Source organism: Streptomyces sp. NPDC014733 (assembly GCF_043083385.1).
Lineage (GTDB): Bacteria > Actinomycetota > Actinomycetes > Streptomycetales > Streptomycetaceae > Streptomyces.
Genome location: NZ_JBIBYO010000007.1, coordinates 1 through 55791, shown reverse-complemented (window position 1 = coordinate 55791; position 55791 = coordinate 1). Strand labels below are relative to the sequence as shown.

Below are 55791 nucleotides of genomic sequence, written 5' to 3'. Positions count from 1 at the left end.
GGCGGGGTCACGGATGCATCCGCGCCCCCTTGACCACCTTGTCCACCGCGTTGCGCGGCCCGTACACGGCCAGCCCCACCACATCCAGCAGATCCGCCGGTGCGGCCCGGACCGCCGCGCACACGGCACCCCGCACGACACGGTCTCCCTGCTCCCGACCCACGTCCCGCACAACGGCTCATCCGCCACCGCACGCGGCTTCCGCAAGCGCATCCTCCACCTGGACCTGGCCCAGCTGGACGAGGGCTTCATCGGCCCCCGCGGTGGACGGCCCGGACCTCGCCGACCCCCTGCCGCGGAGCCGCGTCGGCCAACTGCACACGGCCCTGGCGGCCCCGGGCGACGAACTGGAGGCCGAGAGTCGCCTCGCCCCGCACCGCCAGCTGACGGCCCGCCGCGTCGACCGCGCCCGCCGTCTGCTCCTCGACGGACTGCCCCAGGCGGAGACGGCGACCGCGAGCGGCTTCTGTGACCAGCCGCATCTGACCCGCCACTTCACACGGTTCCTGGGCGTCACCCCGGGCCGCTTCGCCCATGGGCTGTCAACGGGGGCGCCCCGCACAGGAACATGAGGACGAACGCGACCGCGCCGTCATCCGCGGATGACGAACTCACGGCGGCACGCATGCAGGCAGATGCATCAGAACCGCCACGGCCGACTCTTGGGAGCTGCCGAGGGGAGAACCGATGCGGCGCCATTCCTCTCGACCATTCGGGAATGTGGACCCCATGCGGACTCCGGACAGAACAAAGCCCCCCGTCCAAATGAACGAGGGGCCTTCGCATGTGCTCTGACCTGCTACGCAGTCAGTGCCCCCGGCAGGATTCGAACCTGCGACACCCGCTTTAGGAGTTTTCCCTGGGCGGGGCTACGACCTGCGCGAACATTGCCTCCAACGCGCCTGGCCTGGGGAAAACCCTCTCTGTAGTTCTCGAGTGTTCGCGGGGTTTCCCGTCCTCATATGTGCTGGATCCGTTCTGCAGACACCCCACGCACGTGCTTCTCTAAGGACTGTCCCGTAACCGCTGATCCTAGGTACAGGAGATCACGGCTGGCGGAGCGGCGTTCGGAGGCTGTGGTGAGCTTGGGGCAGCTCGTAGGCCCTTCCTCACGGCTATCATCTGACTCAGCTTCGGCACATCCCTTGGGGGAAATCGATGTTCGAGACCGCGATTGAGTTCGTCAGCGCCTACCTCATGAGCAAGGCCACAACTATGCTGGATCGCGCCGGTGCCGACGCGGACAGCCTCTTCGACCGGAAGCTGGCGGAGTTCTACGACTGGGCCAGGGAACGCCTCTCCGGACTGGGAGCGCGGGGAGAGCGGTCGCTCCGCATGCTTGAACGAGCGCCCGAGGGAGTGGACGAGCGGGCCCAGCTCGGCGAGGAGCTGGCGCGCGCGATCGATGGTGATCAACTGGCGCAGGATCAACTCCGCATGCTACTAGCAGAGTTGGAGCAACTACGGCCCAGCGGAGCAACCGTCCGCGGCTCCGTCCGTTCGGGCGAACTGGGCGGCGGGCAGGTTGGTGTCCTGGTCGAGGGGACTGCCGCGGCAGGCGACCAGATCGAGGGGACGGCTGTCGCCGACCGGGTGCTCTCAACCGGTACGAATGCTGGCGTTGTGTATCGGCCGGGCGGCGTGCCGACCAACCGTTGAGCGCCGCACTCCCGCCGTCCACACCGGCACGCGATCCGGATCAGATCGGGTTCGTCGGGCGACGCTGGCTGCTGAAGCGGGTGACGGGCTGGGCTGATGGTGGCGACGGCGGTTTGCTGCTGATCGCTCCACCGGGGACGGGCAAGACCTCCATCGCGCGCGAGCTGACGAGGACTTGGTCATGTGCCGCGCCGCTTGGTGCCGTGTATGAGTGTGATGTGTCGCGCCCCGGCAGCTCGCTGGACCCGCTGACCTTCGTGGAGCGGATCTCGGAGCAACTCATGCACCGGTTACCCGAGTTTGCCACCGATCTGAAGTGGGTGCTCGACGAGCTGGCCAGTGTCACTCGGCCCCTGGTCGAGCTGAAGGGCACCGCGCGTGCCGATCGGGTGGAGCCGGGTGGGCTGAACATCGGCGTCTACGCCTCGCTCTCGGATCTGTCGCCGCTCGAAGCTGCCGACCGGCTGGTACGCCGTCCGCTGGCGCGCTGGGCCGATCGACACCCTGGGGTTCGGCCAGTTGTCGTGGTGGACGCACTCGACAACTGCTGCGCCCATCCCTCCCGCATCAGCATCACTCAGGTGATCACAGCGCTCGCCGACGCCCCCGTGCGCTGGCTGCTGACTGCCCGCCCCGACCCGCGAACCCTCGCTCCATTGGTCGGATTCCAGCGCGTCGATCTGCTGGCCGACTGTCCGCCGGCCGTCAACGATGTCATCGAGTACGCGAGCCGATTCCTTTGCTCGCGACCGGAGACGCAGGATCCGTCGGCCCGGTCCGGTGATCTCGCACGAGTGATCGCCGATCGCGCGGCAGGAAACTTCCTCTACGCCCACTACGTGCTGCGTGATCTCGTTGACCGGGCCGGGGCGCTGCGCTCGGCGCTGGCCGATCCCGCCGGTTTGAGCATGCCCGCTGGCCTGGGCGAGGTCTATCGGGATCTCCTCAGCTGTGAGCTACGTCGTGAGGACACACCTGGGCAAGCCGAGCGGTGGCGGAGGCTCTACCGGCCGATGCTCACCGCGCTGGCGGTGGCCGCCGAACCAGGATTGATGGACCGCCAGTTAATCTTGCTCACGCCGGACGGCGTAGCGCCAGCCGACGTGCGCGAAGCGCTACGGGCCTGCCGGCAGCTTCTCCGGTCGGACGGATCGAGCGTTACCGGACCGTGGGCTCCCTACCACCAGTCGTTCCGCGAGCATCTCCTCGGCGGCCCCGAACCCATCGCCGAGCCCTGGGAGGCGCATCGGCTCGTCGCTGACGGACTGTGGGAGGAGTGGGAAGGAAACTGGGCGCGGGCCGACGCATACACACTAGAAAATCTCGCCACCCACTACGTGTCCGCGATGGCGGACTCGGCGGCGCCGCGACGGCAACGGCGAGCAATGGCCGACCGTCTGGTCCGACTGGTCGTCGATCCGAAATACCTCGGCGCCAAGGTGTCACGACTCGGACTGGCCGAAACCCTGCGGGAGCTGCAGCATATCGCCGCAGCGCACGTGGAACCTCACTTCGGCCCCGCCATCGATCTTGGACGCACCGTTCGCCATCTGCTCACGCTGCTGCGTCGCGGCGCCCATGTGATCGGCCTCATCGACGGCGACAGTCCACCGGGAATGCTCGCCCAACAGCTACACCAAGGTGCGGTGGTCCTCGGACTCAAAGATCTGGCAAAGGAGTTCAGCGCCCACCTGGATCACTTCGCACTGCCCTCCGCGCGGCTGCGCTGGCACACCGGCGATGAGTCCGCGCTGTACACCGTGCTTAGTTGCAATGCTGCCGACTTCCCCGAGGCGCTGGCCGGCTGGCCGGACGGGCGGGTAGCCGCCGCCATGACTGACCTGAGTAGCGGCACTCTCGAGGGGCAGGTGCTGGTCTGGGACCTCGACCGACCGAATCACCCTCTTGTCCTGCGCGGACACCGCGGGCGTGTCTGGCACCTGTGGGCTCTGCAAGGCGACCGGATCGCGGCTCAGACCCCGTTTGGCACCTGGCTCTGGGAGCTCAGCTCACCTGATCAGCCGATCGCGCTGACCTGGTGCGATGGCTGCTTGGTCGAGCTGCCGGACGGACGGATCGCCTGCGTGACCACGGGCGGAGTGCGGGTCTGGGATCCGGGCGCGCCCGACCGCTCGCTCATTCTCGGCGGCGAACGGGTCCGCGGGCTGCTGGCCCTGGCTGACGGCCAGCTGTGCGCCCTGACCAGCGCCGGCCTGCTGCTCTGGGATCTCACCTGCCCGCAACGCCCGGTCACCCTCACACCGGTCGACGACTTCAAGGCACTGGTGGCCGTGCCCGGTGGCGGCCTCGCCGCGGTGCGGTCCACCGGTTCGGTCCACTGCGACGACGAGACCGGTCACGCGCGAAGGTGGCTGAGGTCCATTGACGAGGTCTGGCTCTGGAATCCGGAGCGGGCGGATCCCGTCGTGCTGCAGGACCGCTGGGACGAGATCGAAAGTCTGGTGGCGCTGGGGGACGGCAGGCTCGCCGTCGCCCGATGGTGCGGCGTAATCCACGTCATCGACCCCGTCCGGCCTGACCAACGAGTCGACCTCATCGGTCTGGACTCCACCGCTAAGAAGCTACTCGCGCTGGACGACGGAAGGCTCGCAGCTGTCGCGGACGTCGGCTCGCAGATCTGCGTCTGGAATCTTGACCGCCCAGAATCGCCACAGATCCTCACGGGGCACTCCAGCCGGATCTCCGCGGCGGCTACGCTGCCGGGCGGTCGACTCGCCTCCGGCTCGCACCCGTCGGATGTCAGGGTCTGGGATCTCAGACAGCCGCCACGGCGGGCCGTACTCCCGGGCCACAATGGACGCGTCCAGGCACTGCTGGCGCTGCGTGAGGGCGGGTTCGCGTCGGCTTCGGGGAAAATGCTGCGAGTCTGGGACACTTCCGCTCCGGAAGACTCAGTGGAACTCGCTCCCGCGCCATCGGAGATTTCCTGCCTGACGCAGCTGCCTGGGCGGTTGATCGCAACCACCGTGGCCGACGGTGTCTGGGAGTGGGCCCTGCGGGGCTCGTCCCGACCGCGCAGGCTACCCGGTGACGCTAGCTGGAGCCGGACTCTGGTGCCGCTCCCCGCCGGAGGACTGGCGGCCGGAGCCGGGTACGAGGTCCACGCCTGGGACACGAACCGGCGCTTGACCGTCCTGGCTGGCCACAACGCTGATGTCTGGCAGCTCGTCGCCCTACCGGACGGCCGGTTCGCCTCAACCGCCGGGGACACCACCGGTCGTAGCCCACGCTCGCAACGCGCCTGTGACCTCCACGTCTGGGATACCAGGCAGTCGACTACGCCTCTCATCCTGCGCGGACATACCGAGTTCGCCTGGGGGCTCACGGTGCTGCCGGACGGACGGCTCGCATCCGCCAGCGACACCGAGGTACTGATCTGGGATCTCGACCGCCCGGAGGACCCGCTCGTGCTGAATGGTCACATTGGTCACGTGTACAACATCACCGCGCTTCCCGGAATGCTGGTAGTGGCTACCACGCACGGCCTCTGGCTCTGGCAGTTGCACGATCCGCTGCTACCCACCCAGCTGTTCTCGAGCGAAGCGGACGCGCTGGCCGTCCTGCCGGGTGGGGTCATCGCCGCGGCCACCCGGCAGGACGTCCGGCTGTGGGATCCTCGCCAGATAAAACGTCCCGCTGTCGTCATTCCAGAGCGCGCCCACGTTCTGCTGGGCATCGACAACGGTCTGATACTCGGCGGTGACAACGGACGCGTCTCCTATTACCAACTGCGGGACCTGACCTGATGTCAGAAGTCGAATGCCAGACTTCCGACGCGACTCGATCGGCTCTTGCGGTGTATCGCAAGGCGGAGTGGCGTCCCTGTATCGGGCGTACTGGGGCGAGCTCGGCAACGCGGCGAAATGCGGCGCCTGGGGCACCCCTCAGTGTTAGCTGGGGGAGCGCCGCAGCCCACGCCGACCACCGGACAGCGCACCTAGCGCTGGCGGTCACCGATGAGTCGCGCGACGAGCCTGGCGTCGGCGACCGGAGAGGGGAATGCCGCGGTATGCGGTGGGCTACCAGGACGCCAGTGGTTATGGCGGTCATCAGCCTGGTGGTTTCGCCGTGCCCATGACCTTGGTGACTGTGATCTCGATGACTACGCGTCCCGGGTTGGGCCGCAGCTGCTTGTACCGCTGGGCGTAGCGCCCAGCGGCGTCTGCGACCGATTTCGGGAGGGTATGTGCTGCGAGCTGCGTGATGAGGCCAGTGTCGTCGTCGAGTAGTGGCAGTTGCTCGGTTCGTACGCGCCCTCGCTCGATGCAGCAGTGGAAGACTATTTTTCCTCCTGTCCGCGCGGCCGTTAGCCTGGAGGCCGGTGGGCTCGGCCAGCGGCTCCAGCTTCGGCACGCTGTTCCACGGCTCACCCTGTCCCGTAAATGATCTATGGCGTGCGCGTTGACCGGTCTACGCCGCGGGCCACCCAGCCATCCGCGACACGAACCTCATTTGCGGGACAGCCCTTAGAGGAGCTAACACAATGCTTGGACTCGTCTGTAGGTGATCATGCAGCAGGCGAGTTTGAGGAATGCCTCGTGGATGTCGTCACGGATGTCCCAGCGGATCCGTAGCCGTCTGAAGCCGTGGATCCAGGCGTTCGTGCGCTCGACGACCCACCGGACGGTGCCCAGGCCGGATCCGTGGGGCACGCCCCGGCGGGCGATGACCGGCTTGATGCCACGTTTCCACAGCAGGCGGCGGTACTTGTCGTAGTCGTAGCCGCGGTCAGCGAACAGCTGCCGGGGGCGGTGGCGCGGTCGGCCGGTGACTCCTCGGATGCGGGGAATCGCGTCGAGCAGGGGCAGCAGCTGGGTGACGTCGTGGCGGTTCCCGCCGGTCAGAGTGATGGCTAGTGGGGTGCCGTCTGCGTCGGTGATGATGTGGTGTTTCGAGCCGGGCCGGGCGCGGTCGACCGGGCTCGGCCCGGTTTTGGGCCGCCCCGACGGGCCTGCCGGTGCGAGCCGTCGATCACCGCCCGGGACCAGTCCAGCTTCCCGCGCGGTGCAGCTCGGTCAGCAGCACCTGGTGAAGCCGGTCCCAGACGCCGGCCTCGTGCCAGTCCGAAGCCGACGCCAGCACGTCATACCGGAGCCGAACCCGAGTTCCTGCGGCAGTCACTCCCATTGAATCCCGGTATGCAACACGAACAGGATGCCCTGCAGACAGCCACGGTCGTCCAACGGCAGCCGCCCCGGGTTGCACGACCGGCGCCGCCTGACCGGCAGCAACGGCTCGACACGCGCCCAAAGATCGTCCGACACCACCCACGGTGGACCATTGCCCTTCCCCATACCCCGCCCAACGACCCACCCAGGCACCGGACATGGCCTCCCCAGCTCTTTCTGTTAGCTCCTTTAAGGCACCTCTGCGTCGCGTGGATTCGGTGAGACTGTCTCGATGGACGAAGCCCTAAAGCACTTAGTCGCGTTGCTAACACGCCTGTCCCTGTTAGGCGTTCCTGGCGGTATCTGGTGGCTCTGGACGCACCCTCAGTCGCGACCGTCGCTCTGGGCGCGTCGCTATGTGGTGGATCCTCTGGTCAACGGCTACGCAGCGTGGATCGATCGGAGGGTTGACCGAAGGTTGGCGAATGCGTGCCGGAATCTTCCACCGAGCTTCCCCGGCGTGCCGTGGCATGAGTGGCGCTATGTAGATACTGCGGTGAGGCGGTGGTGTGCCTTTGCCCCATGGGTAGCCGCTTTGCAGGCCCTTGTGCTGGTAGTTCTGGCAGCCGCGCTGCTCAAGGTTCGTCTGATCACGAAAACAGCTTGGCGCGTTTGGAGCGCACCTCCAGTTTCGAAGGGTCCGCCCCACCTGACAGGGCGCCACTCGTTGGATGAAGGTGCCATCGCTCCGTATGCAGCCCTGGGGCACTGGATCCAGGACGGGGTCGAGTGGATGGCGAACAGAGTGGCGTCTGGGGTGTCTGCCGTCTCGCAGCCTTGGACTGATCCTCTCTCCACAGTAACGACGGTAGCTGTGCTGGCGCTGCTGGTCATGTTCGCGATGGTCTTGCGGACGGCAGTGACTGTTGTAGCCCGGATGGACAACCAACAGAGGCATAACCACCAAGGGAACTGGCCTCAGCTGATCCCAGGAGGGCGGTTGGGTGAGGGATTCGGATCACGTAGTGGAGAGACAGCCCAGTGGCGGCCGGTGGTGGTGCTCTTGGCCACCTGCGGGAGCGTCGGACGAGCCTACAAGCAGTGGGATGCAGGAGGCCCGTTGGTGGCCCCGAGGGTGAGCCTGGCTGCTGCTGAGCGAGTGGTTTGGTCTGCGTGGAAGAGGCGGCACAGGCATGTTCGGCGCACGCGCCGACGTGAGCTGAAGGAACACGCCGCGATGGTGGTCGGAGCTTTGCGGGCGGTGGAGGCCAGGCAGGACACCGAGGCGGATACCGGGCAGGTCTTTGAAGATATGGCAGGCATGCTGCTGAAAATCGCACAGCGGTACGGCGAGGGCCGCACACTGGCCCTGTTGGATCCCGAGGATTTGAGCGGCGTCACCCCATCGGTGAACCAAGAGTGGGTGCGCCTGGTGACCCTGGGGGGCGTGGTGGTGGGTACGGCGTTGGCAGCGAACCTGTTAGGTGTGCCTGACTCGGCGATCGGGCCACTTACCGGCGTTGTCACCGTAATGACGGCCGGTGTGCTGTACGGAGCCCGCCTCGTGAGCACGGACCTCATCGATGTCATGCGTGGTCAGAGCCGCAAGTGATCGGGTCGACGAGATCACGTAGGCAACGGACTGGGCGAGGCGGCGGGCCCGCCAGGCTCGGTAGTCCGGCGGTTAGGTCTCGGCGGTGTGGCCGAGGACGGTGCTGGGCTCGCGCCATTCGGCGAGGGGCCGGTGGTGGCGACGATGGGGAGGCCCGCGAGGTGCAAGGGAGGGTGGCGGCCTGGTGGGCGCGGTAGCGTCGCCGGGAGAACCCATCAGGGAAGGACGATCACCGGATGCTGCACAGGACTGATGTCGCCGGCAGGCGCGGCCTGATCCTTGACTTCGCTGGCGTGCTCACGGCCAGTCCTCTCGCCGTCCACCGCGATTGGTGTGTGTCGGAAGGGCTTGCTCCGGGCGCCTGGCGTAGCACTCTCAACGATCATCCTGAGGGCCGGCGTCTGTACGACGCTCTGGAGATCGGGGAGATCGGGCAGGCCGAGTGGAACGAGGGAACAGCCGCGCTGTTGGGTGCGCATGTGGATCCGGTGAACCTGATGGGGCGGGCCTGGGCCGGGGTACCTGTGGCCCGCCGGATGGTCGCGCTCGCGCGTGCCGCGCGGGCCGCCGGTCACCGTCTCGCCCTGCTGTCCAACAGCTTCGGCCTCGACCCGTTCAACCCGTACGAACACGTCGGAATCTGGGACCTGTTCGACGTCCATGTCGTCTCCGAGCTGGTCGGGATGGCCAAGCCTGATCCGGCCATCTACGAGCTAGCCCTGGAACGGATCGGGCTGCCCGCCGAGCGGTGTGTGTTTGTGGACGATCACGCGGTGAACCTTCCGCCGGCGGCCGATCTGGGCATCACCACGGTCCACGTCACGGACGAGGACGCGGCCGTGGCCGAGCTGGAGGCGCTCCTCGGCGTCACGGCGGCGCTCGCCGCGTGAGTCCAACTGCGTTCTGAGCAAAGGCTGTCAGACCCGACGCTCCTGCCAGTACTGTCCGTGTGGGGCCCATCACGCGGAGGTTCTGAAGCATGCAGTGGTCGGAGTACACCACCTCTGAGCGCTTGAAGGCGCTGCGCGGCGGCATGACGCAGGAGCAGTTGGCGGAGGCGGCCGGCGTATCCGTCGGCGTGGTCCGCAAGCTCGAACGTGGCGGAACGGCTTCCCTGCCGTCCCTGCTGTCGATTGCCGACGCGCTCGGTACGGACATCGCCGTGCTCCTCGGCCAGCAGGCGCCACGGCGTTCCATGGACCGCGATGAGCGGGCCGCGTTGCGCCTGGTCTCCGCAGCCACCCATGACGCGGCTATCGGCATCCCCGCCGGTGTCGAGCCGGGCACCGTCGAAGAGCTCCGCGCCGTCGTCCGTCGCGCGGACGCCGCGTACTGGGGAGGCCGGTATACCGAGCTCGGCACTCTCCTGGGGCGGCTCCTTCCCGAGGCGCGGGCCAGGTTCGACATGGCCGGTCTCGATGAGCGGGAAGCCGCCGCCGGCGTCTTGACCGACACCTTTCAGACGGCGGGTATGGCCGCCAATGTGCTCGGATCACGAGATCTGGCGTATGCGGCGCTGACGTACGGCCGCCAGATTGCCGTGCAGGGCGGGGACGATCTCCGTGACGCGCACCTCGCCGCGACCACCGCGTGGGTCAATCTCCGCGACGGCCGTACGAAGCAGGGGTTCCTCCTCGCCGCGGCCCAGGCCGACCGGATCGAGCCCAAGATGAGCGAGCACGACCCGGATCGGCTCAGCGTCTACGGCCAGCTCGTCACGAACGCCGCTGTCGCCGCCTCCCGGGGCGGCGCGCACGCCGACAACGCTCGCGAGTACCTCTCCCAGGCCCATGCCGTTGCTGCCCGGATCGGGGACGAGCGCGCCCGCGGCTCGCACGCCCAGCCGTACGGGCCGATGTACGCCGCCACGCAGGCCATGAGCATCGCCGTGGCCCTTGGCGATACGGCCGGCGCGCTGCGGCTCATGGACACCGTCCGCCTGGACGATACGGTTCCCCTGGCTACACGGGCCCGTTACGGCCTGGACGTCGCCCTCACCCAGGTCGAATGCCGACGGTGGGACGCCGCCGCCGACACTCTCCAGGCCGTCTGCGAGATGGCCCCGGGATGGGTGCGCCACCAGATGCTTCCCGGCGTCATCATCAGCAGGCTCGCCGGTGTGTCCGTCAACCGACTGCGAGGACTGGCGAACTCCGCGGGTGTACCCCTCGGAGTGCGTTGACCTACGAGCCGAAGTACCACGGCCCGTAGTAGGTACGAGCACCCCATCAGCGCGACCGCTACGGGGCGTGGCACACCTCCGGGCGACCCTGCTTCCGCTGCCACGGGACGTGGCAGTCCGACTGGATACGGAGCCTCTCCACTGCGACGGGCCGTGCCTGGGCACGAACTCCGCAGCCCAGCAGCCTTGTGGGCATGCCGAACAACCCGCCCGGCGGACTCGGGCACGTACCCGTCGCCGTCTACTCCTGCGCCACCACCTCCACCGCCCTCGGTGAGAGCGAGGAGCGTGGTCGCTACTACGCCAACGCCCGGCACTGGCATGTCGCCGGCGTCTGGTCCGACCCCGACCCGGCGCTGCCGCTCATGGAGCGGCCGGGTTGGCAGGCTGTCACGGCCGCCCTGTCCGCCGGGATGATCCGGGGCGTCGTCGTCAGCGGCCCGACACATGTAGCTGCCGACGCCACCCAGTTCGCGGCTCTCGGCGTTCTCCTCCGTGACCGGGGAGGGTTCTTCGCGGACGCGTCGAGCGGTACCCCAACCCGTCGAACCCCCGGCCAGTCCCGTCGTCGCCGCGACATCGCGGACGCAGTCTCCGGCTGGTTCATGCAGACAAGGACGTACGAGGAGGACGGCTCGTGAGCGCCCGGCACGCCTGGGTCGGCGACCTCGTCCGGGACGGCGCTGGCCGGCGGGCGATCGTCACCGACGTCCGCGTCGGCGGCACCGTGTGGGTTCTGCGACCGGCGGTGGCCCCCACTGGGAGACCGACGACCCCAAGGGCCTCGAAATCCTCGCCTGCTCCGAAGCCCGGGACAGGCCGTGAGTGACCGCGCTCGCTGCCGACTCTTCCATCATGCCCGTGCACCACGCTCGAAAGGCGAAGCCCCCGTGTACGCGTTCGGCCTGTGCATCGACCAGCAGTACCTCGTCCCCGGCCTCGCCGCCCTCGCTGGCCTGGCCGACAGCCTCACCCCGGCGGCCCGCCGCGAAGCTGCCGTACGGGTGCTCACCCTCGACCTGGCCCCGTCGCAGGCACTCCTCCTCGCCGACTTCGCCAAGCGGGCCGGCTTCGGCTGCTTCGACCTCCGTCTATGCGCCCCTCTGCGCTCCTCGCGCATGGCAGACGCCTCGTACATCACCGTCACCACCTATCTGAGGTTCGAGTTCACGCCGCGCTTCGTCCGCCGTCCCTACCTGATCTATGTGGACGCCGACGTGCTCGTACGCGGAGACGTGAGCGAACCGCTCGGCTCCCTCGCGTCGGACGAGACCGGCGCCGTGCGGGACGAGTTCAACCCGGCCGTCGGCGAGTGCCCGGCACTGCCCGGAGCCGCCGAGCGCTGGCCTCATCTGCGCGGTCGCCCGTACTACAACGCGGGCGTGCTCTGGACCCACACCGGCCACATGCCCCGCATCCGACGAGGCGTCGAGCATGCCCTGATCCACGCCCGGCGCCACATCCTCCACAACGACCAGGACGCCCTGAACCTGTGGCTTCTGCGATCCGGTCGAGTCCGCCCGATGGCCGGCGGCTTCAACCGGTTCGAGGTCGGCCGATTCCTTGAGCGCGGGAACTGGGTACGCCGGGTCGTCACGCGCTCACTGAAGCCTGATCCGGCCGCCGCCCTCGTGCACTTCGTCGGTCCCCAGAAGCCGTGGCAGGCCGACTGCCCCGTCACGGAGGAAGTCGCCGAATACCGAAGGCACCTGGAAAGGACCATGCGTCACGTCCGGCGTCTGGGTGCCGTCGGCGTGGAACCGGCGGGTGTGCGGTGACCGCGGGGGTACCGCCCGCTGTCTCGCGCGCCGCCCTCGCGATGACCGGCGTACCGGCCCGCACCGCCCACCGCCTGTCCGTCCGTACGCGCACCGCCGTCTACCGGGTGGGCCTGGCCGACGGACGCGGTGTCGTGATCAAGCTGTACGCGGCGACCGCACGCCGCAACGCGATCACGGAGAGCGCGGCCATCCGGACCGTGGCCGACCACGTTCCCGTACCGGCCCTCATCGGATACGGCCACGTTCCGGGCCACGAGGCGACCGCCCTCGTCACCGCCGACCTCGGTCCGCTCACCCTCGGCAACGCCGTCCGCTCCGGCCGGATCTCCGACGAGCGAGCTCTGAAAGACCTGGCCGGCCTGCTCGGCCGCCTGCACCGGGCGCCCGTCCGGCCATGGGCCCCGCGCCGGCCGCTCCACGAGCAGGTCACCTCACTGAGCCGCCGCTGCCCGCCCAGCAGTCTCGACCGCATCGCGCCCGCGCTGGCCGCCATCGCCGACGCCGCCCACACGGCGCCCGTGTGGTGCCACGGCGACCTGCACGGCGACAACGTCGTGATCTCCGGCCCCCGAGCCGTCCGTCACCTGGTCGACTTCACCGACGCCGCAGCCGGTCCCCGCGAATCCGACGTCGCCCAGACCCTGGTCATGACCGATGCCCTCTCGACCCTCAGGGCCCGCACGGTCACCGATGCCTATCCCCTTGCCCTCGATCACCACCTGCTGGCTGCCTGGGCCGTCTTCCACACCCTCCGCTCCTGGGCGCATTCGTCCGCCGGCGACGACCGCGCCTTGTGGGCCCGCCGCCTGGACGACCTCAGCCGGCGGACTCCGCACCTCTTCCGTACGCGCCGCCCGGAAAGGACGCGCTGATGAACAGCCCTGCCCTGTCGGTAGTGATCCCGGCGTTCAACGAGGCCGCCTACCTGCCCCGTTACCTGCCCTCTGTCCTGGCCTCCCTCGCCCGCTGGGAGGAGGTCACCGGCCGCACGGGCGAGGTGGTCGTCGTCGACAACGCGAGCACCGACGCCACCGCCGACATGGCCGCCTCCTTCGGCGTCCGCGTCGTCACCGAGGCCGTCCGCAACATCGGTCGTGTCCGCAATACCGGAGCGAGCGCCGCCCGCAGCGGACGCCTGTTCTTCACCGACGCCGACGTGGCGCTGCCCCTGGAGGCGGTCACCGCCGCTGCTGCCGCCATGGACGCCGGGGCTGTCGGTGGCGCCATCCCTCCGCTCTACACGCCCGAGCGGCTGGGCGCCCGCCTGCTGTGCGCGTACTGGGACCACTACCGAACCCGCCGCGGCGGAGCCCAAGGCGTCAACCAGTTCTGCACCGCCGACGCCTTCCACCACATCGGTGGGTACCGGGACGACCTGTTCATGAGCGAGGACGTCGAGTTCTTCGCCCGACTCACCGCCCACGGCCAGGCCACCGACCGGCCCATGACCATCCTCGACGAACTGCGCGTACGCCCGTCGACCCGCCGCTACGACCAGTGGTCGAGCCTCCGGATGCTCTGGTGGCAGAACCCCATGACCGCCCGCCTGCGCCTCCGGTCACCCCGCATGTGGCGCCACTGGTACGAGACGACCGTGCGATGACGAAGGAGACCCCTGTGCAGCCCCAGCCCCTGGTCGACCTGCCGGTGCCGGACGGGCACGGCATCTACACCTTCCCCGACGACCTCCACCGCGCCCACCGGACGCACACCCAGCAGCTCGCCGCCCGCCATCGGATCCACGACCACCGCGTCCTGGAGGTGACCGCACCCCACCCCCGCGCCCCGTACTACATCGAGGCCCGCACCCCCGTCGGCCGTCAGGTTCTCGTCATCGAGCCCCACCACGACGACTTCGCCCTCTCCGCCTCGGGCACCTTCCTCGCCCACCCCCGAGCACTGACCGTCGTCACCGTCTTCGCCCGCTCTCGGAGCGTGCACCCCGCCCTGGAGACCACGTACGCCGACGTCGACACCGTGTCCGAGCTCCGCGACAGCGAAGGGGCCGCCGCGCTCGCACCGTTCGCCGCCCGCCGGTACCTCCTCGGCCACAAGGACGCCGAGCCCCCGTACCGTCCCTACGACCCGGAACTGCTCGACCAGGTCACCGAGGAGCTTCGCCGGATCGCCGTAGCCCACCCCGGCGCCGAACTCCTCGCGCCCGCCGCCGTCACCCGCCACCCCGACCACCTCCTCGTTCACGAGGCGGCCGTCCGCATCGGCTGCACCTGGTTCTGGGAGGACCTCGCCTTCTGGGCGACGTACGCGCTCGCCGGCTGCGACCAGCACTTGTTCCGTACGCGTACGGGGGTGACGATGCGGCCCGAGCTGGTCGACATCACCGACGTCGTGCTGGACAAGGTCACCATCCTGCGGATGCACGGCTCGCAGATGCACCCGGCCCGGAAGATGTACCGGCCGATCCGGCACGCCTTCACCACTGCGGCCGATCTCGTCGACGGAACCAGCCTCTACGCCGAGCGCTTCTACAGGACGGAGGCGCCGACGTGCTGATCATCGCCCTGGAGGGGCCTTCCTACGCCGGTAAGTCCACGGCCGTACGCCACCTCCGCCAGACCGCCCTCGGCTCGCGGGCGTACGTCTCCGACTGCTACGTCGAGCACATCGCCCACCGCGACGACATCCCTCCGGCCCTCACCGACTCGGCGGCCGCCCAACTCGCCGCCTTCGAGAGGTTCATGGAAATCGAGGCCATCCGAGTTGCCGAGGCCACCGCGAGCGGCAGGCAGCTCGTCATCCTCGACCGCTCCGTGGACACCCTCCTCGCTCACGCGTACGCCCTGGACGCCCTGTTCGGGCACGGCGTCCACCACCAGCTCCGCCACCGACTCAAGACGCTCCCGTTCCTGCGCCCCGACCACACCCTCTACCTCGACGTACCGGCGGAGACTCTCCACCTCCGCCGAAAGACCGTCGGCCACACCGCCGCCGAGTCCGAGTACTTCCTCCACGAGGCAGGCTTCCTCCGCCACGCCCGCGATTACTTCGTCCACACACCCCGCCGACCTGTGACGCAAGAGCTCACGGTCTTGGCCGCCGACGCGGGACCGGACGAAGTCGCCCAGGCCGTGGAAGCCCTCGTCGGCTTCTGGGCGCGGTGACCGCCGATGCCCACCGCTCTCTTCGCCTGGCGCCGCACCCCGCCCCCGTTCCTCATCGGCGGCGCCGAGGTCACCCAGCAGCTCCTCGCCGAGGAACTCGCCGCCGCCGGTTGGCACGTCACCTACCTCGGCTCGCACGAGGCGCCCTGGGACGGAGCCACCCAGCTCCCCGACATGCGTGCCCACCTGGACAAACATCGTGTCCCGTACGACGAAGAAGAGGGCGCCCTGCGCTACCGGTGGAGCGGGGTCGAGTGCGTGGCGTTGACGCAGGACAACGTGGAGCACGCACTCGACGGTCTCCTGCGCGACCGCCACCCCGACACCGTGTTCACCTCGCAGGAAGGCTCGGCGCAGCTTGCCACGCAGGCCCGACCGATCGCGCTCGTCGCCGGCCTCCTGCACTCCGTCTCCGCCACCGGCTTGGGAGTCCTCGCCGGCCGACCCCACTACGGCCTTGCCGTGTCGGATTTCGTCCGGGCACGTGCACCCCACACGCCTGGAACCCGGCTGGCCGTGATGTACCCGCCGTTCGCACTGCCCGAGGAGAGCTCGGGTGAGGCCCGCACCGCGTCCGTACTCATGATCAACCCCATCCCCGCCAAGGGATCCGAGCTACTGCACCAGATCGTCCGTCTCATGCCCGAACAGCACTTCACCCTGGTCGAAGGCTGGTGGGACGTCTCAACCGACTTCGCGTCCTATCCGAACGTCACGTACGTGCCCCGCGTCTACGACATGGAGCCCTTGTACCGCAGTCACCGACTGCTGCTGGTCCCGTCCACCGTGGAAGACGCCTTCCCCCGTGTGATCGTCGAGGCCGCCCTCCATGGTGTCCCGACCATCGGCACCGACAAGGGCGGCATCCCCGAAGCCATCGGCGGCGCCGGGATCGTCCTGCCTGCCACCGCCGGCCCCGAGGCGTGGGTGCGAGCGATCCGAGACACCGACCACGAATCGCTGGGGGAACAGGCCCGCACCGGAGCGGCACGGTTCACCCGCCTGTGCCTGCCGGAGCTCCGGGAACTGGGGATCTAGAGAGCGCCGCCGAACGCCCGCTCCACCTCGTCGAGCCGCTCCGTCCACCAGTGAAGGAGCGCCTCGTCGGCGATGAACAGGTCGTCGCAGGAGTGGTCGTCCCGGTCGTAGTGGAATTCGAGCTGCCAGAAGTCCGTCATCCGCTTCCACCACAGGCGGCGCGCGGCGTCGAGCAGCGCGGTCGGCTCCAACGGGACCACCGACCGGTAGCCACTGATGAAGGCCGACACCCGCTCCAGGTCGAAGACGCCCTCCACCCCGAACTGCACCTGCGCGGTGCGGACGACCTCTTCCGCGTACGGGCGGACGCCCAGCCGGTCCCAGTCCAGGACGGCAACCAGTTCGCCGTCCGCCCAGAGGAGGTTCCGGTACTGGAAGTCACCGTGCGTCCAGCCATGCGGGCCCGTAGGGGTGTCTCCCCCGGGGCGCAGGTGGGCGTGCTTGTCGAGGAGAATCTTGCGTTCTTCGAGGGCGACGTCCGCAGCCGCGTCGAAGCTGTCGCCCGCGCCTCGGGCCGACACCACTCCGGCAAGCCGATCGGCTTTCTGGACGGCTCGGCCGGCCTCGGTCACCTCAGCGGTGACCGAGGCTGGCACGGCTGGCATCCCGGCCTCATCGACCGCCCGGCCGAGTGCCGCATGGAGTCCCGCGAGGTGTGCACCGAGCTCGGACGTCTGTGCCGGCGACAGGTCGGTTCCGCGAACGTGCTCCCCGGACGACCAGGGAAACAGGCAGTAGACACCACCGCGGACCTCGGCGATCACCTCACCGTGGACGGTGGAGACCGGGGCGCATGCGGGGACTCCGTATGAAGCCAGGACAGGAAGGACCGCGAGGTTGCGACGCAATCGATCGAGCGGCACGTCCGTGACCCGCTTGAGGGCGAACCTCCCGGCCCGGGTGTCCAGCCGCCAGTTTACGTTCATGAGGCCATCGGCCAGGTGCTGCCGATCCAGCACTTTGTCGATGCCGTAGGCCCTGATCAGCTCGGCAAGATCAGCTGCGGGGATGCGCGTCCTGTCCGTCCCACTCGTGTAGGTCACCCAGGCGACGATACGGGGGTCGGCCGCCCCGACGCACAAGGATCACTGGGCTGCGGGGTCGGTGCGCCTCGTGTCCGGGGTCTTGTTCATTCAGTGACGGCTGCGGCCTGTTCCGTTTCGGAACAGCTCGGCTGATCAACGCCGTCGCACATGCGGCTGCTGCTGTGCGGCGGCCGGTGTGGCTGCTGGCGGGTGGGGCGTAGTGGTGGGGAGCCGTGTGGTGCTGCGGGCCATGGCTGCCTGGGCGCGGGGGCCGGGTGTGTGGCGTTGGCCGAGGCGGTGGATGCGCCAGGTCAGGATGCGGGCGGGGTTGCGTGCGCCGTCGAGGGTGCGGTGGCCGAGGGCCCGGTCGAGGAGGTTGCCCGGGTTGTGGCCGGCTGCTTCCGCGTCGGCGAGGACGGTGGCGAGGGCGTCCCAGGCAGGGTCCTGCAGGATGCGTTCGGCGCGCTCGGGGACAGCCTGCTGGAGGTGTCGGGCGTAGCGCTGCCTGGTCTGGATGCCGGGGGTGCGGTGGGTGAGGCCATCCAGGACCGGGACTGCGATGTGTGCGTGGGCGGTCTGGAGGTGGACGAGGGTCTGCTGGGCTGCCGCTTCCTGCTGGGCGTGCTGGTGGGTGCGGTGCCAGTGCCTCGCGAACGCCACGGCGATGAGGGCGGCGTCCAGGAGCATCGCCAGTCCCGCGCCGTCTCGTGCGGCGGCAGGGGTGCGCAGGATTGTCTGGACGCTGCGGCGCAGGACGTGGGCGCTGGCGAGGTCGGCGGTGATACGGGAGCGGGTGGCGCGCTCGAAGACGGCGGCGGCACATTCGAGTTCGGCCCTCGCCGCAGCTGGTGCGGTGAGGGGCAGCAGATCAAGGGCTCCGCCGAGGGCGACGAGCTGGCCCTGGACGATGCGGTCGTCGCCGTGTGTGACGTGGTCGGGGATGCGTTCGGTGGCGGCGGTGGCCTGGTGCCAGGGGTCGGTCGGGCGGACGGTTATGGGTTCGGGGCTGGTGGCGGTGAGGCGGTGGCGGATCTCGGGCAGGGAGAGATCGCCGGCGAGGGTGGAGCCGGAGAACCACACTCGCTTGCCCTCCTTGTTGAGGTCGCCGGGCAGGGCGACGCTGTAGCCGAGGATGTCGCCGGACGGGCCGGTCTTGGGGCGTACGTCGACGCCGGTCGCCTCCAGCAGCGCGAAGAACTCCGTCTCGCTGGAAGCGGCGGCCACCGCGCGGCGGACACGCCGGCGCAACATCTCGCGGGTCGTGATGTTCTGGCCTTGGCGCTTGGCCTTGAAGTGTTCCTTGCTGGTGGGGCGTTTGGCAGCGGTGCCGTCGCCAGGGTTGAGGCGGCGCAGGCCGAGGTCGGCTTCGATCTTTCGGGCTTCGCGTTGGACGGCGCGGATGTCGTGGTCGCGGCGGGGGCGGCGGCCGTCCTGACGTACGAGGGTGGCGGCGATGTGGATGTGGTCGTCGGCATGGCGGACCGCCACCCAACGGCAGGCTTCCTCGTCGCCTTCGGGGGCGATGCCGGCGGCGGCCACGATCCGTCGGGCGATGTCCGCCCACTGGGCGTCGGTGAGGATCGGGTCATCGGGAGCGGCCCGGACCGGGCAGTGCCACACGGTGGTCGTGGGAGCCTTGTCGCCGAGCATCTTCAAGGGCTGGTCGAGCTGCGCGGCGAGCTGCTCCTCGACCTGCTTCGGCTTGCGGTGGGGGCTGCGGCCGGGGTCAGGGGCGAAGCCGTTCCAGGACGCCACGAGGTGCGGGTCGGTGTGCTCGTTGGCGCTCCCCGGGCCGTAGAGGTAGCCGATCAGACGGCGTGTGGCGCGCTCGCCCTTGCCGAGGATGATCTTCGGGATCATGCGGTCACCGTCCCGAAGTCACTTGGGAGACGGCCACGTCCACGTCGCCGATCGACGCCTCGACCCGGTCCAGCAGCTGGGCCACGATGTCCGGTGCGGGCCACGCGCCGTCCTTGTTGAGGTGCCAGGCGAGCTGGTTGAGATTGCCACCGATCTTGGCGAGCTGCCTGTTCGCGGCCATCAGCGCCTTGACCATGGAGCGGTAGTCGGCGACCGCAGCCGAGGGGTCGTCGGAACGGGCAGCGGCGAGCGAGGTCTCGGCGACGTAGCCGCCGACGGGCATACGGCTGAGGTCGGCGGCTGTCACGAGGAGGGCGAACTCGTCGTTGCTGTAGCGCGGGTGGACGCGCTTCTCACGCAGTGTGGGCTCACGCAGACGACGACGCGGCGCAAGTGGCTGCGTGGCCCCTCCCACGGTCGGCTCCCCCGGGCCGGCCGACTTCGGCGCCCCCTCGGCGCCGGACGCCTCCGCCTCCCCCGGGGCGGAGGCCGGGTAAGGACTCCTTACCCGACAACTTGCTCCGCTGTCCTGGGCCGAGGAGATGAGTGTCTGCTGCTGAGCTGCGGGGAGTTCAAAGCGCTGTTCAGGCATGGTGGCTCCAGTGGTGACAGGGACCGTGTCCCATCCGTCGCACGCGTCCCACGCCTGGTCAGCACAGGTACGGATACGTGGGCAGGTACGGACATGTGCGTCCCGGTGAGTGCATCCGTCCCCGCGCTGACCTGCACAGGGACGGATGCGACGCAGTGATACGGACCCAGGGGGACGCGGGTTAGCGGGCGCGTGTGGGGCCGGAAAGACCGCCGGGCGGGCCGATGGGTAGCGAGCCCGAGGGCGCCGCGGGGAGCTTGCTCCGGGACGGGGGTGCAGCAGCGGACGTCTCGGCGAGGTCGGGGCAGTGTCGTGCCCAGGGATCCACGAAGCGATTACGTGCGTATGCCTTGGCCTGCTTGCCTTGCTCGAACCGGTAGTTGGCGGGGCGGATACCGAAGTCACGGAGCATGGCGCTCAGGTAGTAGGCGTTGAGCCCCTTGTTGCCGTGCTCCGCCCAAGGGGCGTCGGCGTCCTGGAGCAGGTCGGCGACCAGAGTCTGTGAAGGCAGGGCCTCGGGGTTGCCGTGTTCCTGGAAGATGCGGTGGATGTCGCGCAGCAGCCGCGTCTTCAGGCTGGTCTGTTCGTCCTGGACCGCCTCGTACCGGGTCATCGCCACGCAGGCTGCACGGGCACGTGCGGGCCAGTGGCCGCCGGCCAGGTCGGCGATGATCACCAGTGGCTCCCAGGTGTCCGCCGCCCGGTCCTCCACCGGCATCACCGGCACTCTGTGGGAAGCCGCGCTGCGCAGCGGCCCCAGCCAGGCCGCCAGCCGGTCACGCAGCGAGTTGAGTTCGGGCACCGAGAAGCGCGAACGGAACGGGGCGACCTTCTCCGTCGGCTTGCGCTTCTGCATTCGCAGCACGACGGCCCGGTCCATGATCGTGTCCGGCAGGTCTCCGATGCCCGCTAGCGCGGCCATGGCGAAGGTGGGGTACGCGGTGGGCTTGTGCTCGGGGCCGGAGATACGCCAGGCGGGCCGGTTGCGCTGGTGCCCGGCGTTCAGCAGGCCGCGCAGGTCCTCCTTGTCGCCGGCCTTGGGGCCGAAGATGGTGTCGGCCTCGTCCACCAGCAGTGTCGGCGGGTTCTTGCCGATGACGCGGAAGACGACCGCAGGCGAGGTGTTCACCGTCATCATCGGTTGGTGCACGGTCTCGTGGAGCACGTCCAGGACACGGGACTTGCCGCATCCCTTGGTCGGGCCCACCACCGCCAGTCGCGGCGCGTGCTGCAGAGCGGTCTGGATGTGTGTGGCCGCCACCCACAACGTGACCGCTGTCAGCGCCTCCTCGCTCGGCAGCACCACGTACTTGGCGATTGCCGCCCGCACCTCATCCAGCACTTCCGCGCCGTCGCCGGAATCCTGTTCCGCTGGGCCTGCCGGTGCCCGAGGAGGCCGGAGATCTGTCTCGTGCTCCGGTCCCGGTGAGCTGACGGGACCGGCCTCGTTCTGCTGGCCGGTCCCCGCTTCGGGACCGACGGTCCCCGGCGGTCGGTGGGGACCGCGCTCGCGGTCCCCGTCCCGGTCCCCTGGCGTAGCGCCGACCTTCTGGGGACCGGTCCCCACGCCAGCACTGTTGACCTGCGCGTTTGCATCCGATGCGGGCCCGGGGACCGCAGCTTGCGGGGACCGTGAATCGGGCACGTCGCGGGGACGGTCCCCAACGGCGGCCTCGGGCGGAGATTGGGGACCGCGCGCTTCTGCATCCAGCGGGGGTTCGTCGGTCCCCGATTCCGGGGACCGTGTGTCCTCCTGGTTTCCGCGGCGCCAGGGGATGCCTTCGCCGGGGACCGCGGGGGTCGGCCACTTGGCGGGCGAGGTGTTCGTGGTGATGCGGGACGTAGAGTCCTCCATAGGCGTTCCTCTCCGGTGAGGGGCAGGACGGGCAAGGTCCCGCCCCTCACCAGCTCGTTCGATCAGGGATGGGCAGTCGGCAGGGGAGTCTTCGGCCCTCGGCGTTGGCTCGCCGGGGGCCGCTTCGTTGTCCGGGCCAGACGTGGGGTTACGCCGTGAGGTCGTACGACGTCTGGGAATCCAGCCATGCGTCCACCTCCTGCCAGCGGTAGCGCAGGTGACGGCCGACCTTGTGGACGTTCGGGCCGGTGCCCCGGTACTTCCACTGATAGAGGGTCTTCACCGGCACCCCGAGGTACGCGGCGACTTCCGCAGGGGCGGCAAGCGGACCGCGCTGGGCAGACGCAGCAGCGGCAGGGGCGCGATGGGGAGAAGGGTTCGGCACAGGGCTCCTTTTCGTTCTTGGATAACGGGCGGAGGAAAACCTCCGCGCTGCCCAGCGAGGAGCGCAGGCTCGGCTCTAAAGGCTCGGGCAGGGCGGGGGAGGTCAAAACTGTAAGGGCGAATCCCCGGTCGCAGAAATTTCTCTCGCGGAATCGGAATTTTTCTGCGGCGAGGTGATCGTCGGAGGTATCGGAATCCGATACCTCTGCAGCTCAGAGACGGAATGTAGCGGCCGGGGCGGGCGTGGTTAAGTCGCCGACCAATGCGGCTGATAGGTGGCCAAATAGGTCATATTTGAGAAGTGGAGGGAAGATAGCACAGGCTTCTCGCTGAAACTGCTCGTGAGGTATCGGAATTCGACGAGACGAACGCCACTTCCTTCTGGGGCGACTTCTGTGGAGTTTGTGAACCAACTCTTGCCAAGGGGCCCGAATGCGAGTTACAGCTATCCGTCATGGCAACTCGACCCCACAGAATTCGGCCCGCCGGCTTCCGCGCCGCCCGTGCCGTCACGCACGAACGTCTCGCCCTCGGTCTTCCTTCCGCTCTCTTGCTCCTACCGTTTTCCACGGTGTCCGATGACGACCGGAGGGGGTGCTAGTTGGCGCGCGTCTGGATTGAGGACCGCACCGCTCACGCGGCGTACACACGGGCCGTGGCACAGGCCAAGCGGGCAGGCCGCACCCCGCCTGGGCGCTACCGCGTGCGCTGGTACGACCCCGATGGCAAGCCGAAGATGAAGACGGTGGCCCGCAAGGTTGATGCCGAGGCGGAGCGGACGAGGGTGGAGTCCCGCCTCGGCGATGGCACATACCGTGATCCGGCCGCAGGGCGTGTGAAGCTCGCGGAGGTGGCAGAGTCCTGGCTGGCGGCGCAGGTCCACCTCAAGCGCTCAACCCGTAACCGCTACCAGGGTGTTCTCGACGTCCATGTAATCCCGAAATGGGGTTCCACCCCGTTGGATCGCATCCGCTTCGAAGATGTCTCCGAGTGGCTCGCCGAGATGCTGTCCGGCGAAGCGGCGGGCGGCAGGAAACTCAGCCCCCGCTCGGTCCGCAAGGCGTACGTCGTCCTCAGCCGTGTGCTCGGTTTCGCGGTCAAGTCCCGCCGCCTGGCCTTCAACCCGGCCGTCGGCGTAGCCCTGCCGAAGCCGGTGCCTGCCGACCACGTCTATCTCGACGACCTTCAGGCCGAGGCACTGGCCGACGCGGCAGGCGCGTACCGCGTCTTCATCCTGCTGCTTGCCTACACGGGCTTGCGCTGGGGCGAGGCGTCCGCGCTGAAGGTGGGCCGCGTCGACCTCGATGCGTGCCGCGCGCACATCGTCGAGGCGTACGTCGAGGACAACGGCAAGCTCTACCTCGACAGCCCGAAGAACCACGAACGCCGGTCCGTGCCGATCCCGCGGTTCCTCGTCGAGGAGTTGAAGCTCCACGTCGACGGACGAGGAGAGAGCGAGCTCCTGTTCACCGCACCGCAGGGCGGCCCGCTGCGGGCCCGTAACTTCCGGCAGCGGTTCTTCGCACCGGCGGTCACCAAGGCGGACCTTGGCCACCTCAAGCTCACCCCACACAAGCTGCGGCACACGGCGGCCTCGCTCGCCATCGCCAGCGGCGCGGACGTTAACGTCGTCCAGACGATGCTCGGCCACAAGTCCGCGACCCTGACGCTGGACACGTACGGCCACCTCTTCCCCGACCGCCTCGACGAGGTCTCGAAGAAGATGCACAAGCGGCGTGCGAAGCAACTGGCCAAGGCGAAGGCCAAGCTGGAGAAGGCAGAGAGGAAGGCGCGCGAGGCCGCCGGCGCGGTGGCCGCCCTGGAGGGCGTTGCAGTGTGATCGCTTCCTGATCCGTGCAGAGGTTCGCCGGGCGCTGCCCGAAAGATGGGAGGGTGGCACCCGGCGCCAGGGCGCGGCTCAGTCGTTGCTCGGAGCCCGGTTCATGTGCGGTCGCATAACGGCTTCCATTGCCTCGGCAGCGTCCCGCATCGCCTGTCGGTTGATCTCCTCGGGGACCTCGCGGTCGTCGTAGACGAAGAGCCGTCCGTCCACGAGCTGGGTCTTCGGCTGCCAGCCGAGGCGACGGCTGGCCTCGCGGGCGGCACGCCGTACGTCCTTGAGATCGCCCATCTCTTCCAGATCGCTGCTGCTCAGGATCAGCTGCCCGTAGTAGCCCTGGTAGTCGGGCTTCAGCTCGGCCTCCATGAGGCTCTCCAGGCGGGCGACCAGGTTGTCGTGGCGGCGCTTGGCCAGTTCGTCCTTGGCGGGCATCGCGGTACAGCTCCCCCTTGGCGTACACCCCATGTGTGCCAAATCCGTGCCGGAAGCCAGAGGCCCTGTCGCCCCAAGGGGTGACAGGGCCTCTGACCTGCTACTTAAGCGTGCCCCCGGCAGGATTCGAACCTGCGACACCCGCTTTAGGAGAGCGGTGCTCTATCCCCTGAGCTACGGAGGCGGGGTCCTGCGGGAAACGCGGAGGAGGCGCTGGGCTTCTTCCGGTTCCGGCAAGAGGGACCGCCGGGAGCGGCGGTCCCAGACAGGTTAGCGGATGGGGGTGGGTGGTGGGGCTGCGGTCGGTGTCCGGGCGCCGACCGGATCTCCGGGGGCTACCGGCGGCCGGGGGCTGACCGGTCGCCGGGGCTGGCCGGTCGCCGGGGAGTGCCCCCGGAGCCCGAGGGAGGCGGGGACCAGCCCGGCCTCCCCACCTCCACCCCGCCCTTCGCCCCGTCAAGGGAGCTATTCCGGCGCAATTGGTGAGGAGCCGGTGCGTCGGTCGGGGGGAGTGGGCATGGATCTTCCGTCCGGTATGTGGCTGGAGGTCCCCTTGGTTCAGCAATATGACGCGATCGCGGTGCGGGACGCGGATATCGAGCGGGTGGTGGGGCCTTACCGGGAGCGGGTGGAGATTCCTTCGCTGGTGGGGGCTCTGGGGGATGTCGCGGGGGCTTCGGTGCTGGATGTGGGGTGCGGGTCGGGGGCGTATGCGCGGTTGTTGAGGCGGCGGGGGGCGGCCGAGGTGGTGGGGGTGGATGTGTCGGCGGCGATGGTGGCCGAGGCGCGGCGGGCGGAGGAGCGGGAGCCGTTGGGGGTGCGGTACGAGGTGCACGACCTGGCGGCCCTGCCGGTGCTGGGGGAGTTCTCGGCGGCGGTCGCCGTCGCGGTGCTGCATTACGCGGACAGCCGGCGGACCCTGGCGCGGATGGGGGAGCGGATCTGCGCGAACCTCGCGCCCGCGGGCCGGCTGTTCGCGCTGGTGGGTAATCCGCGCGTGACGGCGGGCGTTCCGCTGGCGAACGGGTTCGTCGTGCACCGCCCGGTGGGCCTCCGGGACGGGGACCCGTACACGGTCTCGGTGCCCACCGTTCCCCCGACCACGTTGAGCGTGCGCCACTGGAGCTGCGGGGCGTTCGAGGAGACGCTGCTCGCCTCGGGGTTCGCCCGGGTGGTCTGGGAGCCGTTGCAGGGGGCGGCCGACGGGGGCGGCGGTGGCGACGAGCCGGTGAATCTTCTGCTGCGTGCGGAGAAGGGGTAGCGGTGGACAGGGAAGTGCAGGTGGGAACGGTCGAGCCGCGTCCGGGCGTACGGATTGCCGCGGCCCGCGGCGCGGACGCACTGGACATCATCCGGACCCGCGCGGTCGTGCGTTCCTACACCGATGAGCCGGTCGGTGACGAGCTGCTCACCTCGTTGCTGGAGGCGATGCTGGCGGCGCCCTCCGCCTCCAACAAGCAGGCGTGGGCCTTTCTGGCGGTGCGGGAGCCGGAGCGGGTGCGGCGGGTCCGGGCGTTCGCGCCGGGGATCATCGGGGTGCCGCCGCTCGTCCTGGTCGCCTGCGTCGATCACGCGCGGATGACGGGCGATCCCCATCTGCGTGACGTCGGCTCGCTGTGTGTGGCCATGGCGGTGGAGAACTTCCTGCTCGCCGCGCATGCGCAGGGGCTGGGCGGCTGTCCGGTGAGCAGCTTCCTGGCCGAGCCGGTGCAGCTGCTCCTGGGGCTGCCCAGTCACCTCGAACCTCTTCTGCTGGTCCCGGTCGGCCGACCTGACCAGCCCCTTCAGCCGTCGCCCCGCCGCGCTCCCCAGGAGGTGGTCCGCCATGAGTACTGGCACCCCACGCACCCCGGATGACCAGGGTCAGCAGGACCGCGAGGAGTTGGCGTTGCTCGCCGCCTACCTCCTCAGCAGCGCCCGCCGGCTGCTGCAGGAGCCGCCGTCGTACGCGCTCTACCGGCTGATGGACGGCGCCCGCCGCGTCCTCGCGCTGTACGCGGACGGGGGTGGTGGCTGTCCCGAGCTGGCCGCGGTCCACAAGGGTCTGGATGATCTGCTGCATCAGGCGCCCAACGAGGACCGTGACTACGCGGCTCTTCTCGACGGTATGTGCCGGCAGATGGTCGCCGGGCTCCAGCTGCCCGCGCCGGAGGCCGCCGTGACGGCGCCGCCGTCCTGACGCCGCTGCCGCCGGGGCGCCGGTGTCAGGCCCGGCGGGCCTCCAGGATGCTGAGCCCCGACGCGGTGCCGATCACCCGGCACGCCGTCAGGCCCGCTTCGTCCAGCAGCGCCTCGTACTCCTGGGCGGTCCGTTCGCGGCCGCCCAGCAGGACGAGGACCACCAGGTCGAGCATTTTCGCCGGGTGCGGGTGGTTGCCCGCGGGGATCAGCCGCTCGATCACCAGCAGCCGTCCGTCGGGGCCCATGGCCTGCCGGCAGCCCCGCAGGATCGCGACGGCCTCCTCGTCCGGCCAGTCGTGCAGGATCCACTTCAGGAGGTAGAGGTCGCCGCCCGGCGGCAGGGCGCCGAAGAGGTCGCCGGCGACGGTCCGGCAGCGGTCGGCGAGGCCCGCCGCCGCGATCCGTTCCCGGGCCGCCGCGACGACGTGCGGCTGGTCGAACAGCACGCCGTCGGTGCCGGGGAACGCGCCGAGGACCGGCAGGAGCAGACCGCCGTCGCCCCCGCCGATGTCGACGACGGTGCGGGCGCCGCCGAAGTCGTAGGCGTCGACCAGTGCCGCCGCGTCCCGGCGGCTGACCTGCGCCATCCCCGCGTTGAAGAGGCCGTCTGCCTCCGGATGCGCGCGCAGGTGGTCGAAGAAGGGCCGGCCGTAGGTCCGCGGGAAGGTCGCCTCGCCGGTGCGCAGGCTGTGCATGGCGTCGGCGAACGAGCGGCCCACCAGTTCGCAGAAGGCCAGCAGGGCGTGGACCGATTCGGGGTGGTCCGACCGCAGGTACTGCCCGGTCGGGGACAGTGCGAAGACGCCGGGCCGCACCTCGCGGAACACGTCCTCACCGGCGAGGACGCGCAGCAGCCGGTGCAGGGCGTCGGGGTGGGTCCGGGTGGCCGCCGCCAGTTCGGCGACCGGCCGGGGGCCCGCGGCCAGTGCGTCGGCGACGCCCGCGGCGGCCACCAGGTGCAGGGCGCGGGCGGCGAGCAGGCCGTCGCTGAGGTGCAGCAGGCGGGTGCCGCCGTTACCGGGACGCGTGCGGCCGGCGGTGTCCGGGCGGCCCGTCATGTGCCGGCCTCGGCGGACCAGGTGGTGGGCCTGACGACCAGGTAGCCCTGGTTCGGTGCGGCGCGGAGCACGTCGTGGTCGGGCTCCTTGAAGTACTCCACGATCGGGGTACTCACGTGGTAGCAGACCGCCGAGGAGCCCACGCCCAGGATGCCGGGGCTGTCCACGAAGAACGGCAGCTCGGCCAGCAGGTACTCCAGCCCCGCGCCCAGGACGTGCGGCACCCGCTCCCCGGGGACCTCTCTGCCGTCGAGGAAGTGGTGCACCATCTCCTTGCACGCGGCGGCCAGCCGGTCGCTGGCCTGGACCGCCTCGCCCACGCGGGCGCGCACCGCCTGGTACTCCTCCCGTTCGAAGAAGGACGACATGGGCTGCATCCGCACCTTGTCCGAGGAGGCCCCCAGCCGTTCGACCGCCCGGCGGGTGCGCCGCCGGACGTCCCGGATCTGCGACTTGGCGAGCTTGGCCGCATGGCCGGTGTCGTCGCCGAGGGCGACCAGCATCGTGTCGATGTGGACGTCGGTGTAGATGACGTCGACGACGGAGAAGTGGCGGATCGCCCAGCCCAGCAGTCCGGCCAGCCGGTCCTGGGTGAAGTAGCTGTTCCCCGTGCTCACCCCCACCACGGCGTGCTCCCCCCGGTCCCAGACGTGCTGGGACCGGGGGGAGCTGGCGTGCGCCTGGAACGCGTCTGCGGAGTCGAAAGAACGGCCATCGGCCATGGGCTCTCCCCACGAACGGGACGATGAGCTGCCCGAGCTGACAGGGCGCTCCGACAACTCACCCGTACCCGCACTTTCCGTTCGCCGTCTCGGTCATGCGGGTGAAGGCGCCCGGACAGCCGTCAAGGCAGCGGCGGCGCTGCCCCGTTCGGCCCGTACGCCTGACCGCGCCGCGGCGTTCCCCCGTACCGTCGACGTATGGCGGAGGAGAAGGACATGAAGGGGGGCAAGGGGGCCGAGGGGGAGGGCGGCGGCCGGCGGAAGCTGTCGCGGCCGCGGTACGAGCAGGAGCTGTACCGGCTGCAGACGGAGCTGGTGAAGCTCCAGGAGTGGGTGCGCGGGTCGGGGGCGCGGCTCGTCGTCGTCTTCGAAGGGCGGGACGCGGCCGGCAAGGGCTCCACCATCAAGCGCGTCACCGAGTACCTCAACCCCCGGGTGGCGCGGATCGTGGCGCTGCCCCGGCCCACCGAACGCGAGCGCACCGAGTGGTACTTCCAGCGCTACACGGAACATCTGCCCGCGGCGGGCGAGATCGTTCTCTTCGACCGCAGCTGGTACAACCGGGCCGGTGTCGAGCGGGTCATGGGGTTCTGCACCCCGGCCGAGCTCCGGCGGTTCCTCCGGCAGTGCCCGGTCTTCGAGCGGATGCTGGTCGAGGACGGGATCCTGCTGCGCAAGTACTGGTTCTCGGTCAGCGACGAGGTGCAGGAGCAGCGCTTCCGGCGCCGGCTCGAAGACCCCGTGCGGCGCTGGAAACTCTCCGCGGTGGACCTCCAGTCGCTGACCCGCTGGGAGGAGTACTCGCAGGCCAAGGACGACATGTTCGTCCACACCGACATCGCGGAGGCGCCCTGGTACGTCGTCGAGAGCGACGACAAGCGCCGGGCCCGGCTGAACATGATCGCCCACCTGCTGTCGACGGTGCCGTACACCGACGTCACCCCGCCGGTCCTCGAACTCCCGCCGCGCCCGCCGCCCACGGGCTACCGCCGCCCGCCGCGCGACCTCCAGAACTACGTCCCGGACCACGCCGCCGGTCTGGAGGCGTGAGGCGCGGCGACGGGCCGCACCTCACACCCGGTCAGTCGGCCAGCCCCTCGATCACCACCGGAAGATGCCGCGGCCCCCGGAGGACCGCGTTGCGGCGGTAGGGCGGCGGGTCCTCGGCCAGCCGGGGGCCGGTGAGACGGCGGGTGAGTTCGGTGAGGGCGATCTGGGTCTCCAGACGGGCCAGGGGCGCGCCGAAGCAGGTGTGGATGCCGCTGCCGAAGCTCAGATGCTGGTTGTCGGGGCGTTCGGGGAGGAAGCGGTCGGGGTCGGGGAAGCGGCGCGGGTCGCGGTTGCCGGAGGCCAGCAGCAGCCAGAGGGAGGCGCCCTTGGGGATGGTCGTCCCGGCGATGTCGATCTCCGCCAACGTGGTGCGCTGCGGCAGCAGTTGGACGGGCGGGTCGAAGCGCAGCAGTTCCTCGACGAACGGCGCCGCGAGGTCGGGCTCGGCGCGGAGGCGCCGGAGCAGGTCGGGGTGGCGGAGCAGCGTCAGCATCCCGTTGGTGATGAGGTTGACGGTGGTCTCGTGGCCGGCGATCAGCAGGAGGGCCGCGGTGCTCACCATCTCCAGGGGGGACATCCGGTCGTCCGGACCGTGATCGGTGACCAGGGCGGAGAGCATGTCGTCACGGGGCGCCCGGCGGCGCTCCTCGATCAGCCCGGCGAGGTAGGCGGCGAGATCGGCGCGGGCCCGCCGGACGGTCTGCTGCTGCGCCTCGCGCTGCTCGGGGGTGCCCTGGACGGGGTCGAGCGCGGCGGCGAGCGTGTCGGCCCACACATGGAAGCGCGGCTCGTCCTCGCGCGGCACACCGAGCAGCCGGCAGATCACGGTGACGGGGAAGGGGTAGGCGAAGCTGTCGACGAGGTCGAGGTGGTCGCGGCCCCGGAAGCCGTCGATGAGGTGGGTGACGATCCCGGCCAGCTCGCCGCGCATGTCGGAGATGCGGCGGGGGGTGTGCGGCGGGCCGAACGGCCGCATCGCCAGGTCACGCAGCCGGTCGTGGTCGGGCGGGTCCAGGCGCAGGAACGTCGGCGGCAGGTTCGGGTCCTCCTCCTGCCCGAGGAACGCGGCGGCCTCCGGGTTCAGGTTGCGGGCGTCGGAGCTGACCCGCGGGTCGTGCAGCAGCTCCTGGATCTCCCAGTACGTGCTGACCAGATAGGGGCCCGCCTCGTCCCGGACCACCGGGGTCTTCCGCAGCTCCGCGTAGAGGGGGTAGGGGTCGGCGCGGTGGGCGGGGTCGAGGATCTGACGCAGGGGTGAGTCCGACGTCATGACGGTTCCTTCCGGGGCTTCGGACGGGCGGACGGAGGGGCGCGCACCAGGTCACGCGCGCCGTGGGGTGAACGTGAGGCGCCGGTCGGCCGGGGAGTGGCCGCTGAGGGTGACGGTGGGGCCGTGGGTGGGCAGCGAGGGGTCGGGGAAACCGGCCGCCACCGGGTGACGCCCCTCGGGCCGCCGGTCGACGGTGGGGAACTCCGGCGGGAACGGCGCCGCCCGCTCGATCTGCCGCTCGTAGAACTCCAGCCATTTCCCCTGGTCGAAGGTGGTGGCGGCGATGACACGGCCCTGGTGGCCGTAGACCGCGGCGAAGCGGTGCTCGGTGAGCGAGCCCTGGGTGACGAGGAGTTGGTCGGCCATCGGCGGGACACCGACGGACTTGATGTTGACGCCGAACTGAGCCGACCAGAACGACGGCATCCACAGATGCGGGCGCCGGTCCGTACTGGCGCTGATCATGTTGTGCGCGGCGGTCTCCGCCTGCGCGACCGCGTTGCCCCAGTGCTCCAGGGAGAGGAACTGGTAGCCGAACAGCGGATGCGGGGAGCGGGCGACGTCCCCGGCGACGAACACGTCGTCCGTGACGATCCCCCGCACGTCGAAGGCGCGGCACCCGGCGTCGCAGGCGATACCGCGCGGGCCCGCGCCGAGACCGGAGCCCGCGAGCCATTCGGTGTTACGGGTCGCGCCCAGACAGACGACCACCACATCCGCCTCGACGGCCGAACCGTCCGAGAAGTGGGCGCGCCGCACCCGCCCGCCGGAATCCCCCTCCAACCCGGTGACCTGCACCCCGCACCGCAGATCGACGCCGTGCGCCCGCTGCAGCTCCGCCGCCACCTCGCCGATCACCCCGCCGAGTGCGCCCACCAGCGGGGCCGGGCCGCGCTCCGCGACGGTGACCGGCAGTCCCCGCCCGCGGCAGGCCGAGGCGATCTCGGAACCGGTGAACCCGGCACCGATGACCAGCACCCGGCGCGGCCCGGCCGACAACCGGTGGTGCAGCCGGGCCGCATGGTCCCGGGTGCGCAGCACGAACACCCCGTCCAGATCCGATTCCAGCTCGTGCGGCCAGGGGCGGGAACGGACACCGGTGGCGATCAGCAGCCGGTCGTAGGGGACGGTGTCGCCGTCGGCGAGCGTCACCTCCTTGGCGGCCGCGTCGAGCCCGGTGGCCGCGGTGCCCAGCCGCCACCGGGCGTCGATCGCCCGGCGCCGCGGCAGCGCCGTGTGGTCGGGCGGTACGAGACCGAGCAGCACCTGTTTGGACAACGGTGGCCGGTCGTACGGTTCGTGGGGCTCGTCGCCGATCATCGTGAGCGTGCCGCGGAACCCTTCCGCGCGGAGCGTCTCGGCGGCCCGCAAACCCGCGAGCGAGGCACCGACGACGACGATGCGGCCCTCGCGGCGGAAGGTCTCCAGAAAGCCGTCAACCGACACGGGAGGCACCCGCCCGCCCGCCGTCGGACGCCCGGTCCGCGTCCTCGCCCTCGACGGTGATGGCCTGGACGGGGCAGGCGTGCGCGGCCCGGAGCACCTGCGGGCGCCGCTCGTCGGCGGGCTGCGGGTCGTACATCAGCGCCTCCGCGCCGTGCAGGGCGAACACGTCGGGCGCGAGAAAGGCGCACTGCGCATACCCCTGGCACCGGTTGAGATCGACGACAAGCCTCATCGGGTCTCCGCTCCTTCGCGACGTGGTCGGTGCCCCGCCGCTCCGCCCGCCGGCGCGCACCCGGGAATCAGCCCCGCCCCGCTCCAGCATCGGAGGAGGCCCGGGCGGGTGCACCCCGGCCGATGCGACGGGGTGACCCGGGCGCGGCGCCCGTCAGCCGGCGGCGGCGTGCCCGGCCGGTACGTCCCGCAGGGAGCGCAGCGGGGAGCAGACCACGAACAGCGCCGCCGACCACATGCCCAGCGCGCAGATCCACAGGGTCGGCCGCAGCCCGGCGCCGGTGGCGAGCACACCGCCGAAGAGGGAACCGAGCGGGATGACCCCGTAGGCGATCCACAGGTAGACGGCGCCGACCCGGCTGAGCAGCGCGGGCGGGGTGACGAGCTGGCGGTAGGAGAGGGACGCGACGTTGAACAGGGTGCTGTTGGCGGCGAGGGCGGCCAGGCCGGCGGAGTACAGCAGGACGCCCCAGCTGGGCGCCGCGAGCGGCATCAGGAAGTACAGCGGGCCGGGTGCGAGCATCGACACCCAGATGATCCGCGCGGTGCCCACCCGCCGGGCGATGCGGCTGGCGAGCGCCCCGGCCAGCAGCCCGCCGACGGATCCGACGGTGAAGACCAGGCCGACGGCGGAGGTCGGCGCGTGCAGTTCCCGCACCATGAACGTCACGGCGATGGCATGGGCCGCGGTGACGAAGAAGTTGGACACGCTGGTGCACAGCAGCAGCTTCAGCAGCACCGGTTCGCGGCGGACGAAGCCGAAGCCCTCGCGCAGGGCGGCGCGGAACGGGACCCGCTCCGGTGCGGCGGGTGCGTCGGCGGGCGCCCGGGGGACGCGCATCAGGCCCAGGGTGAGGGCGCTCAGCGCGTAGGTGAGGACGTTGGCGAAGAGGGCGCGGGAGGCGCCGATCGCGCCGGCCAGCACCCCGCCGAGGCCGGGCCCGGTCAGCTCCGCCAGCGATTCGCACATCCCGAGCTTGCCGTTGCCGTCCACGAGTTGGGCACGGTGCACCAGCTTCGGCAGCTGCCCGCGGTAAGCGACGGTGAAGGCGACGGTCAGCACACCGGACATCCCGACGACCGCGTAGAGGTACCACAGCGTCAGCCGCCCGGCCGACGCCGTCAGCGGGACGGAGAGGATCAGCAGCAGCCGCCCCAGATCGCAGACGATCATGAGTTTCCGCTGGTCGACGCGGTCGGCGAGGATCCCCGCCGGGAGCGAGAAGAGCAGGTACGGCAGCCAGCCCAGCGAGGTGAGCAGCGAGACCTGGAACGTGCTCGCGTGCAGCGTGTCGAGGGCGAGCAGCGGCAGCACGATCAGTGCGACACGGGGGCCCAGGGTGCCGGCGCCCTGTCCGCACCACAGCAGAAGGAAGTTGCGGTTGCGCCAGAGCGATCCGGCGGGCGCTTCCACCGGGGGGCTCTGCGGTGACGTCGATGTCATGTCCACGCCCCTCATGGTGGCAGGGGGTGGAGCCGTTCCGCCGGTGAACGGGCCGGTGGCGCCCGGGCGTTGCCGTCCGGTCAGCCGCCCAGATGCCAGCTGACCGTGGCGTCGGCGGCGGTCAGCGTGGCCAGGATGATCAGGTCGGCGGCGCCGAGCGCGAGGCCGAGAATGGCGCGGCCGCGGCGGCGGGTGCGGCGGACCAGCGCGAGGGTGCCGAGAGCGAGGGCGCACGGCCCCAGGACGACGTTGAACACCAGGGTCCCGAGCAGCCCGAGAACGAAGGACGCGACCGCCATTCCGTCGGCGGACGCCGCTCCCGCACGGGCCACCGGATCGGCGACGGCGTCGGCGGCGGAACCGGCAGCCGAACCGGCGGCCGCATCGGCAACCGCATCGGCAACCGAATCGCCACCGCCGGTGTTTGAAGTGCATGACGCTCCGGCGGGCCCAGCACTCTTCGGGCGTCCGGTCGGTGCCTTGATGAGGGAGGTGAGGGTCATCGGGTGGTCCCCTCGGCGGAGTGACGGCGTTCGCGTACGGCGAAGACGAGCAGCCAGCCGGCGATGACGGCGGCGGCGAGGAGGGTGGCGGAGAACGGGAGGTGTGCCGCGGCGCCCAGCAGGATCCCCATCATGAGGAGGGCTGCGACGAGAAAGAGCATCGTTCTGCCTTTCCGATTCGGAGGACAGTTGTTCACTCACTTCCTTCAGTGTAGGGCGTGGCCGGGTGGAGAAGTTCGGAGAACGCTTGTTTACTGGATGATGTGAGTCACACCGTAGGGGTCCGCCAGGCCCAGAAGCAGAAAACCCGTCAGGCACTGCTCGACGCCGCCCTCGGGCTGCTGGAGGAGCAGAGCCTGAGCAGTCTGGGGCTGCGGGAGGTGACGCGGACGGTCGGCATCGCCCCGACCGCCTTCTACCGGCACTTCCGCGACCTGGGTGAACTGGGCGTCGCACTCGTCGAGGAGGCACTCGGCAGCCTGCACGCCATGGTGCGCACGGTCCTGATCGAACAGGCGGAGGTGGAGGCGCAGATCGAGAGCGCGGTGGCGGTGGTCGACCGGCACGTCCGCGAGTACCCCGCCCACGTACGGTTCGTGGCCCGCGAACGCCACGGCGGGGTGCGAGCCGTACGGCAGGCCATCGCGGGCCAGTTGGACCGGTTCGGCGCCGAGGTGGCCGAGGCGCTTGCGGTCCAGCCGACGGCACAGGGCTGGAGCGAGGGCGACCTGCGGATGCTGGCGGACCTGTTCGTCGACCGGCTGGTGACGACCGCCGCGGCGATCCTCGACACCGAGGACGCCGACGACGCCGAGGCGGCACGGGCACAGGTCGTCGAGGCGGCCCGGTGGCAGATACGGCTGATCACCATCGGCCAGCAGCACTGGAGGGGTGAGACGGGGGAGAGGTGAGGGGCGGGGTGGGGAGGGGGAGGGCCCCAGGGGGGAGGGAAAGAAGGAAACTCTTCCCCTCCAAGACGCCCCGCCCCCACCTCTTCCCACCCCCATCCCCTCGCTCCTCCCCTCCCTTCCCTCCCCCTTCCCTCCCCCTCCCCTCACCCCTCCGGTACCGAAGGCAACGACGGCGGCTGTACCCGGATGCGGAACGTTCCGTCCGGCGCGGTGCCGAGCACGGTGAGGGCGGTGCCGCTGTCGCGGTCGGTGAAGGTGGTTCCGGGGCGGTAGGCGGCGTCGGAGAGTTCGGCGTCGACGTAGCGGTCGCCGGTGTGACAGCCGCCGCTGCCCGGCGTCGCGTCCATGACCTTGAGCGGTCCGCCGCCCGAGCGGACGTCGGCCGAGACGCGGTAGACGAGGACGCCGGGGCGGCACAGCGCGGGATCGAGCGGCCCCCGGGTGCGTGCCTCGGCGACGAGCGCGGTGTGGGCGGAGGTCGGAATGACGGCGATCTTCGTGCCGCCCGGGGTGGCCAGTGGCGTCAGCGTGTGGTCGGCCACCGGGCCGCCCGGTGGCACACAGTCGACCTGGTCGGCGGCGAGCCAGCCGAGCTTCCATTTGTGCCAGCCGAGGAAGTCGTTGCTCGGGCCCCAGTCCTCGTCCATCGGGTCCCAGTGCCCGACCGGGGGCGGTGCCTCGCGTCCGTCGGTGAAGTAGAGGTCGGGCAGTCCGAAGGAGTGGGCGTTCTCGTGGTTGACCACCCGGAAGGCGCTCGGGCCCGGCTGTCTGCTCCAGAGGAACGACACATTGCGGAACGGCACCCCGTCGCCGGTCCGCAGCCCCATGTCGCCGCCGCTGAACGTCACCGACAGGACCGTACGGGTCGCGGGCGGCCCCGCGTTGGGGGCGGCGATGACGTTGACGAGGTCGTAGTCGCGGAAGTCGACGGAGGCGTCGACGGCGCGGAGGATCTCGCGGGCGAGGGCGTGGTAGCCGCTGTCCGAGCCCGCGTCGAAGGTGGCGCCGCGCTGGATGCCGTACGCGGCGAGCGGCTTCGTCATGTGCAGCCAGCGCAGCAGCGGCGCGGGGCGGTAGCGGAGGCGGCCGTAGGAGCTGCGGTGGAAGTAGTCGGACGCGGCGGGGAAGAACTCCGCGTACCGGGCGCGCGGGCTGAGGGTGGCGCGGGCGTCCGGGAAGTCGATGAAGAGGGTGAGGGCCTTCACGGTGCCGCGGGCGCGGGCGTAGCCCTCGGGGGTGGCGGTGGTCTCGCCGACGTCGTCGCCGACGCCGCGCAGGGCGCACGGCCCGTGCCGGCCACCGGGCGGCGCGGGGCCGGTGGGTATGTCGGGGGACTGGGGGCCGGCCGCCCCCGGGGGTATGGAGAGCGGGGCAGGGGACCCGCACAGCGCGATGGCCGCGGCCACGGCCGCCGCACCTGCGGCGAACGCCGTGGATATGCACCGCTTCATACGGCCACCCTCCGGTGTCCGGCGGGCGTACGCGCGCGGAGTTACGTCATCCGGCGGGCGTACCGGATTCCGCGGGCGCGGTGCGGCAGGGGAGTGACGGGGCCCGGCCCGGCGGTGCGGAGGGCGCTGCTCCCGCCGGCGCTTCCGGGGGCGCCGGTGGCCGTGGTGCCTCCGGTGCCCGCCGCCGGCGCGGTGGCTCCGGGAGGCCCGGTCGTGCCGGGGGCGCCCCGGGTGAGCGGCCGGCAGGCGAACCCGATCAGTGCGGCGGCGAAGTGGCCGACGTCGGTGAAGCCGCGGCTGGTCAGCAGCGGCGCTCCGTAGAAGGCGAGGATGCCGAGTGCGTAGGCGTACCGCCAGGGGCCGGTGAGGCGGTAGGTGAGGACGGCCGCGACGCCGGCCAGTGCGTAACTGACGCCGACGTCGAGGGTGTTGACCGCGGTGTGCGGGGCGGCGCCGGTGTGGATGGCGACGGCCAGGACGCCTTCGCTCAGATAGGTCGCGCCGATGTGCGCGGTGGTGAGGACGGCGAGCCAGCGCCGGGTGCCGAGCCAGCGTTCGGCGGGGACGTGGAGGACGTTGTAGAGCGCGAAGTAGAGCGGCCAGCCGCCGCCGTCCAGCCAGAGTGCGCTGGTGAGGAGCACCCGGCCGGGGGAGTGCAGCAGGTTGTGGATGTTGGTGGAGCGTTGCTGGAGGAAGCCGGTGAGGACGTCCGGGCTGAACCGGTGCATGATCACCGACGTCACCAGCAGGATCGCCAGCCAGAGGAAGGTGCCCGGCGCCCGGCGGAGGTAGGCCGCCGCCCGCCCGGCGGGGCCGCCCCCGGGTGCGGCGGATCCGGCGGGCGGCCGCCGCGTGCGGTGCCGCGGGCGTGTCGGGCGGGATATGCGGCGGGCGACGCACATGAACCTGGCGCGCATGGCGGACAAATTACCAAGAGTCGGGCGCCGGGGCGCGGCGGAAGAGTGCCCCGCGGGGGTGCCGTGGGGCCGGACCGGACCGTGGTGCCGTCCCTCAGCGGAGCCAGGGCAGGTCGGCGCCCTTCGGCTGCAGGCCGTCCGCCATGACCCGGCAGATCTCGGCGAGTTGGCCGATCTGCTCGGGGGAGAGGCGGTCGAAGAGCGCCCCGCGCACCGCGGCGACATGTCCGGGTGCCGCCTTCTCCAGGACGTGCAGGCCCTCGTCGGTGAGGTGGGCGAGCTGGCCGCGCTTGTCCGACGGGCAGTTCTCGCGCCGCACCCAGCCGTTCTTCTCCAGGCGGGCGACGGCGTGCGAGAGGCGGGAGCGGGTGATCTTGGCGTTCTGGGCCAGTTCGGTCATCCGCATCCGGCGCCGCGGGGCGCGCGAGAGCTGGACGAGCAGGCCGTAGTAGACGTGCGGCATCCCGGCGTCACGCTGCAGCTGGCGATCGAGGTGATCCTCCAGCAGCGTGGTGGCGTGGAGGTAGGACTGCCAGGCGTATTGCTCCTCGTCGCTGAGCCAGCGCGGCTCGGCTGCGGGTTCGGTGCTCATGCCATTCATTCTCGCACCGCTTCGATCCTTCTTGAATATTGAACAATCTAGCGGGGTGGAGTAGTCTCGAAGTATTCGCTTGAAAGTTCAAGCAGATGTCTCAAGTAGATCTCCCGAAGGCTTCGGGACGGCGCCCCCGCTGGTCCGCCCCGGGCCCGTACCCATGACGATCGCCGGGGAGTCGCGATGTCCGAGATGCCGATGCCGGCCCTCTACCTCAGCCACGGCGCGCCGCCGCTCGCCGACGACGCCGTCTGGCCCGGTCAGCTGGCGGCCTGGTCCGCCGAACTGCCGCGCCCCACCGCCGTACTGATCGTCTCGGCCCACTGGGAGGAGGCCCCGCTCGCCCTCGGCGCCACGGTCACCGCCCCACTGGTCTACGACTTCTGGGGCTTCCCCGAGCACTACTACCGCGTCCGGTACGCGGCGCCCGGCGCACCGGAGCTGGCCGACCGGATCCGCCGTACGCTGCGGACGGCGGGGACGCCGGTGCAGGACATCCCGGACCGCGGGCTCGACCACGGCGCCTACGTCCCGCTCGTCGAGATGTTCCCGCAGGCCGATGTGCCGGTCCTGCAGATCTCCATGCCGACGCTCGACCCCCGCGCGCTCTTCGCCCTCGGGCGCAAGCTGGCGCCGCTGCGCGACGAGGGCGTGCTGATCGTCGGCAGCGGCTTCTTCACCCACAACCTCGCCGCGCTGCGCCACCAGGGGCCCGGAGTGCCGTCCTGGTCGGCGGAGTTCGACGACTGGGGGCGGCGGGCCCTGGAGGACGGCGACCTCGACGCGCTCTTCGACTTCGGCCACAAGGCCCCCGCCGGGCAGCTGGCCCATCCGCGCACCGAACACTTCGCGCCGCTCTTCGTCACCCTCGGCGCCGCGGACGCGCACGGTCAGCTCGGGGACGGGCGGAGCGTGATCGACGGGTTCTGGATGGGGCTGGCGAAGCGTTCGTTGCAGTTCGGCTGAGCCGGACCGCGGCGGGCGACCGGCCCGCCGAAAGCGTCGCGCCCGGCGAGGGCATCGTGGCAGGTCAGGCGCCCGGTTCGAGCAGTTCCAGGGAGCGGAGCGCGGCGGTCAGCGCGCGGTCGTCGCCGTCCGGTGTCCAGGACGCGACATCCAGCGCGGTGTCGGTCATCTTGATGGCGTGCGCGTCGCCGTGTCCGGCGGCCCGCCGGAAGACCTCCTCGGGGGTGAGCGGCCCGGTCCGCAGCGGAGGCAGCGCGTCCGCCGCCCCGTAGACGGAGGTCAGCGCGGCGCTCGCGGCCCACGCCACGGAGAACGACGGCACCCACAGGGTGCGCGGCAGCGCGGGCAGCGTGCGCAGCACCGCGTTGGGCGCGGTCGCCGCATGGACCAGCATGACCTCTTCGCCGTGCCCGTGATCGGCGTAGCGGTGGGTCGCCGCCTGCACGAGCGCGGTGAGCTGTGCCCGGGCGTCGTCCGGATCGCGCGGCGCCCGGACGGCCTCGGCCGCCGTCTGCCAGCCCGGGGTGCCCGGCAGTTGGGCGAGGCCGCCGAGCGCGCTGGTCCGCTGGTCGGCGACGCGCGGGAGGGCGTCGAGCGCCTCGTCCGGCGCGGCCGCCCCGCCCGGCGTCGGCACCACCGGCAGCGGGGTGTGCCGGGCCGCCCAGTAGCCGAGGGCGTGGGCCAGTTCGGCGAGGCGGGGCTCCGTCTCGTCCTCGGTCAGAAGGGTGCGGACGATGTGGCCGACCCGGATGGCGGGGTGGGTGGCCGCGCCCACGAGGCCGGGCAGGAGCCGGGGCCACCATTCGGTGAGCACTTCGCGCCAGGGCCGCTCGGCGACGGTACGGGCGAAGTGGTCGGTCCAGTCGGTGACGCGCAGCGGGTCCCCCAGGGCCTGCTGCCAGTTGGCCTCGGTGAGGGTCTCGCGGGCGCCCGGGACGTCCTCCAGTTGCGCGGAGTACGCGTCGAGCCAGCGGTGGACGCCGCGCCCCTGCCCGTGGTGGGCCAGGGCCTCGACCGCCATGGGCCCGTGGTTGCTCAGATAGCCGTGGAATTCCGGTCCGGTGGAGTGCAGCCGCTCCAGGGCCTCGTCGAAGGTGCCGTGGTGTGCCGTCATGCCCGTGAGACTAGGAGCGCGGACGCCGCCGGGTATCGGGCTGCGGACCTGGACCCGCTGACGTGCGGCGGAGGCACCGTCGGTCGCGGGGACGGGGACGTGGGACGGAGGCGCGGGGGCCGCCGGGCGGAGGGCTCGGCGCGGCCTTCGCCGGAGCGCGCGCCGAGGCGTTGTCAGTGGTGGCTGGCACCATGAAGTCATGGTGGAACTCAACGGAGTTGATGAGGTGGCGCGCCCGATCGACGCGGTGGAGGGGGCCGGTGAGCCGGGTGGTGGCGGCGCGGCGCCGGTGGCCGGGGCGACGGACCTGGCGGCCGCCTTCGCCTCGTTCGAGGAGACGTGGTCGCCGCGGATAGCCGGCGGGGTCAACGACTACGACGTCAAGATCGCGAAGGTGGAGGGCGCCTACGTCTGGCATGCGCATCCCGACACCGACGAGTTCTTCCTGGTGCTCGCCGGCGAGCTGACCCTGGAGCTGGCGGACCGCGCGCCGGTGGTGCTGGGGCCGCAGCAGATGTTCACGGTCGAGCGCGGGCTGCGGCACCGCCCCGTGGCCGCACCCGGCACCCGCATCCTCATGTTCGAGCGCCGCGGCACGGTCAACTCCGGCGACGCCGAGCTGACCGGCGACGCGGCGTGGGTCCGCGCTTCCCAGGGGGTGCCGCTGGGGGAGTAGCGGAGGCCCGGAGGTGATCCGGGGCGCCGAGCGGTCGGAAGCATGGGGGAATCCGGACAGCAGATGTCCGGTTGGGAGGCGACCGTGGAGGCATGACAGGAAGCGCAGAGGGAGACAGCGGGGCAGACGCGGGCGCGCAGGGCCCGGAGGTGCGGCCTTCGGCCTCCGGGGCGCCGATGCCGGCGGCGCCGCGCTCGGGGACGCCGGGCGCGCGGACGGGGCGCGGGCCGGGGGCGGCCGTGGCGCGCGGTGTCGGCTGGGCGGTGGCCGAGGCGCGGGAGCCGGGATTCGTCCGTGAGGTGCGGGAGCGGTTCGGGCGGTACCGGCACCATGTGCTCGGCACCCTCCGCGCGGACGGCTCACCGCGGCTGACCGGCCTGGAGGCGGACTTCCGCTTCGGCGAGCTGTGGCTCGGCATGCTGACGGGGTCCCGCAAGGGCGCGGACCTGCACTCCGACCCCCGATTCGCCCTGCACGCCAACCCGGGCCCCGGCACGGACCTGTCGGACGGCGATGTCCGGGTCTCCGGCCGGGCGGTCCACATGACCGACAAGGAGGTGATCAGGCGCTACGCGCACGAGGTCCGGCCACCGGAGCCGTTCCTCCTCTTCCGGGCCGAGGTGACGGAGATCGTACGGGTGGCGGTACGGGACGCCACGATGATCATCCAGAGCTGGCGGCCGGACGAGGGGCTGCGGACGGTACGGCGGTAGGGTGCCGGGCGGGCCCACCCCGCCGGTACACGTGAGCCCGCCCGCGCCCGGGCCCCCTGACGCGGGGTGCCCGGGTGCGGGCGGGCGCGGACCCGTGGCGCATGCGCGCCACACTGTGGCTGGTCAGTGCGCGCCGTGCGGTGTGCCGTGGCCGTGCGTGTGCTGCTTACGGGGCCGGTGCGGGCCGTGGGGCTCGCGGACGCGGTGGCCGCGGAAGATGTAGAGCGAGACGACGAACATCACCGCGCCCATCACCAGGCCCCAGGCCGACGACTTCAGCACGGACGGACCGCTGAGGTTGTAGAGCCAGCCCATGCTGGCGCCGAACAGCGCACCGTAGGCGAGCGCCCGGGTGTCGGTGATCATCGTGGACTGGAAGTGCACGAGCACCAGCCCCAGCGCACCGGTGACCACCGCGGCGATCAGCCCGAGCAGCGCGGCATGGCCGCCGCTGGAGCCGCCGGTGTGGTCGATCCAGATCGTGTAGCAGCCGAAGCCGAGCGCGGCGATGACGGGCCACACCACCTTGGCGGACAGCCGCCGGCCGCCCCTGGGGTGCGCCGCCGCGGACTCCGTACCCGGGGCGTCGGCGGTCGCGCCGTGTTCACGTTCGACCGCGCCGTGTGTACCGGCGGCCCGCGCGTCATGGCGCGGAGCAGGGTTCTCCATGACGGGCTCCTCTCGCCTCTCGCTTGCCCCTCCTGTCCAGGCGACACCCGCGTACCGCACCCGTCAACTGGATCAGCGGCCCCGGGGCGGGCCGGGAATGCCGAGGCGGCATGGGTGGTTTCGAGGGAATCCGGCGGCCATGGGTGCATTCGAGGCAACCCTGCGCCGACCCGGGTCGTCTTGGGGACGGGGAGCCGAGGTCGCGGTGGCCACCGGGGCGTGGGGGTGCCGAGGTGCCCACCGGTCGCCGGAGGCGTCGGCGACGCCGGGGGCGAGATGCGGCCGGTGAAGTGACGGACGTCTCAGGTGAAGGGATTCGCCGCGGAGGCGGAGGGGGCGCGGGCAGAGCCGGGAACACTGTCTGACCTGGGATTCTCCCGCTCCGGCAACGGTCGGCCGCCGTCGGTGACCGTGCAGGGTACTGCATGATCAGAAAAATAGACGGGCAGCTTGGGAATTCTGTCCGGTTTCCAGCCGTTGTTTCCTTCGGACGGGGCAGTTCGGTCAGCCCGGGCTCCCGCGTCCACCGTCCCGCGAACGACTCATCACCGACTCATCGCAAAGGGAGCTCACGCATGGCAACCCGTGCCGTCGCCCGTCGTCAGACCACCAGCACCGGTGCTGACGGGGGCAGCAGTGTTCGCGCCGTAGGCGGGGAGATCGCCGACCGCGACCTGGTCGGCATGTACCTCGACGAAATCGCGCGCACACCCCTGCTCGACGCCGCCAAGGAGGTCGAGCTGTCCCAGACCATCGAGGCGGGCGTCTACGCGCAGAAGATCCTCGACGAGGTCGTGACCGACGGCAATGCCGCGGGCGCGAACCGCGAGGAGCTGGAAGCGCTGGTCGCCGAGGGCGAGCGGGCCAAAGACGTCTTCATCCGCTCCAACCTCCGGCTGGTCGTCGCCGTCGCACGGCGCTACCCGCGAGCCGGGCTGCCCCTGCTGGACCTGATCCAGGAGGGCAACGCCGGTCTGGTGCGCGCGGTGGAGAAGTTCGACTACGCCAAGGGCTTCAAGTTCTCCACGTACGCGACGTGGTGGATCCGCCAGGCCATCACCCGTTCCATCGCCGACCAGTCGCGCACGATCCGGCTGCCCGTGCACCTCGTCGAGGAGCTGGGCCGCATCCGCCGGGTGCAGCGCGAGTTCAACCGCGAGAACGGCCGCGACCCGGAGCCCGCCGAGGTCGCCGCGGAGCTGGGTTCCACCCCGGCGCGCGTCACCGACGTGCTCGACTGGGCCCGCGACCCGGTCAGCCTCAACATGTCCGTGGACGACGACGGCGACACCCAGTTCGGTGACCTGCTGGAGGACACCTCCGCCGCCTCCCCCGAGCAGTCCGTGCTCTCCCTGCTGCGCAGCGAGGAGCTGGAGGACCTGATCGACCGCCTCGACCACCGCACCGCCTCGATCATCAAGGCGCGCTACGGCATAGAGGACGGCCGCGAGCGCACGCTGACGGAGGTCGGCAAGCAGCACGGCCTGACCCGCGAGCGGATCCGCCAGATCGAGAAGCACGCCCTGGTCGAGCTGAAGCGGATGGCCCACGACACCGGGTTCGACGCGGCGGCCTGACCGCCCCCGCGCGTGTTCCGCCGGGTGCGCTCGTACCGCCCCGCCGGGCCCGCGCACCGGGCCCGGCCGGTTGTCCACAGGCGGACGCGGGCGCCGCGGCGTCCTGCTACCGTCGCGCGGGATGAAGACCTTCGATGACGGCGGCGGCGCGCTGCCGTCGCTCGAACCCGCCGACTCCGCAGCGGAGTTCGCACAGCGCGGGATACGCGGCTGGTAGGCCGCGCCCGCAGCGGCAGGGCAACCGCGGCCGCCGAAAGAGACGGCGCCCACACACCCCGACGGCCGACCCCCGCGAGGAGGATCGGCCGTCGATTCAGCTGTATCCGGATGTCAGGCGCGGGGAAACCGCGCGCCCGGGCTCGGCTCAGACCGCGCTGCCGGCCTTCCACTGGGACCAGGAGAGGTTCCAGCCGTTGAGGCCGTTGTCGGGCTGGACGGTCTTGTCGTGGGAGTTCTTGACGATCACGACGTCGCCGATGAGCGACTCGTTGAAGAACCACTTGCCGGGGGTGTCCCCGCCGCCGCCCTTCGCGTCGCGCAGACCGACGCAGCCGTGGCTGGTGCCGGAATTGCCGAAGATCGAGGGCGAGCCCCAGTAGTTGCCGTGGATGAAGGTGCCGGACGAGGAGAGCCGCATGGCATGCGGGACGTCCTTGATGTCGTACTCGCCGCCGAAGCCGACCGTCGAACCGTCCATCCGGGTCTGTGTGAACTTCTCCGAGATGACCATCTGGCCGTTGTAGGTCGGGTGGTCGGGGCTGCCGCCCGAGATCGGCACCGACTTCAGGACCGAGCCGTTCCGCTTGACCGTCATGGTCTGGGTGTTCATGTCGACGGTCGAGACCTGCGAGCGGCCGATGGTGAAGGTGACGGTCTTGGACTGCACACCGGTGATGCCGTCACCGCCCTGCACACCGTCCAGGTCGATCTTCATCGTGACCTTGGAGTTGGCCTTCCAGTACTCCTCGGGCCGGAAGTCGAGGCGCTGCGCGCCGAACCAGTGGCCCACGACCTCCTGTCCGCTGTCGGACGTCACCGTGATGTGGGACTGGACGTCCTTCTTGTTGGTGATGACCTTGTCGAAGTTGAACGACACCGGCATCCCCACGCCGACGGTCTTGCCGTCGTCGGGCGTGTAGTTGCCGATGAAGCTGTGGTCCGACGAGACGGTGCTGAAGGTGGCGTTCTCCGTGGCGGGCCGGCCCTTGGCGTCCTTGGCGTTCGCCACCAGCTTGTACTTGGTGCCCCGCTCCAGCTGGACGCCGGGCTTCCAGGAGGTGCCGTCCCCCGATATGGCGCCTTCGACCGGGGCGCCGCTGTCGGCGACGGTCAGCTTCACCTCGGTCAGCTTGCCACCGGTGACCTTCACGCCGGTGGCGTTGATGCTGGCGTCTGTCGCCCCGTCCTTCGACGAGACGGTGATCTTGGCGTCCGAGGCGTCCTTCGCGGCGGCGGCGTCCGCGCCTGCCTGACCGTTCTTGCCGTCGCCCGAACCGGCCTCGGCGCTGCCGCCGCACGCCGAGAGGGTCAGCGCACCGGCCGCGAGCAGCGCCGTCAACGCGAGGGCGCGGCGGGTCCGGCGGCCCCGGCGAGGCGCCGCGGTGGCGTCCTGCTCGGGCGGCTGGAGCAGCTGGTGCGAGGTGCGGGACCGTGCGGTGGTGGAGTTGTCCGGCGATGTCACGAGCTGCTCCATACAAGGGTGTTGTGTGATCCGTGCTGGTAAACAGCACGTACGGCGGGAATTGGTTGCGGATGGCCTGAACTTGTGGGCAAGGTCACACGCATGGCGGAAAGGTGTCGTCGGGAGGGCCTGACAGCCAGGTTCGCAGCGGTGTGCCGTGTTCGTCCAGATGCGGTGGCGGCGTCGGTGCTGTGACGGGTGTCTCGGAGAGCCTCAGTGCACTACTGATCTGTGGAATTCTCCCCTCTCCCACGGGAGTCACCGGCGCGAGCCCCAGTCCCTCGGCGAACTCCAGCGCCTCGGAGAGGGTGTTGACGGGTCCACAGGGAACGGAGGCCGCGGTGAGCCGTTCCGTCCACATCTGCGGCGTATCCGAGGAAAGTGACTTCTCCAGCAGTTCGACCAGTTCTGCTCTGTTCCGTACGCGATCCTGGTTACGGCGGAAGCGGTCGTCATCAGCCAGTTCCGGGGTGCCCAGGGTCCGTACCAGGGCCCGGAACTGCCGGTCGTTGCCGGCCGCGACGGCCAGCAGCCCGCCCCGGCAGGCCAGCGTCTCGTACGGGGCGATGCTCGGGTGCCGGTTGCCCATCGGCCCCGGATCGTTCCCCGTCGCCAGATGCCCGGACGCCTGGTTGACCAGTGAGCCCAGCAGCGACGACAGCAGATTGACCTCCACCAGCTGGCCCCGCCCGGTGCGCTCGCGGTGGTGCAGCGCGGCGAGGATCGCGGTGGTGGCGTCCTTCGCGGTGAGGACGTCGACGAGGGCCACCCCGGCCTTCAGCGGCGTCCCGCCGGGCTCCCCGGTGATGCTCATCAGCCCGCCGACCGCCTGCACCACGAAGTCGTACCCGGCCAGATGGGCGCCGCCGCCGGAGCCGAACCCGGTGATCGAGCAGTGCACCAGACGCGGGTTGGCGGCTCGGGTGGAGGCCGCGTCGAGGCCGTACTTGGCGAGGGCGCCGGGCCGGAAGTTCTCGATCAGGACGTCGGCGCGCCGGGCCAGTTCGCGGGCGGCGGCCGCGTCCTCGGGGTCACCGAGGTCCAGTGCGATGCCGCGCTTGGAGCGGTTGGCGGCGTCGAAGTACGCGGCGGTGCCGTCGGGGCCGAACGGCGGGCCCCAGGCCCGGGTGTCGTCGCCGGCGCCGGGCCGCTCCACCTTGACGACGTCGGCGCCCAGATCGGCGAGGGTCGCCGCGGCCAGCGGGCCCGCCAGCACCCGGCTGAAGTCGGCGACGAGCAGCCCGTCGAGGGCGCGGGCGGGCGCACCGCCCTCCTGCTCCGGGGACTGCTGCGGAGGCGGTGACTGCGGGGACGGCTGCGGCACGTGCGGACTCCTCACCTCGCGGACGGGTGCGGCCATCGTCGGGGAGGTGAGGGGGCGCGGGAAGGCGCCGCGGTGTCCAAGGCGGACGGGCGCATTCTGCCGCCCCGGAGAGGAGGCGGAGGCGGAGGGAGGCGTGGTCGGCCGGAACGGGCCGACAGTTCCCGCATAATGGTGTGAAGTACGGGAATACCGGTAATTCTCCTGAGGGGTACAGGACTTCACGCGGTGCCCGTAGAGTGCCGCGGGAGCCGGCCCGCATTCTCCCCGATCACGGCATCCGCCCCCGCCACCGTAGCCACCCCGCCCGCGGGGCCCCACCGTCCACCGCCCGCGTTGCCCTGGAGGACCGCATGCTCCTCACCCTCGAGACCCTTCAGCTGATCGGATTCGCCGTGCTCGGCGTCGCGAGCGTCGTCTGGGTCGTCGGGCTGCTCCGGCTGCTGCGCCGGGAGGAGCACCGGACGGCGACCGGGCGCGACGGCCGGGCGCTGCTGGACCGGGTGCCGCGGCAGACGGGCCCGGCCGGTCCGCCCGCCGAGTGCGTGGAGCTGACCGCCGCCGAGCGCGAGGCGTTCGCCGTGCTCGTACGGCAGTTGACGCGCCGCCGCTGAGCCCGGTGGGTCACTGCGCGGGGCCGAGCTTGAGCAGCGTCAGCGCCGCCAGCATCTGCACCGATATCGCCGCGGCCGCCTTGTGCGTCGGCAGATGGTGCTGACCACGTATCAGCAGCACCGCAAGGACATAGCCGAAGCCCCAGGTCGTCCAGGTCAGCGCCTGGACGAAGGTGGCCTGCGGGGGCAGCCAGGTCGCGAGCAGCAGCCGCGGCAGGTCGGTCACCCAGAACAGCACGATGAACAGGCTCGTGGTCGGCGCGAAGCGGCCGTTGCCGCCCAGCGTCCGCGCGATGGCGTGGGTGGCCGCGCCCAGCGCGAAGCTGGCGACGAGCACGCAGCCGACCGCCAGCGCCATCAGCTTCAGCGCCGCGCCCGGATCGGACGCCCACTGCCCGTGGAAGGCATCCGCCGACAGCACCCCGATGACGCCGCTGACCAGGCACAGCACCACCGCGGCGCTCCACGCGGAGCGGTCCCGCGCCTCGTCCAGGACCTCCACCGGGCGGTACCACAGGCCGAGGAACAGCCGGTGCCACCACAGCCGCCGCCGCTCGGGTACGGGACGGGACGACTGGACGAGCGTGGGTGCGGGAGGCGGCGGAGCGGGCATACAGCCGTTCTACCATCGGGCTTTTTACCGTGAAGCGGTGGCGTCGGCGCCGGGTGCGGGCCCGTGGATGAGAGCCTGCGGACATGAGCGAGCAGACTCCCGATCACGGTGAGGCGCACGGCGGCGGGTTGGGCGGACGGCTCAACTGGCTGCGCGCCGCGGTGCTCGGCGCCAACGACGGCGTGGTCTCCACCGCGGGCCTGGTCGTCGGCGTCGCCGGAGCGACCAGCTCCCGCACCACCCTGCTGACCGCCGGACTCGCGGGGCTGCTCGCCGGGTCCATGTCGATGGCGGCGGGCGAGTACGTCTCGGTCTCCACCCAGCGGGACGCCGAGAAGGCCGCGCTGGTCCAGGAGCGGCGGGAGCTGGTCACCGAGCCGAAGGCCGAACTCATCGAGCTGACCGGCCTGCTGAAGGCGAAGGGCCTGAGCGCGAAGCTGGCCCGCGAGGTGGCCGTACAGCTCACCGCGCACGACGCGCTGCGCGCCCACGCCGAGGTGGAGCTGGGCATCGACCCGGACGAACTGACCAACCCCTGGCATGCGGCGGGCGCCAGCTTCCTCGCCTTCACCGTCGGCGCCCTGCTCCCGCTGCTGGCGATCGTGCTGCCCCCGGACGGACTGCGCCTCCCGATCACCGTCGTCTCGGTGCTCGCCGCCCTCGCCCTGTGCGGCTGGATGAGCGCCCGCCTCGGTTCCGCCCCGGCCCTGCCCGCCATCCTCCGCAACACCGGCGGCGGGGCGCTGGCGATGATCGTCACCTATGTGGCGGGGGCGGCGCTGGGGGCCAGCGGGGCCTGACGGCACCGGACACGGGGCGCCGCGCGGGGGGCGCCTCTAGGGCTGCCCCCAACCCGCCTCGTGCGCGGCCGCTCCGCCGTACAGCTCCGTGTACGAGGGGAAGTGGCCGCCGGGGCCGTCGACGGAGGTGGCCGCGAGGACGGCGTCGGTGACGGCCCGGGTCAGGACGTCGGCGCCGGCGGCGAGGAGGTCGTTGAGCGCCCCGACCTCGGTGTGCACGGTGAACGCCGGATCGGCGGCCGCCGCCTCCGGTGCGAGCGGGCGGCCGCAGGTGGACAGCGCGAAGACGGTGTCGCCGTCGGAGAGCAGATGGACGGGGCGCACCGCGCGGGCCAGTCCGTCGTGCGCGGTGCCGGCCAGCTTCTGCGCCTGGGCGCGGGTGAGGACGGCGTCCGTCGCGACGACCGCCAGGGTGGTGTTGAGCGGCGGCCGGGCCGCGGCCGCCGACCGCTCCCGGGACGTCTCGCGCGCCGCGGCCAGCGCCCGGACCGCCGCCGCGTGCCGCTCCGGGGCGGGCGGCGCGGGCGCCCCGTCCGGCCCGAGGAGGTGCCCGTACAGCACGCCGGTGCGCGGATCGACGGGCGATCCGGCGGCGTTGACGGCGGCGAGTGCGGCGACGGTCACGCCGGACGGCAGCAGCACGCTCGCCGTACCGATCCCGCCCTTGAGCCCGCCGGCCACCGCGCCCGTACCGGCGCCGACGTTGCCGCGCTCGACGGGGCCGCCCGCCGCGGCACGGTCCGCCGCATGGGCCGCGGCCCGGCCCAGCGCGGCGTCCGGCCGGGCCCGCCAGTCGCCGCCGCGTCCGAGGTCGAAGAGGGCGGCGGCCGGGACGACCGGCACCACCTGCGAGGGGTCCGGGCCGACGCGGAAGCCGCGGCCGCGCTCCTCCAGCCAGGTGGCGACCCCGGACGCGGCGTCGAGCCCGAAGGCGCTGCCGCCGGTCAGGACGACGGCGTCGACGCGCTGGACGAGGTTGCGGGGGTCGAGGGCGTCGGTCTCGCGGGTGCCGGGCCCGCCGCCGCGCACATCGACCGCGGCGATCGCACCGCCCTCCGGCGTGAGCACCACGGTGGTGCCGGACAGATGGCCGGAGCCGATGCGCTGGGCGTGGCCCACACGCAGGCCGGGCACATCGGTCAGGGCGTCGTGGCGGTGCGCTGCGTCAGCCATGCCCCATGCGTACCACGGGGGCGCGGTACGGGGCAGAGGCGAGGCGGGCCGGCGACGAGGGGGCCGGGGGGCACGGGGCGGCCCCGGGGGCGGCGGGCCGGCCGGGCGCGGGGCCCGGCCGGCGGGCCGTCAGCTGTCGCCCGGGCCCATCACGATGACCGGGTGCTGCGCGGGATCCAGGGTCCGCAGCAGCTCCCGCATCACCTCGGGCTTGAGGCTCACACAGCCCTGGGTGGGGCCGTCGTGGTCGACGTGCAACCACACACCGCCGCCCTTCTCGTCACCGTCCGGACGCTCCGGATCCAGCGGCGAGGTGCCGGGCACGCGGTTGTAGTTGATGGCGATGACGTAGTCGAACGCGCCCGCCAGGGGCTCGCCCTCCACGCCGGTGCCGTTGGCGACGAAGCTGTCGTTGTGGTCGTAGGGGAGCTTGGTGCCCTTGGGGGCGGGCAGCAGGCCACCGGCGTCGGTCAGGTCGAAGACGCCTTCCGGGGACTGCAGGTCGCCGTAGTGGTGGTCGTCGGTCCAGCCGTGCGCGGCGTTGTGGGCGGACCACTGCTCACCGGCGCGCCAGTCGTCCGAGTCCTTGGCGCGGGTGTAGAGGACCACCTTGGAGTCGAAGGAGTCCTTGCCCGCGCCCCGTACGACGAGGACCTGACGGGAGTTGGCCGGTATCTGCTTCCGCTCCGCGTCGCTCAGGCCCGGGATGGGGCGCGTGGCGTTCGCGACGGTCTTGGCACCGGACGGTTTCTCCGGACCGGATACCGACGCGGGGGTGCCGTTCTTGGCCTCCTGCTGAGCGTCGTGGTCATCGCCGGATGCGGGCCAGGCCCACAGGGCGGTACCCATCAACGTGGTCAGCGCGAGACCGCTCACGGCCTTCCCGCGGCGGGACATGCTTCTGCGCGCGCGGGGCTGAGCGTGGCGGGCGGCCATGGCTGGCGTCTCCTCAGATACGGATCAGATGCGGACGGTCGGGTACGGCGGTCGGACACAAGCGGACGGTACGGGCCCTCAGATGTCTGCGGGCCGGGGGCTCGTAGGCATAAAAAGGGCAATCTGCACCCTACCGCGAGGTGGTCGTGTCGCCGCCCGGGCCTCCGCCCGCGCACCCGGATCGCGGGACCCGAACGCCCGGAATGTGTGCCCGAAAGAGGTCGGAGTGTCGCGGTTTACGGTCCCTTCCGGGGCGCCGGTGACGGCCCGTCGGCAGCGCCGGAACATGGCTGAAAATTCCCCGCAAAACCCCTAGGTGTCCACGAGTTGACTCCCAATGCCGAGGAGCCGCAGGTCACGGGCGTACGCCGGAGGAGGGAGACCGGCGCGTGACGCCACGTTGACCGGTGTGCGAACGGTCCGGTGGTGGTGTGCGGTGCGTCAGCACACCGCTCACGCGACCGGGGGAACCGCTCCGGCCACCGAAATCGGACGCCGTAATTCCCCCGGTCGGGCCGGGCGGCTGCTCCGTTCACCGGGGTGGCGGAGGGGGGCGGTCAGTCGGCGTCCGGGGCCCGCGGGCGCCGGGGCCCGGGCCCAGACGTTCCGGGGGCGCGGGCGGCGCACCCCGGCGGTGTCATGCGCTCAGCGCCGCACCCTGGCGGGAAGTCAGGGTGACGCCCGCGGCGACCGCTGCCGCGCACACCAGACCGGACGCGAACACCGCGTACGTCCCCGCGAAGGTGCAGCCCAGCACCGCGACCGAGGCGAGGGGCAGCACCAGCTGCTGCGCCCAGCCCCGCTTCTGATGGCGCGAGTGCAGCAGCCAGACGCTGAACAGGAACAGCGCGGCCGGAACCGTCACACACGCGGACGCCGCCGGGAGCGACAGGTGCGAGGCGCCGACCGACTGTTCCACCGCGACCTCGATGCCCGCGCCGATCGCCGCCGCCGAGCCGAACACGACGTAGTGGCCGTACCCCCAGACGAACGCCTGACGGCTGGAGCGCAGATGCAGATGGATGGGGACCGCGAAGTAGATCCAGTACGCGGCGAAGACCAGCAGCAGACCACCGGCGGCGATCGGCAGCAGCACCCCCAGCTCGTCGTGCTCGTCCAGCGCGGACTGCACCGCGACAGTGGCCGCGGCGATCGTCTCGCCCAGCACGATGATGGTGAAGAGGCCGTACCGCTCCGCGATGTGCCCCGGATGCCACGCCGTCGCCCGGTGCCGCTCCGCGAACACCGGTACGCACAGCTCCGCCACCGCCATCACCAGGAACACCCATGGGCGGCCCCGCTCCGGCGCGAACAGCAGTCCGAGCCAGCCGACCTGGCACAGGATCACGCCGCCCGCGTACCGCAGCGCGGTGCGGCGCTCCTCGCCGACGCTGCCGTGCGCGGCCCGCAGCCACTGGCTGACCATCGCCAGCCGCATCACCAGATAGCCGAACCAGACGACCGTGAACTGGCTCTCCGCGAAGGCCCGCGGCACGCCCGCCGCGAGGATCAGCACGCCCGCGATCTGCACCAGCGTCGTGATCCGGTAGAGCGTGTCGTCGGTGTCGTACGCGGAGGCGAACCAGCTGAAGTTCATCCACGCCAGCCAGATGGCGAAGAAGACCATGAGGTAGCCGCTGATGCCGTGGCCGGGGTGGCCCTCGGCGAGGGCGTGTACGAGCTGACGGCCCGCCTGGGCGATGCCGACGACGAAACACAGGTCGAACAGGAGCTCCAGCGGTGTGGAGGCGCGGTGCGCCTCGTCGGTGCGGCGGGCTCGCATACGGACCGGCACGGTGCGCTTCCTCCAGGGTCGGCAGGTGACCCGCCCCTGCGTGGTCACATCGCCCCGACGGTACGCGCCCCGCCGGGCGGACCGGCGCAGCCCTCGTCACCCCTGCCGGCCCGGCCCGTGGTGCGACCCGGCCCGTGGAGCGCGGCGCCCGCCGTGGACGGGGCGCCGCGCCCGGGCCGGCAGGGGCGTGCCGGCCGACGCCGGGTCAGCTCACTCGGCCACCGCCTCCACCACGGACGGCGTCGCGGCGGTCGGCAGGACGCGGGTGAGCCGGAAGCCGCCGGACGACAGCAGCGCCGCGAACTCCTCCGAGCCCCGCTCCCGCCCGTCGACGACCGCCATCATCGCGACGTCCATCGTCTTGCCGAAGTGCGGGGCGTTGCCCGGTGGCAGCACGGACTCGACGATCAATATCCGGCTGCCGGGCGCCATCGCGGCGCGGCAGGTCCGCAGGATGTCCCGGCACCGCTCGTCGGTCCAGTCGTGCAGGACGTGCTTGAGGACGTAGACGTCGCCGCCCGCCGGGACCGACGTGAAGAAGTCGGCCTCCTCGGTGCGCCAGCGGCCCTTCAGCTCGTCGTCGTCCAGGAGGTGCCGGGCGAGCGGCGGTGCCTGGTCGACCAGGACGCCCGTCAGCTCGGGGCGGCGGCGCAGCACCGCGCGGAGCAGCCCGCCGCGACCGCCGCCGACATCGACGACCGTGCCGGTCTCCGGGAAGGGGTAGGCGGCCGCGACCGCCTCGTCCGCGGTGGCCGACAGGGAGGTCATCCCGTCGTCCAGGAGGGCGCGGGCCCGCTCGTCGCCCTGGAGGTACTGGAAGAGGGGCTGCCCGAAGAGGCGCTCGAAGGGCGCCGCGCCGTCCCGGACGGTCTCCTCCAGCTTCTCCGACGTCCGCAGGAACAGCGGGTCGGTCAGCATCAGCACCGCGGTGTGCAGGGAGTCGGGTACGTCCGTACGCAGCAGGCGGGCGGCGGGCGTCAGTTGGTAGGTGCCGGAGGAGTCCTCGTGGAAGACGGCGCGGCTGGCGAGCAGCCGCAGCATCCGGCGCAGATGCGGGGCATGGGTGCCGGTGGCCTCCGCCAGCTGTTCGGGGGTGCGGGGGCCGCGGGCGAGGTGGTCGGCGATGCGAAGGTGGGCCGCGGTGCGCAGCGCGGCCGAAAAGAGGTGCCCCAGCGCCTGGTCCGTCAGGTGTGTGACGAGGTCGGTGGGCTCGCCGGTCGGTCGGGGGGATGAAGTGGCCAACGTCCGCCTCCGGTCATTGACGTGAAGGTGCTGGTCCACGGTGGCAGCGTCCGGCCCGCATGTCACCAGAGCGCCGGGCCGCACCCGCGAAGTCCGGCCAGCAGGGCGCCCGGATCGCGCCGTACGGAGGTGGCCGGTAGGGATGCCCGGACAGGCGGACCGTGGTCGAATGCGTGTATGGGCCACCGTGACGAGGACCGCGAGACCAGGACCGATGCCGCCGACGGGCGCGACGGCGGACACCCGGGCGGGGGCGGGCCCGGCGGCGGGGGCGCGGACGCCGCCGCGGACCGGGACGCCGTGCTCGCACCGCTCGACGACCGCCTCGACGATCTGGTGGCGCTCTACGAGGACCTGCACCGCCACCCCGAACTCTCCTTCCAGGAGACGCGCACGGCGGCCGAGGTCGCCCGTCGGCTGACCTCCTGGGGCTACGACGTCACCACCGGGATAGCCGGGACCGGTGTCACCGGGGTGCTGCGCAACGGGTCCGGTCCGGTGGTGCTGCTGCGCGCCGACATGGACGCGCTGCCGGTCACCGAGGGCACCGGTCTGCCGTACGCGTCGACGGTGCCCGGTGTGATGCACGCCTGTGGGCACGATGTGCACGTCAGCTGCCTGCTGGGCGCCGCGGATCTGCTGGCTGCCGGGCGGGCGCACTGGTCGGGGACGTTGGTGGTGCTCTTCCAGCCCGCCGAGGAGAACGGCGGCGGGGCCCGCGCGATGCTGGCCGCGGGCCTCTACACCGAGGGCATCGTGCCGACGCCGGACGTGGTGCTGGCCCAGCACGTGGCGCCCTTCGGCGCGGGGCTGATCGCGTACTGCCCCGGGGCGTGCATGGCGGCGGCCGACAGCCTGAAGATCACCTTCCACGGCAGCGGCGGCCACGGCTCCAGGCCGGAGACCACCGTCGCCCCGATCGTCATGGCGGCGTCGTTCGTCCAGCGGGTGCAGTCCGTGGTGGCGCGCGAGGTGGCGCCCGGCGAGCGGGCGGTGGTCACCGTCGGGTCCTTCCAGGCGGGCGACACCGCCAACGTCATCCCCGACCAGGCCGTGGTCAAGCTCAGCGTCCGCACCTTCGACGAGGCCGTACGGTCCCGGGTGCTGGGCGCCATCGACCGGATAGCCCGGGCCGAGGCGGAGGCGTCGGGCGCGAAGCGGTCGCCGGAGACCGTGGTCCTGGACGACTTCCCGGTGACCTTCAACGATGCGCGGACGCTGCGTCAGGTCAACTCCGCCTTCACCGGGCTCTTCGGCGAGCAGCGGCTGTTCGCCTACGACCCGGCGTCCGGCAGCGAGGACGCGGGGCTGCTGGCGACGGCCGCCGGGGCGCCGCTCTACTACTGGTGGCTGGGCGGCTGGGACCCGGAGTCGTTCCACACGGCGTTCGCCGCCGGACGGCTGGCGCAGGACATCCCCTCCAACCACTCGCCGCGCTTCGCGCCCGTCCCCCGCCCGACCCTCACCATGGGCGTCCAGGCCCTCGCCACGGCGGCCCTGAGCAGGCTCGAAGCGCCCTAGATGAGTAAGTCCGAAGTCTTCAGGCGCATGAAGCGAGGGTCTCGTTGGTCCGTTTGTGACGACAGACCTCGAAACCCTCGCGACAGCACT

At 71.3% G+C, this 55791-nt stretch carries 51 protein-coding genes, 1 tRNA gene and 3 pseudogenes; 26 read left to right on the top strand and 29 right to left on the bottom strand.

All coding sequences use genetic code 11. The features are described 5' to 3' along the window. Positions 1 to 7: 7 nt before the first annotated feature. Positions 8 to 118, bottom strand: a pseudogene (locus tag ACF1BH_RS17880) (DUF2000 family protein); the annotation flags it as partial. On the opposite strand from ACF1BH_RS17880, the pseudogene ACF1BH_RS17875 reads away from it, so the two are divergent. From ACF1BH_RS17875 to ACF1BH_RS17865, 3 genes and pseudogenes are all read left to right on the top strand, one after another. Next, a pseudogene (locus tag ACF1BH_RS17875) lies at positions 83 to 572 on the top strand (AraC family transcriptional regulator). The pseudogenes ACF1BH_RS17880 and ACF1BH_RS17875 overlap by 36 nt on opposite strands. Before the next feature lie 586 nt (positions 573 to 1158). Continuing rightward, on the top strand, positions 1159 to 1659 hold the full coding sequence (locus ACF1BH_RS17870) for a hypothetical protein (RefSeq protein ID WP_391643424.1): 501 nt from the start codon (positions 1159 to 1161) through the stop codon (positions 1657 to 1659). Further along, positions 1656 to 5426 (top strand): hypothetical protein, encoded by a 3771-nt coding sequence (locus ACF1BH_RS17865; protein WP_391643423.1) that lies wholly within the window; start codon positions 1656 to 1658, stop codon positions 5424 to 5426. The genes ACF1BH_RS17870 and ACF1BH_RS17865 overlap by 4 nt, the downstream gene beginning before the upstream one ends. Positions 5427 to 6155: 729 nt before the next feature. Here ACF1BH_RS17865 and ACF1BH_RS17860 read toward each other — a convergent pair. After that, positions 6156 to 6974 (bottom strand): annotated as a pseudogene (locus ACF1BH_RS17860) (IS5 family transposase). A gap of 1051 nt (positions 6975 to 8025) precedes the next feature. Here ACF1BH_RS17860 and ACF1BH_RS17855 point away from each other — a divergent pair. The 10 genes from ACF1BH_RS17855 to ACF1BH_RS17810 all read left to right on the top strand — a co-directional run bounded on the left by ACF1BH_RS17855 (position 8026) and on the right by ACF1BH_RS17810 (position 16523). Continuing rightward, a complete protein-coding gene (locus ACF1BH_RS17855) occupies positions 8026 to 8400 on the top strand; it encodes a hypothetical protein (protein WP_391643422.1) in 375 nt (124 codons plus the stop codon). Between the two features lie 236 nt (positions 8401 to 8636). Beyond that, complete coding sequence (locus ACF1BH_RS17850; RefSeq protein WP_391643421.1) at positions 8637 to 9290, top strand: HAD-IA family hydrolase; 654 nt, start codon at positions 8637 to 8639, stop codon at positions 9288 to 9290. Positions 9291 to 9379: 89 nt separating this feature from the next. After that, positions 9380 to 10582, top strand: coding sequence for a helix-turn-helix domain-containing protein (locus ACF1BH_RS17845; RefSeq protein WP_391643420.1), 1203 nt, complete (start codon positions 9380 to 9382; stop codon positions 10580 to 10582). A 194-nt stretch (positions 10583 to 10776) separates the two neighbouring features. After that, positions 10777 to 11223 (top strand): hypothetical protein, encoded by a 447-nt coding sequence (locus ACF1BH_RS17840; protein ID WP_391643419.1) that lies wholly within the window; start codon positions 10777 to 10779, stop codon positions 11221 to 11223. Between the two features lie 249 nt (positions 11224 to 11472). Next, positions 11473 to 12360: a glycosyltransferase family 8 protein gene (locus tag ACF1BH_RS17835; RefSeq protein ID WP_391643418.1), complete on the top strand. Its 888-nt coding sequence runs from the start codon at positions 11473 to 11475 to the stop codon at positions 12358 to 12360. Next, entirely contained in the window at positions 12357 to 13235 is an 879-nt protein-coding gene (locus ACF1BH_RS17830; protein WP_391643417.1) for a phosphotransferase, read from the top strand. The genes ACF1BH_RS17835 and ACF1BH_RS17830 overlap by 4 nt, the downstream gene beginning before the upstream one ends. Further along, the gene (locus tag ACF1BH_RS17825) at positions 13235 to 13966 is read left to right on the top strand and encodes a glycosyltransferase (RefSeq protein ID WP_391643416.1); all 732 of its coding nucleotides are present in this window, start codon (positions 13235 to 13237) and stop codon (positions 13964 to 13966) included. Before ACF1BH_RS17830 ends, ACF1BH_RS17825 begins: the two co-directional genes overlap by 1 nt. Then, on the top strand, positions 13963 to 14877 hold the full coding sequence (locus tag ACF1BH_RS17820; RefSeq protein WP_391643415.1) for a PIG-L deacetylase family protein: 915 nt from the start codon (positions 13963 to 13965) through the stop codon (positions 14875 to 14877). Before ACF1BH_RS17825 ends, ACF1BH_RS17820 begins: the two co-directional genes overlap by 4 nt. Next, positions 14871 to 15485: a hypothetical protein gene (locus tag ACF1BH_RS17815; protein ID WP_391643414.1), complete on the top strand. Its 615-nt coding sequence runs from the start codon at positions 14871 to 14873 to the stop codon at positions 15483 to 15485. The genes ACF1BH_RS17820 and ACF1BH_RS17815 overlap by 7 nt, the downstream gene beginning before the upstream one ends. 6 nt (positions 15486 to 15491) lie before the next feature. After that, a complete protein-coding gene (locus ACF1BH_RS17810) occupies positions 15492 to 16523 on the top strand; it encodes a glycosyltransferase (protein WP_391643413.1) in 1032 nt (343 codons plus the stop codon). Here the strand turns inward: ACF1BH_RS17810 and ACF1BH_RS17805 are convergent. From ACF1BH_RS17805 to ACF1BH_RS17785, 5 genes are all read right to left on the bottom strand, one after another. Then, on the bottom strand, positions 16520 to 17605 hold the full coding sequence (locus ACF1BH_RS17805; RefSeq protein ID WP_391643412.1) for a phosphotransferase: 1086 nt from the start codon (positions 17603 to 17605) through the stop codon (positions 16520 to 16522). The genes ACF1BH_RS17810 and ACF1BH_RS17805 overlap by 4 nt on opposite strands. 96 nt (positions 17606 to 17701) lie before the next feature. After that, positions 17702 to 19408, bottom strand: a complete 1707-nt coding sequence (locus ACF1BH_RS17800; protein WP_391643411.1) for a mobilization protein — start codon at positions 19406 to 19408, stop codon at positions 17702 to 17704. 4 nt (positions 19409 to 19412) lie between these two features. Continuing rightward, on the bottom strand, positions 19413 to 20000 hold the full coding sequence (locus ACF1BH_RS17795) for a plasmid mobilization protein (protein WP_391643410.1): 588 nt from the start codon (positions 19998 to 20000) through the stop codon (positions 19413 to 19415). Positions 20001 to 20181: 181 nt separating this feature from the next. Continuing rightward, the gene (locus ACF1BH_RS17790) at positions 20182 to 21342 is read right to left on the bottom strand and encodes a DUF3631 domain-containing protein (RefSeq protein WP_391643409.1); all 1161 of its coding nucleotides are present in this window, start codon (positions 21340 to 21342) and stop codon (positions 20182 to 20184) included. Between the two features lie 661 nt (positions 21343 to 22003). Then, positions 22004 to 22240, bottom strand: coding sequence for a helix-turn-helix transcriptional regulator (locus tag ACF1BH_RS17785; RefSeq protein ID WP_391643408.1), 237 nt, complete (start codon positions 22238 to 22240; stop codon positions 22004 to 22006). Positions 22241 to 22894: 654 nt separating this feature from the next. On the opposite strand from ACF1BH_RS17785, the gene ACF1BH_RS17780 reads away from it, so the two are divergent. Beyond that, positions 22895 to 24079: a tyrosine-type recombinase/integrase gene (locus ACF1BH_RS17780; RefSeq protein WP_391643407.1), complete on the top strand. Its 1185-nt coding sequence runs from the start codon at positions 22895 to 22897 to the stop codon at positions 24077 to 24079. A 78-nt stretch (positions 24080 to 24157) separates the two neighbouring features. Here the strand turns inward: ACF1BH_RS17780 and ACF1BH_RS17775 are convergent, their stop codons facing one another. After that, on the bottom strand, positions 24158 to 24511 hold the full coding sequence (locus ACF1BH_RS17775) for a hypothetical protein (RefSeq protein WP_391643406.1): 354 nt from the start codon (positions 24509 to 24511) through the stop codon (positions 24158 to 24160). Between the two features lie 111 nt (positions 24512 to 24622). Next, positions 24623 to 24695 (bottom strand) — tRNA-Arg (locus tag ACF1BH_RS17770). 333 nt (positions 24696 to 25028) lie between these two features. Here ACF1BH_RS17770 and ACF1BH_RS17765 point away from each other — a divergent pair. From ACF1BH_RS17765 to ACF1BH_RS17755, 3 genes are read left to right on the top strand one after another with little or no spacing between them, the layout of a single operon-like run. Then, positions 25029 to 25772 carry a class I SAM-dependent methyltransferase gene (locus ACF1BH_RS17765; protein WP_391643405.1) on the top strand — a complete coding sequence of 248 codons (744 nt, stop codon included), beginning with the start codon at positions 25029 to 25031 and terminating at the stop codon, positions 25770 to 25772. A gap of 2 nt (positions 25773 to 25774) precedes the next feature. After that, a complete protein-coding gene (locus ACF1BH_RS17760) occupies positions 25775 to 26368 on the top strand; it encodes a nitroreductase family protein (protein ID WP_391643404.1) in 594 nt (197 codons plus the stop codon). After that, complete coding sequence (locus ACF1BH_RS17755) at positions 26337 to 26690, top strand: DUF6092 family protein (protein ID WP_391643403.1); 354 nt, start codon at positions 26337 to 26339, stop codon at positions 26688 to 26690. The genes ACF1BH_RS17760 and ACF1BH_RS17755 overlap by 32 nt, the downstream gene beginning before the upstream one ends. Before the next feature lie 25 nt (positions 26691 to 26715). Here ACF1BH_RS17755 and ACF1BH_RS17750 read toward each other — a convergent pair whose 3' ends face one another. Together ACF1BH_RS17750 and ACF1BH_RS17745 are read right to left on the bottom strand one after the other, a co-directional pair. Beyond that, positions 26716 to 27750, bottom strand: coding sequence for a methyltransferase (locus ACF1BH_RS17750; protein WP_391643402.1), 1035 nt, complete (start codon positions 27748 to 27750; stop codon positions 26716 to 26718). After that, complete coding sequence (locus ACF1BH_RS17745) at positions 27747 to 28472, bottom strand: tRNA-dependent cyclodipeptide synthase (RefSeq protein WP_391643401.1); 726 nt, start codon at positions 28470 to 28472, stop codon at positions 27747 to 27749. Before ACF1BH_RS17745 ends, ACF1BH_RS17750 begins: the two co-directional genes overlap by 4 nt. 216 nt (positions 28473 to 28688) lie before the next feature. Between ACF1BH_RS17745 and ppk2 the strand changes: the two genes are divergently transcribed. Beyond that, the gene (gene ppk2, locus ACF1BH_RS17740) at positions 28689 to 29522 is read left to right on the top strand and encodes a polyphosphate kinase 2 (protein WP_391643653.1); all 834 of its coding nucleotides are present in this window, start codon (positions 28689 to 28691) and stop codon (positions 29520 to 29522) included. Between the two features lie 31 nt (positions 29523 to 29553). Here ppk2 and ACF1BH_RS17735 read toward each other — a convergent pair whose 3' ends face one another. From ACF1BH_RS17735 to ACF1BH_RS17710, 6 genes are all read right to left on the bottom strand, one after another. Then, entirely contained in the window at positions 29554 to 30792 is a 1239-nt protein-coding gene (locus ACF1BH_RS17735; RefSeq protein WP_391643400.1) for a cytochrome P450, read from the bottom strand. A 51-nt stretch (positions 30793 to 30843) separates the two neighbouring features. Beyond that, a complete protein-coding gene (locus ACF1BH_RS17730) occupies positions 30844 to 32238 on the bottom strand; it encodes an NAD(P)/FAD-dependent oxidoreductase (RefSeq protein WP_391643399.1) in 1395 nt (464 codons plus the stop codon). Further along, positions 32228 to 32470 (bottom strand): ferredoxin, encoded by a 243-nt coding sequence (locus ACF1BH_RS17725; RefSeq protein WP_391643398.1) that lies wholly within the window; start codon positions 32468 to 32470, stop codon positions 32228 to 32230. Before ACF1BH_RS17725 ends, ACF1BH_RS17730 begins: the two co-directional genes overlap by 11 nt. A gap of 153 nt (positions 32471 to 32623) precedes the next feature. Next, positions 32624 to 33913 (bottom strand): MFS transporter, encoded by a 1290-nt coding sequence (locus tag ACF1BH_RS17720; protein WP_391643397.1) that lies wholly within the window; start codon positions 33911 to 33913, stop codon positions 32624 to 32626. Positions 33914 to 33993: 80 nt separating this feature from the next. After that, positions 33994 to 34245, bottom strand: a complete 252-nt coding sequence (locus tag ACF1BH_RS17715) for a hypothetical protein (protein WP_391643652.1) — start codon at positions 34243 to 34245, stop codon at positions 33994 to 33996. Positions 34246 to 34412: 167 nt separating this feature from the next. Next, entirely contained in the window at positions 34413 to 34577 is a 165-nt protein-coding gene (locus tag ACF1BH_RS17710; protein ID WP_391643396.1) for a hypothetical protein, read from the bottom strand. Between the two features lie 102 nt (positions 34578 to 34679). Here ACF1BH_RS17710 and ACF1BH_RS17705 point away from each other — a divergent pair, with 102 nt between their 5' ends. Further along, complete coding sequence (locus ACF1BH_RS17705; protein WP_391643395.1) at positions 34680 to 35327, top strand: TetR family transcriptional regulator; 648 nt, start codon at positions 34680 to 34682, stop codon at positions 35325 to 35327. A gap of 143 nt (positions 35328 to 35470) precedes the next feature. Here ACF1BH_RS17705 and ACF1BH_RS17700 read toward each other — a convergent pair whose 3' ends face one another. From ACF1BH_RS17700 to ACF1BH_RS17690, 3 genes are all read right to left on the bottom strand, one after another. After that, positions 35471 to 36778, bottom strand: a complete 1308-nt coding sequence (locus tag ACF1BH_RS17700) for a M6 family metalloprotease domain-containing protein (RefSeq protein WP_391643394.1) — start codon at positions 36776 to 36778, stop codon at positions 35471 to 35473. Positions 36779 to 36819: 41 nt separating this feature from the next. Further along, entirely contained in the window at positions 36820 to 37695 is an 876-nt protein-coding gene (locus ACF1BH_RS17695) for a rhomboid-like protein (protein ID WP_391643393.1), read from the bottom strand. Between the two features lie 94 nt (positions 37696 to 37789). Next, complete coding sequence (locus ACF1BH_RS17690; RefSeq protein ID WP_391643392.1) at positions 37790 to 38296, bottom strand: MarR family winged helix-turn-helix transcriptional regulator; 507 nt, start codon at positions 38294 to 38296, stop codon at positions 37790 to 37792. A 177-nt stretch (positions 38297 to 38473) separates the two neighbouring features. Between ACF1BH_RS17690 and ACF1BH_RS17685 the strand changes: the two genes are divergently transcribed. Then, positions 38474 to 39256: a dioxygenase gene (locus tag ACF1BH_RS17685; RefSeq protein ID WP_391643391.1), complete on the top strand. Its 783-nt coding sequence runs from the start codon at positions 38474 to 38476 to the stop codon at positions 39254 to 39256. A 64-nt stretch (positions 39257 to 39320) separates the two neighbouring features. On the opposite strand, the gene ACF1BH_RS17680 is transcribed toward ACF1BH_RS17685, so the two are convergent. Beyond that, positions 39321 to 40370, bottom strand: coding sequence for a questin oxidase family protein (locus ACF1BH_RS17680; RefSeq protein ID WP_391643390.1), 1050 nt, complete (start codon positions 40368 to 40370; stop codon positions 39321 to 39323). 199 nt (positions 40371 to 40569) lie between these two features. Between ACF1BH_RS17680 and ACF1BH_RS17675 the strand changes: the two genes are divergently transcribed. Both ACF1BH_RS17675 and ACF1BH_RS17670 read left to right on the top strand, forming a co-directional pair. Further along, positions 40570 to 41046, top strand: a complete 477-nt coding sequence (locus ACF1BH_RS17675; protein WP_391643389.1) for a cupin domain-containing protein — start codon at positions 40570 to 40572, stop codon at positions 41044 to 41046. 239 nt (positions 41047 to 41285) lie between these two features. Next, positions 41286 to 41759 carry a pyridoxamine 5'-phosphate oxidase family protein gene (locus ACF1BH_RS17670; protein ID WP_391643388.1) on the top strand — a complete coding sequence of 158 codons (474 nt, stop codon included), beginning with the start codon at positions 41286 to 41288 and terminating at the stop codon, positions 41757 to 41759. A 123-nt stretch (positions 41760 to 41882) separates the two neighbouring features. Here ACF1BH_RS17670 and ACF1BH_RS17665 read toward each other — a convergent pair whose 3' ends face one another. Further along, positions 41883 to 42428: a hypothetical protein gene (locus tag ACF1BH_RS17665; protein ID WP_391643387.1), complete on the bottom strand. Its 546-nt coding sequence runs from the start codon at positions 42426 to 42428 to the stop codon at positions 41883 to 41885. Positions 42429 to 43003: 575 nt separating this feature from the next. Between ACF1BH_RS17665 and ACF1BH_RS17660 the strand changes: the two genes are divergently transcribed. Then, entirely contained in the window at positions 43004 to 44005 is a 1002-nt protein-coding gene (locus ACF1BH_RS17660; protein WP_391643386.1) for an RNA polymerase sigma factor RpoD/SigA, read from the top strand. A 364-nt stretch (positions 44006 to 44369) separates the two neighbouring features. Here the strand turns inward: ACF1BH_RS17660 and ACF1BH_RS17655 are convergent, their stop codons facing one another. Both ACF1BH_RS17655 and ACF1BH_RS17650 read right to left on the bottom strand, forming a co-directional pair. Continuing rightward, entirely contained in the window at positions 44370 to 45698 is a 1329-nt protein-coding gene (locus ACF1BH_RS17655) for an Ig-like domain-containing protein (RefSeq protein ID WP_391643385.1), read from the bottom strand. Positions 45699 to 45780: 82 nt separating this feature from the next. Then, entirely contained in the window at positions 45781 to 47010 is a 1230-nt protein-coding gene (locus tag ACF1BH_RS17650) for a CaiB/BaiF CoA transferase family protein (RefSeq protein ID WP_391643384.1), read from the bottom strand. Between the two features lie 350 nt (positions 47011 to 47360). On the opposite strand from ACF1BH_RS17650, the gene ACF1BH_RS17645 reads away from it, so the two are divergent. Next, the gene (locus ACF1BH_RS17645; protein WP_391643383.1) at positions 47361 to 47621 is read left to right on the top strand and encodes a hypothetical protein; all 261 of its coding nucleotides are present in this window, start codon (positions 47361 to 47363) and stop codon (positions 47619 to 47621) included. Between the two features lie 10 nt (positions 47622 to 47631). Here the strand turns inward: ACF1BH_RS17645 and ACF1BH_RS17640 are convergent, their stop codons facing one another. Next, the gene (locus ACF1BH_RS17640; protein WP_391643382.1) at positions 47632 to 48234 is read right to left on the bottom strand and encodes a YIP1 family protein; all 603 of its coding nucleotides are present in this window, start codon (positions 48232 to 48234) and stop codon (positions 47632 to 47634) included. A gap of 83 nt (positions 48235 to 48317) precedes the next feature. Between ACF1BH_RS17640 and ACF1BH_RS17635 the strand changes: the two genes are divergently transcribed. Then, positions 48318 to 49034, top strand: a complete 717-nt coding sequence (locus ACF1BH_RS17635) for a VIT family protein (protein ID WP_391643381.1) — start codon at positions 48318 to 48320, stop codon at positions 49032 to 49034. A gap of 36 nt (positions 49035 to 49070) precedes the next feature. On the opposite strand, the gene ACF1BH_RS17630 is transcribed toward ACF1BH_RS17635, so the two are convergent. From ACF1BH_RS17630 to ACF1BH_RS17615, 4 genes are all read right to left on the bottom strand, one after another. Further along, positions 49071 to 50207, bottom strand: a complete 1137-nt coding sequence (locus tag ACF1BH_RS17630) for a P1 family peptidase (protein ID WP_391643380.1) — start codon at positions 50205 to 50207, stop codon at positions 49071 to 49073. 129 nt (positions 50208 to 50336) lie between these two features. Then, positions 50337 to 51143 carry a L,D-transpeptidase family protein gene (locus tag ACF1BH_RS17625; protein WP_391643379.1) on the bottom strand — a complete coding sequence of 269 codons (807 nt, stop codon included), beginning with the start codon at positions 51141 to 51143 and terminating at the stop codon, positions 50337 to 50339. Between the two features lie 637 nt (positions 51144 to 51780). Then, positions 51781 to 52938 carry a low temperature requirement protein A gene (locus ACF1BH_RS17620; RefSeq protein ID WP_391643378.1) on the bottom strand — a complete coding sequence of 386 codons (1158 nt, stop codon included), beginning with the start codon at positions 52936 to 52938 and terminating at the stop codon, positions 51781 to 51783. Between the two features lie 210 nt (positions 52939 to 53148). After that, on the bottom strand, positions 53149 to 54180 hold the full coding sequence (locus ACF1BH_RS17615; RefSeq protein ID WP_391643377.1) for a methyltransferase: 1032 nt from the start codon (positions 54178 to 54180) through the stop codon (positions 53149 to 53151). A 177-nt stretch (positions 54181 to 54357) separates the two neighbouring features. Here ACF1BH_RS17615 and ACF1BH_RS17610 point away from each other — a divergent pair, with 177 nt between their 5' ends. Next, positions 54358 to 55701 (top strand): amidohydrolase, encoded by a 1344-nt coding sequence (locus ACF1BH_RS17610; protein ID WP_391643376.1) that lies wholly within the window; start codon positions 54358 to 54360, stop codon positions 55699 to 55701. The last annotated feature ends 90 nt before the right edge of the window (positions 55702 to 55791 follow it).

Bases quoted from the DNA above. Each gene is read 5' to 3' on its own strand.
- ACF1BH_RS17855 (WP_391643422.1), top strand. From the start codon at position 8,026: ATGGTGGTCGGAGCTTTGCGGGCGGTGGAGGCCAGGCAGGACACCGAG.
- ACF1BH_RS17610 (WP_391643376.1), top strand. From the start codon at position 54,358: ATGGGCCACCGTGACGAGGACCGCGAGACCAGGACCGATGCCGCCGAC.
- ACF1BH_RS17720 (WP_391643397.1), bottom strand. From the start codon at position 33,913: ATGACATCGACGTCACCGCAGAGCCCCCCGGTGGAAGCGCCCGCCGGA.
- ACF1BH_RS17775 (WP_391643406.1), bottom strand. From the start codon at position 24,511: ATGCCCGCCAAGGACGAACTGGCCAAGCGCCGCCACGACAACCTGGTC.
- ACF1BH_RS17870 (WP_391643424.1), top strand. From the start codon at position 1,159: ATGTTCGAGACCGCGATTGAGTTCGTCAGCGCCTACCTCATGAGCAAG.
- ACF1BH_RS17635 (WP_391643381.1), top strand. From the start codon at position 48,318: ATGAGCGAGCAGACTCCCGATCACGGTGAGGCGCACGGCGGCGGGTTG.
- ACF1BH_RS17690 (WP_391643392.1), bottom strand. From the start codon at position 38,296: ATGAATGGCATGAGCACCGAACCCGCAGCCGAGCCGCGCTGGCTCAGC.
- ACF1BH_RS17850 (WP_391643421.1), top strand. From the start codon at position 8,637: ATGCTGCACAGGACTGATGTCGCCGGCAGGCGCGGCCTGATCCTTGAC.
- ACF1BH_RS17675 (WP_391643389.1), top strand. From the start codon at position 40,570: ATGGTGGAACTCAACGGAGTTGATGAGGTGGCGCGCCCGATCGACGCG.
- ACF1BH_RS17800 (WP_391643411.1), bottom strand. From the start codon at position 19,408: ATGATCCCGAAGATCATCCTCGGCAAGGGCGAGCGCGCCACACGCCGT.
- ACF1BH_RS17725 (WP_391643398.1), bottom strand. From the start codon at position 32,470: ATGAGGCTTGTCGTCGATCTCAACCGGTGCCAGGGGTATGCGCAGTGC.
- ppk2 (WP_391643653.1), top strand. From the start codon at position 28,689: ATGAAGGGGGGCAAGGGGGCCGAGGGGGAGGGCGGCGGCCGGCGGAAG.
- ACF1BH_RS17710 (WP_391643396.1), bottom strand. From the start codon at position 34,577: ATGCTCTTTCTCGTCGCAGCCCTCCTCATGATGGGGATCCTGCTGGGC.
- ACF1BH_RS17660 (WP_391643386.1), top strand. From the start codon at position 43,004: ATGGCAACCCGTGCCGTCGCCCGTCGTCAGACCACCAGCACCGGTGCT.
- ACF1BH_RS17795 (WP_391643410.1), bottom strand. From the start codon at position 20,000: ATGCCTGAACAGCGCTTTGAACTCCCCGCAGCTCAGCAGCAGACACTC.
- ACF1BH_RS17625 (WP_391643379.1), bottom strand. From the start codon at position 51,143: ATGGCCGCCCGCCACGCTCAGCCCCGCGCGCGCAGAAGCATGTCCCGC.
- ACF1BH_RS17840 (WP_391643419.1), top strand. From the start codon at position 10,777: ATGCCGAACAACCCGCCCGGCGGACTCGGGCACGTACCCGTCGCCGTC.
- ACF1BH_RS17745 (WP_391643401.1), bottom strand. From the start codon at position 28,472: ATGGCCGATGGCCGTTCTTTCGACTCCGCAGACGCGTTCCAGGCGCAC.
- ACF1BH_RS17810 (WP_391643413.1), top strand. From the start codon at position 15,492: ATGCCCACCGCTCTCTTCGCCTGGCGCCGCACCCCGCCCCCGTTCCTC.
- ACF1BH_RS17685 (WP_391643391.1), top strand. From the start codon at position 38,474: ATGTCCGAGATGCCGATGCCGGCCCTCTACCTCAGCCACGGCGCGCCG.
- ACF1BH_RS17630 (WP_391643380.1), bottom strand. From the start codon at position 50,207: ATGGCTGACGCAGCGCACCGCCACGACGCCCTGACCGATGTGCCCGGC.
- ACF1BH_RS17700 (WP_391643394.1), bottom strand. From the start codon at position 36,778: ATGAAGCGGTGCATATCCACGGCGTTCGCCGCAGGTGCGGCGGCCGTG.
- ACF1BH_RS17640 (WP_391643382.1), bottom strand. From the start codon at position 48,234: ATGCCCGCTCCGCCGCCTCCCGCACCCACGCTCGTCCAGTCGTCCCGT.
- ACF1BH_RS17665 (WP_391643387.1), bottom strand. From the start codon at position 42,428: ATGGAGAACCCTGCTCCGCGCCATGACGCGCGGGCCGCCGGTACACAC.
- ACF1BH_RS17755 (WP_391643403.1), top strand. From the start codon at position 26,337: ATGAGTACTGGCACCCCACGCACCCCGGATGACCAGGGTCAGCAGGAC.
- ACF1BH_RS17695 (WP_391643393.1), bottom strand. From the start codon at position 37,695: ATGCGCGCCAGGTTCATGTGCGTCGCCCGCCGCATATCCCGCCCGACA.
- ACF1BH_RS17645 (WP_391643383.1), top strand. From the start codon at position 47,361: ATGCTCCTCACCCTCGAGACCCTTCAGCTGATCGGATTCGCCGTGCTC.
- ACF1BH_RS17845 (WP_391643420.1), top strand. From the start codon at position 9,380: ATGCAGTGGTCGGAGTACACCACCTCTGAGCGCTTGAAGGCGCTGCGC.
- ACF1BH_RS17735 (WP_391643400.1), bottom strand. From the start codon at position 30,792: ATGACGTCGGACTCACCCCTGCGTCAGATCCTCGACCCCGCCCACCGC.
- ACF1BH_RS17825 (WP_391643416.1), top strand. From the start codon at position 13,235: ATGAACAGCCCTGCCCTGTCGGTAGTGATCCCGGCGTTCAACGAGGCC.
- ACF1BH_RS17655 (WP_391643385.1), bottom strand. From the start codon at position 45,698: ATGGAGCAGCTCGTGACATCGCCGGACAACTCCACCACCGCACGGTCC.
- ACF1BH_RS17820 (WP_391643415.1), top strand. From the start codon at position 13,963: ATGACGAAGGAGACCCCTGTGCAGCCCCAGCCCCTGGTCGACCTGCCG.
- ACF1BH_RS17765 (WP_391643405.1), top strand. From the start codon at position 25,029: ATGGATCTTCCGTCCGGTATGTGGCTGGAGGTCCCCTTGGTTCAGCAA.
- ACF1BH_RS17750 (WP_391643402.1), bottom strand. From the start codon at position 27,750: ATGACGGGCCGCCCGGACACCGCCGGCCGCACGCGTCCCGGTAACGGC.
- ACF1BH_RS17680 (WP_391643390.1), bottom strand. From the start codon at position 40,370: ATGACGGCACACCACGGCACCTTCGACGAGGCCCTGGAGCGGCTGCAC.